This is a genomic window from Bradyrhizobium sp. LA6.1, from assembly GCF_040547805.1.
GTDB classification, from domain to species: Bacteria; Pseudomonadota; Alphaproteobacteria; order Rhizobiales; family Xanthobacteraceae; genus Bradyrhizobium; species Bradyrhizobium barranii.
In genome coordinates, this window is record NZ_JBEPQK010000003.1 from 621,890 (window position 1) to 678,734 (window position 56,845).

47 protein-coding genes and 1 tRNA gene (2 of these 48 cut by a window edge) are annotated in these 56,845 nt (G+C 65.3%); 17 read left to right on the forward strand and 31 right to left on the reverse strand.

The annotated features are described in order from the left end of the window. The 7 genes from ABIB99_RS10150 to ABIB99_RS10180 form a co-directional block, all read right to left on the reverse strand. Nucleotides 1-205, reverse strand: partial view of an ABC transporter permease gene (locus tag ABIB99_RS10150; RefSeq protein WP_245328437.1) — the beginning only. It extends 641 nt beyond the left edge of the window; the window shows 205 of its 846 coding nt (coding positions 1-205); the start codon lies at nucleotides 203-205; its stop codon lies beyond the left edge, outside the window. Between the two features lie 67 nt (nucleotides 206-272). Next, nucleotides 273-1,007 (reverse strand): tRNA-uridine aminocarboxypropyltransferase, encoded by a 735-nt coding sequence (locus ABIB99_RS10155; protein WP_063983412.1) that lies wholly within the window; start codon nucleotides 1,005-1,007, stop codon nucleotides 273-275. Between the two features lie 498 nt (nucleotides 1,008-1,505). Continuing rightward, nucleotides 1,506-2,306: a class I SAM-dependent methyltransferase gene (locus ABIB99_RS10160; protein ID WP_354175685.1), complete on the reverse strand. Its 801-nt coding sequence runs from the start codon at nucleotides 2,304-2,306 to the stop codon at nucleotides 1,506-1,508. A 225-nt stretch (nucleotides 2,307-2,531) separates the two neighbouring features. Next, nucleotides 2,532-5,639 (reverse strand): efflux RND transporter permease subunit, encoded by a 3,108-nt coding sequence (locus ABIB99_RS10165; protein WP_231141901.1) that lies wholly within the window; start codon nucleotides 5,637-5,639, stop codon nucleotides 2,532-2,534. After that, a complete protein-coding gene (locus ABIB99_RS10170) occupies nucleotides 5,639-8,788 on the reverse strand; it encodes an efflux RND transporter permease subunit (RefSeq protein WP_354175687.1) in 3,150 nt (1,049 codons plus the stop codon). The genes ABIB99_RS10165 and ABIB99_RS10170 overlap by 1 nt, the downstream gene beginning before the upstream one ends. Before the next feature lie 36 nt (nucleotides 8,789-8,824). After that, nucleotides 8,825-10,225, reverse strand: coding sequence for an efflux RND transporter periplasmic adaptor subunit (locus ABIB99_RS10175; protein ID WP_231141899.1), 1,401 nt, complete (start codon nucleotides 10,223-10,225; stop codon nucleotides 8,825-8,827). Beyond that, nucleotides 10,215-11,666 carry an efflux transporter outer membrane subunit gene (locus tag ABIB99_RS10180; RefSeq protein WP_231141898.1) on the reverse strand — a complete coding sequence of 484 codons (1,452 nt, stop codon included), beginning with the start codon at nucleotides 11,664-11,666 and terminating at the stop codon, nucleotides 10,215-10,217. Before ABIB99_RS10180 ends, ABIB99_RS10175 begins: the two co-directional genes overlap by 11 nt. A 648-nt stretch (nucleotides 11,667-12,314) precedes the next feature. Between ABIB99_RS10180 and ABIB99_RS10185 the strand changes: the two genes are divergently transcribed. Both ABIB99_RS10185 and ABIB99_RS10190 read left to right on the forward strand, forming a co-directional pair. Then, a complete protein-coding gene (locus ABIB99_RS10185; RefSeq protein WP_063986386.1) occupies nucleotides 12,315-13,544 on the forward strand; it encodes an SAM-dependent methyltransferase in 1,230 nt (409 codons plus the stop codon). Between the two features lie 96 nt (nucleotides 13,545-13,640). Next, nucleotides 13,641-14,675 (forward strand): cysteine synthase A, encoded by a 1,035-nt coding sequence (locus ABIB99_RS10190; RefSeq protein WP_028147612.1) that lies wholly within the window; start codon nucleotides 13,641-13,643, stop codon nucleotides 14,673-14,675. A gap of 167 nt (nucleotides 14,676-14,842) precedes the next feature. Here the strand turns inward: ABIB99_RS10190 and ABIB99_RS10195 are convergent, their stop codons facing one another. Genes ABIB99_RS10195 through ABIB99_RS10210 form a run of 4 tightly spaced genes read right to left on the reverse strand, consistent with a single transcriptional unit; the run spans nucleotide 14,843 to nucleotide 19,350 of the window. Next, nucleotides 14,843-15,580 carry an amino acid ABC transporter ATP-binding protein gene (locus tag ABIB99_RS10195; protein WP_063983419.1) on the reverse strand — a complete coding sequence of 246 codons (738 nt, stop codon included), beginning with the start codon at nucleotides 15,578-15,580 and terminating at the stop codon, nucleotides 14,843-14,845. An 11-nt stretch (nucleotides 15,581-15,591) separates the two neighbouring features. Continuing rightward, nucleotides 15,592-17,112, reverse strand: coding sequence for an amino acid ABC transporter permease (locus ABIB99_RS10200; protein WP_063983420.1), 1,521 nt, complete (start codon nucleotides 17,110-17,112; stop codon nucleotides 15,592-15,594). Further along, on the reverse strand, nucleotides 17,109-18,314 hold the full coding sequence (locus tag ABIB99_RS10205) for an amino acid ABC transporter permease (protein WP_063983421.1): 1,206 nt from the start codon (nucleotides 18,312-18,314) through the stop codon (nucleotides 17,109-17,111). The genes ABIB99_RS10200 and ABIB99_RS10205 overlap by 4 nt, the downstream gene beginning before the upstream one ends. A gap of 19 nt (nucleotides 18,315-18,333) precedes the next feature. Beyond that, on the reverse strand, nucleotides 18,334-19,350 hold the full coding sequence (locus ABIB99_RS10210; RefSeq protein WP_063983422.1) for an amino acid ABC transporter substrate-binding protein: 1,017 nt from the start codon (nucleotides 19,348-19,350) through the stop codon (nucleotides 18,334-18,336). Between the two features lie 394 nt (nucleotides 19,351-19,744). Here ABIB99_RS10210 and metC point away from each other — a divergent pair, with 394 nt between their 5' ends. Then, nucleotides 19,745-20,929 (forward strand): cystathionine beta-lyase, encoded by a 1,185-nt coding sequence (gene metC / locus ABIB99_RS10215; protein WP_354175691.1) that lies wholly within the window; start codon nucleotides 19,745-19,747, stop codon nucleotides 20,927-20,929. Between the two features lie 156 nt (nucleotides 20,930-21,085). Next, nucleotides 21,086-22,774: a Na/Pi cotransporter family protein gene (locus ABIB99_RS10220; protein ID WP_063983424.1), complete on the forward strand. Its 1,689-nt coding sequence runs from the start codon at nucleotides 21,086-21,088 to the stop codon at nucleotides 22,772-22,774. A gap of 9 nt (nucleotides 22,775-22,783) precedes the next feature. Here ABIB99_RS10220 and ABIB99_RS10225 read toward each other — a convergent pair whose 3' ends face one another. From ABIB99_RS10225 to ABIB99_RS10255, 7 genes are all read right to left on the reverse strand, one after another. Beyond that, nucleotides 22,784-23,122 (reverse strand): lipid-A-disaccharide synthase N-terminal domain-containing protein, encoded by a 339-nt coding sequence (locus tag ABIB99_RS10225; RefSeq protein WP_063983425.1) that lies wholly within the window; start codon nucleotides 23,120-23,122, stop codon nucleotides 22,784-22,786. After that, on the reverse strand, nucleotides 23,119-23,856 hold the full coding sequence (locus tag ABIB99_RS10230) for a glycosyltransferase family 2 protein (RefSeq protein ID WP_231141895.1): 738 nt from the start codon (nucleotides 23,854-23,856) through the stop codon (nucleotides 23,119-23,121). Before ABIB99_RS10230 ends, ABIB99_RS10225 begins: the two co-directional genes overlap by 4 nt. Nucleotides 23,857-23,921: 65 nt before the next feature. Next, entirely contained in the window at nucleotides 23,922-24,767 is an 846-nt protein-coding gene (locus ABIB99_RS10235; protein ID WP_354175692.1) for a phosphatase PAP2 family protein, read from the reverse strand. Then, nucleotides 24,768-26,510: an ArnT family glycosyltransferase gene (locus ABIB99_RS10240; protein WP_028151725.1), complete on the reverse strand. Its 1,743-nt coding sequence runs from the start codon at nucleotides 26,508-26,510 to the stop codon at nucleotides 24,768-24,770. A 50-nt stretch (nucleotides 26,511-26,560) separates the two neighbouring features. After that, nucleotides 26,561-28,669: a penicillin-binding protein 1C gene (pbpC, locus tag ABIB99_RS10245; RefSeq protein WP_502917491.1), complete on the reverse strand. Its 2,109-nt coding sequence runs from the start codon at nucleotides 28,667-28,669 to the stop codon at nucleotides 26,561-26,563. Nucleotides 28,670-28,788: 119 nt separating this feature from the next. Then, the gene (locus ABIB99_RS10250; RefSeq protein WP_354175694.1) at nucleotides 28,789-33,993 is read right to left on the reverse strand and encodes an alpha-2-macroglobulin family protein; all 5,205 of its coding nucleotides are present in this window, start codon (nucleotides 33,991-33,993) and stop codon (nucleotides 28,789-28,791) included. Beyond that, entirely contained in the window at nucleotides 33,990-34,232 is a 243-nt protein-coding gene (locus tag ABIB99_RS10255) for a hypothetical protein (protein WP_354175695.1), read from the reverse strand. Before ABIB99_RS10255 ends, ABIB99_RS10250 begins: the two co-directional genes overlap by 4 nt. A gap of 164 nt (nucleotides 34,233-34,396) precedes the next feature. On the opposite strand from ABIB99_RS10255, the gene ABIB99_RS10260 reads away from it, so the two are divergent. Both ABIB99_RS10260 and ABIB99_RS10265 read left to right on the forward strand, forming a co-directional pair. Beyond that, nucleotides 34,397-34,473, forward strand: a tRNA-Arg gene (locus tag ABIB99_RS10260). A 299-nt stretch (nucleotides 34,474-34,772) separates the two neighbouring features. Further along, nucleotides 34,773-35,003 (forward strand): hypothetical protein, encoded by a 231-nt coding sequence (locus ABIB99_RS10265; RefSeq protein WP_354075498.1) that lies wholly within the window; start codon nucleotides 34,773-34,775, stop codon nucleotides 35,001-35,003. 147 nt (nucleotides 35,004-35,150) lie between these two features. On the opposite strand, the gene ABIB99_RS10270 is transcribed toward ABIB99_RS10265, so the two are convergent. Then, complete coding sequence (locus tag ABIB99_RS10270; RefSeq protein ID WP_063983431.1) at nucleotides 35,151-35,369, reverse strand: hypothetical protein; 219 nt, start codon at nucleotides 35,367-35,369, stop codon at nucleotides 35,151-35,153. A gap of 608 nt (nucleotides 35,370-35,977) precedes the next feature. Here ABIB99_RS10270 and ABIB99_RS10275 point away from each other — a divergent pair. Next, on the forward strand, nucleotides 35,978-36,136 hold the full coding sequence (locus ABIB99_RS10275) for a hypothetical protein (RefSeq protein ID WP_028161343.1): 159 nt from the start codon (nucleotides 35,978-35,980) through the stop codon (nucleotides 36,134-36,136). Nucleotides 36,137-36,236: 100 nt separating this feature from the next. On the opposite strand, the gene ABIB99_RS10280 is transcribed toward ABIB99_RS10275, so the two are convergent. The 3 genes from ABIB99_RS10280 to ABIB99_RS10290 form a co-directional block, all read right to left on the reverse strand. Then, on the reverse strand, nucleotides 36,237-37,019 hold the full coding sequence (locus ABIB99_RS10280) for a hypothetical protein (RefSeq protein ID WP_354175697.1): 783 nt from the start codon (nucleotides 37,017-37,019) through the stop codon (nucleotides 36,237-36,239). A gap of 174 nt (nucleotides 37,020-37,193) precedes the next feature. Beyond that, nucleotides 37,194-37,418, reverse strand: a complete 225-nt coding sequence (locus ABIB99_RS10285; RefSeq protein WP_166096504.1) for a hypothetical protein — start codon at nucleotides 37,416-37,418, stop codon at nucleotides 37,194-37,196. 70 nt (nucleotides 37,419-37,488) lie between these two features. Continuing rightward, nucleotides 37,489-37,716 (reverse strand): hypothetical protein, encoded by a 228-nt coding sequence (locus ABIB99_RS10290; protein ID WP_354175698.1) that lies wholly within the window; start codon nucleotides 37,714-37,716, stop codon nucleotides 37,489-37,491. A gap of 263 nt (nucleotides 37,717-37,979) precedes the next feature. Between ABIB99_RS10290 and ABIB99_RS10295 the strand changes: the two genes are divergently transcribed. After that, complete coding sequence (locus ABIB99_RS10295) at nucleotides 37,980-38,327, forward strand: DUF6481 family protein (RefSeq protein ID WP_071914157.1); 348 nt, start codon at nucleotides 37,980-37,982, stop codon at nucleotides 38,325-38,327. 137 nt (nucleotides 38,328-38,464) lie between these two features. Here the strand turns inward: ABIB99_RS10295 and ABIB99_RS10300 are convergent, their stop codons facing one another. Then, entirely contained in the window at nucleotides 38,465-38,707 is a 243-nt protein-coding gene (locus tag ABIB99_RS10300; RefSeq protein ID WP_028150975.1) for a pentapeptide MXKDX repeat protein, read from the reverse strand. Between the two features lie 297 nt (nucleotides 38,708-39,004). Between ABIB99_RS10300 and ABIB99_RS10305 the strand changes: the two genes are divergently transcribed. Genes ABIB99_RS10305 through ABIB99_RS10315 form a run of 3 tightly spaced genes read left to right on the forward strand, consistent with a single transcriptional unit; the run spans nucleotide 39,005 to nucleotide 41,933 of the window. Then, nucleotides 39,005-40,027 carry a TRAP transporter substrate-binding protein gene (locus tag ABIB99_RS10305; RefSeq protein ID WP_063983435.1) on the forward strand — a complete coding sequence of 341 codons (1,023 nt, stop codon included), beginning with the start codon at nucleotides 39,005-39,007 and terminating at the stop codon, nucleotides 40,025-40,027. Further along, nucleotides 40,024-40,578, forward strand: coding sequence for a TRAP transporter small permease (locus tag ABIB99_RS10310; RefSeq protein ID WP_063983436.1), 555 nt, complete (start codon nucleotides 40,024-40,026; stop codon nucleotides 40,576-40,578). Before ABIB99_RS10305 ends, ABIB99_RS10310 begins: the two co-directional genes overlap by 4 nt. Then, nucleotides 40,575-41,933 carry a TRAP transporter large permease gene (locus ABIB99_RS10315; RefSeq protein WP_063983437.1) on the forward strand — a complete coding sequence of 453 codons (1,359 nt, stop codon included), beginning with the start codon at nucleotides 40,575-40,577 and terminating at the stop codon, nucleotides 41,931-41,933. Before ABIB99_RS10310 ends, ABIB99_RS10315 begins: the two co-directional genes overlap by 4 nt. A gap of 126 nt (nucleotides 41,934-42,059) precedes the next feature. On the opposite strand, the gene ABIB99_RS10320 is transcribed toward ABIB99_RS10315, so the two are convergent. Then, nucleotides 42,060-42,752: a GntR family transcriptional regulator gene (locus ABIB99_RS10320; protein WP_354175701.1), complete on the reverse strand. Its 693-nt coding sequence runs from the start codon at nucleotides 42,750-42,752 to the stop codon at nucleotides 42,060-42,062. A 231-nt stretch (nucleotides 42,753-42,983) separates the two neighbouring features. Here ABIB99_RS10320 and ABIB99_RS10325 point away from each other — a divergent pair, with 231 nt between their 5' ends. From ABIB99_RS10325 to ABIB99_RS10340, 4 genes are all read left to right on the forward strand, one after another. After that, nucleotides 42,984-43,592 (forward strand): TRAP transporter small permease, encoded by a 609-nt coding sequence (locus ABIB99_RS10325; protein ID WP_354175736.1) that lies wholly within the window; start codon nucleotides 42,984-42,986, stop codon nucleotides 43,590-43,592. Beyond that, nucleotides 43,592-44,857 carry a TRAP transporter large permease gene (locus ABIB99_RS10330; RefSeq protein WP_028161334.1) on the forward strand — a complete coding sequence of 422 codons (1,266 nt, stop codon included), beginning with the start codon at nucleotides 43,592-43,594 and terminating at the stop codon, nucleotides 44,855-44,857. Before ABIB99_RS10325 ends, ABIB99_RS10330 begins: the two co-directional genes overlap by 1 nt. A 24-nt stretch (nucleotides 44,858-44,881) precedes the next feature. Continuing rightward, on the forward strand, nucleotides 44,882-45,865 hold the full coding sequence (locus ABIB99_RS10335) for a TRAP transporter substrate-binding protein (protein ID WP_354175703.1): 984 nt from the start codon (nucleotides 44,882-44,884) through the stop codon (nucleotides 45,863-45,865). Nucleotides 45,866-45,937: 72 nt separating this feature from the next. Then, nucleotides 45,938-46,864: a dihydrodipicolinate synthase family protein gene (locus ABIB99_RS10340; RefSeq protein ID WP_354175705.1), complete on the forward strand. Its 927-nt coding sequence runs from the start codon at nucleotides 45,938-45,940 to the stop codon at nucleotides 46,862-46,864. A 100-nt stretch (nucleotides 46,865-46,964) separates the two neighbouring features. On the opposite strand, the gene ABIB99_RS10345 is transcribed toward ABIB99_RS10340, so the two are convergent. Genes ABIB99_RS10345 through ABIB99_RS10360 form a run of 4 tightly spaced genes read right to left on the reverse strand, consistent with a single transcriptional unit; the run spans nucleotide 46,965 to nucleotide 52,642 of the window. Further along, on the reverse strand, nucleotides 46,965-47,876 hold the full coding sequence (locus ABIB99_RS10345) for a hydroxymethylglutaryl-CoA lyase (RefSeq protein WP_354175706.1): 912 nt from the start codon (nucleotides 47,874-47,876) through the stop codon (nucleotides 46,965-46,967). A gap of 1 nt (nucleotide 47,877) precedes the next feature. Continuing rightward, nucleotides 47,878-49,881, reverse strand: coding sequence for an acetyl/propionyl/methylcrotonyl-CoA carboxylase subunit alpha (locus ABIB99_RS10350; protein ID WP_354175707.1), 2,004 nt, complete (start codon nucleotides 49,879-49,881; stop codon nucleotides 47,878-47,880). 4 nt (nucleotides 49,882-49,885) lie between these two features. Continuing rightward, the gene (locus tag ABIB99_RS10355; protein ID WP_354175708.1) at nucleotides 49,886-51,490 is read right to left on the reverse strand and encodes a carboxyl transferase domain-containing protein; all 1,605 of its coding nucleotides are present in this window, start codon (nucleotides 51,488-51,490) and stop codon (nucleotides 49,886-49,888) included. 24 nt (nucleotides 51,491-51,514) lie between these two features. After that, the gene (locus tag ABIB99_RS10360; protein WP_502917494.1) at nucleotides 51,515-52,642 is read right to left on the reverse strand and encodes an isovaleryl-CoA dehydrogenase; all 1,128 of its coding nucleotides are present in this window, start codon (nucleotides 52,640-52,642) and stop codon (nucleotides 51,515-51,517) included. A gap of 147 nt (nucleotides 52,643-52,789) precedes the next feature. Between ABIB99_RS10360 and ABIB99_RS10365 the strand changes: the two genes are divergently transcribed. Next, complete coding sequence (locus ABIB99_RS10365; RefSeq protein ID WP_354175711.1) at nucleotides 52,790-53,818, forward strand: AraC family transcriptional regulator; 1,029 nt, start codon at nucleotides 52,790-52,792, stop codon at nucleotides 53,816-53,818. Nucleotides 53,819-53,909: 91 nt separating this feature from the next. Here ABIB99_RS10365 and ABIB99_RS10370 read toward each other — a convergent pair whose 3' ends face one another. The 3 genes from ABIB99_RS10370 to ABIB99_RS10380 form a co-directional block, all read right to left on the reverse strand. Beyond that, on the reverse strand, nucleotides 53,910-54,197 hold the full coding sequence (locus ABIB99_RS10370) for a DUF3551 domain-containing protein (protein WP_063983447.1): 288 nt from the start codon (nucleotides 54,195-54,197) through the stop codon (nucleotides 53,910-53,912). 240 nt (nucleotides 54,198-54,437) lie between these two features. Continuing rightward, entirely contained in the window at nucleotides 54,438-54,929 is a 492-nt protein-coding gene (locus tag ABIB99_RS10375; protein WP_135213563.1) for an Lrp/AsnC family transcriptional regulator, read from the reverse strand. A gap of 269 nt (nucleotides 54,930-55,198) precedes the next feature. Next, nucleotides 55,199-55,504, reverse strand: a complete 306-nt coding sequence (locus ABIB99_RS10380; RefSeq protein WP_208086673.1) for an ETC complex I subunit — start codon at nucleotides 55,502-55,504, stop codon at nucleotides 55,199-55,201. A gap of 258 nt (nucleotides 55,505-55,762) precedes the next feature. Between ABIB99_RS10380 and ABIB99_RS10385 the strand changes: the two genes are divergently transcribed. Continuing rightward, on the forward strand, nucleotides 55,763-56,845 hold the 5' portion of the coding sequence (locus ABIB99_RS10385) for an OpgC domain-containing protein (protein WP_063983449.1). Its footprint extends 99 nt past the window's final position; the window shows 1,083 of its 1,182 coding nt (coding positions 1-1,083); its start codon is at nucleotides 55,763-55,765; its stop codon lies beyond the right edge, outside the window.

The following is a 56,845-nucleotide window of genomic DNA, read 5'->3' on the forward strand; positions in this document are numbered from 1 at the left end:
CGATTGTTGCTGCCAGCGTCAGCGTGATCCAGAGCGGGCCGATCACGGTGCGCCGGTAACGCAGCGAGATGTCCATCAGCGCGAGCGTGCCCCACCGATCGGGCCGCGCCGCCTGTGCAAGGATTTCCTTCGCCGCGGCCTGAATTCGACTGCCCCTTCCGCTTCCGGCTTTCCGATTCTGCGAAGATAACAGTTCGCGGCCCATCGGCCGATCGTCTCTACCCGCCCGTCTCGCGCGGGGCAATCAACCGTACGGAGGATTTAAGCGCGAGTCAGCTGCGCTTGCTGCGCCGGACACCGCGCCGGCGGTCCTTGACCGGCGGTTTTGGCGCCAATTCCGGCATTTCGGCCTGAACCTCGCGGTAGCGCGTCAACATCCGTTCAAAACTGGCATTGAGCGTCTCGGCGATATCGGGGCGCTTCTCAAGACTGGCCAGGATGGTCGCGGCCGCCTCGATGGTCGACAGCCCGTCTTTCCGCGGCTCCTTGCGCAGGCGTCCGTATCGGGAGGGATGCGCCGGGTTGAGGATCACGCGCTGGCATTTGAGCATCCAGGGATTGCGCCACCACAGCGCCTTGGCCTGGCTCCAGGTGCCGTCGAGCAGCACCACGCCTTCGAGCTTGCCGAGGATCGAGCGCTGGTTCTCCGCGACTTCGCCCTTGCGGTTGAGCGCCAGGATCTCGCCCTCGGCCTCCAGATCGGCCGCGCGCGCCGAGCCAAGATAGAGCACGGCCCAGTGCGAGGCGTTCTCGACCGGCCGCGCCAGCGCCTTGGACAGGCTCGACCAGGACAGGCCGACCCGCACCGTGGCATCGGCAAAGTGCTTCGCAAGCAGCCGGGCGGTGCCGAGCGCCCTGTCCTGCTCCTGCGGATGCTGGAGGATCAGGAGCGAGAGCCGGTTCTTGATGGGCGTGACACTGTCGCAGATGCACAGCGGCATCGGCTTCTGGCAGTGCGGGCATTCGGGGATCGGATCGGCCGGCGCGGCGGCTGTGGGGTTCGACATGGTCGCCGCTATACGCTTGAAGCGGCGGTTCAACAACTCTCTTGCCGGGAGTGGCGCCGCCATAACCCCGAACCTCGGCACACGACAAAAAGACCGCCCGAAGGCGGTCTCGTTGCGCCGGTATGTCGAACGCGTCGACCGCTCTGCTAGACCGGCGTTCCGGCAGCGTCTCTCCAATCCACAGTACCATTCGCGGCCACGTTGGCGACCCAAATCGGCTTGCTGAGGTCTGTGTCGTAGAACTGAGCACCTACGTCGACATGGGCTTTGGGATGGGGATTGGGAGGCGATGGTCATGAAGTGTGGTGGTCAGGCCGTAATACACGCCCCAGTTGATCGCCGAATGACGTTATCGCTCGGACTTGGTGACGTCTTGGAGGGTACGATCTTTCTACAAGGCGCCTGCGTTGCGTGACGTTCCGCGCTCGAAGGCCTTTCGTCCCGTCTTCGCAATGAGGTGTACGGCGGCTTGAGCCCGACGTGACTTGGCTGTCGGGCTCACGGCACGGGGCGTTTGCGCATGAACGCCGTCAACACCGTCTTGAACGGAGCCGGCGTGCAGTGCTGAACCGCTAGCAACAGCGAATAGAGCAGCTTCGATCCGAAATAGTAGGCCGGCTCCGCGTCCCACGGGATCACATACAGATCGTATCGGGAGGCGGGAAAATGCCGTTTGAACGCGCTGGCAGTGTTCAGCCGATAGACGGCCGGGAAGACATCCTCGCCCTTGCGGTCGTCCTGGGCCGACTGGATGATGCGGGCATGCAACTGGTCGGGGATCATCCGGTTGGCGAGTGCGATGTATCCATAGCGGTTGGGCGTTCGCGCGCAGATCCAGCCGCCCGGCTTGAGCACGCGGTCGAGTTCACGGGCGGCTCTGGCAGGATCCTGGAGATGCTCGAACACAAAATCCGATACGATCACGTCGATGGAGTGATCGGCGATCGGAAGCTCTCCGTCGGGTGTGATCACGAACGCCCGATCCAGCGCCTTGTTGGTCGTGACAGCCGGGTCGACATCCACCCCGACGAGCTCGCGCACCCGTCCCTTCAACGACCGCAGACTGCGCCGATAGGCGACCGAATCCTCGCTCTGGCCGGCGCCTCGCCCGGCGCCAAAGTCCAGCACGACGGAATCCGGTCCAACCAAGGCCCCGACCCGCTGCCAGAACTGAATCGTGCCATCGACCCGAGAGAATCCACCCGCCGCAATCTCCGGGAAAAAGTGCGATCCGACCGTATTAGCCATTTGGCCAATCACTCCAAAGCAACACGAGCCAGCCGATTTCCGCTCGCTCACAAGGTTTCCCAAGCACGTCACACATTCTCGGGGCGGGATTCCGTTCGAATGCAACAGCTTCGGGCGGCACGACGAGCGAAGGCCGCGCCCGTCTCCGTTCTGTAACGAGCTTTGTTGACAGAAATGAGAAGTAACAGCCTTTATGAGAACAGATGTTAAGTTGACAACATCAAATGTTAGGGGATCGAGCCGACTGACGGTGTCGGAACGTGCGCGATACTTCGCCTATTCCGCCGGTGCGGCCAGCGGGCGCGGCTCGGAGCGGCGGCGCAGGCGGTCGATCAGCAGGTAGATCACGGGCGTGGTGTAGAGCGTCAGGATCTGCGAGACGAACAGGCCGCCGATGATGGTGATGCCGAGCGGACGCCGCAGCTCCGTGCCGGGGCCGGTGGCGATGACCAGCGGAATGCCGGCGAACAGCGCCGCCATGGTCGTCATCAGGATCGGGCGGAAGCGCGCCTGGCAGGCCTCGAAGATCGCCTCCGCCGAGGACAGGCCGCGCTGGCGCTCGGCATCGAGCGCGAAGTCCACCATCATGATGCCGTTCTTCTTGACGATGCCGATCAACAGGATGATGCCGACGAAGGCGATCACCGTCAGCGGCGTGTTGGTGAGCTGCAAGGCGAGCAGCGCGCCGAGACCGGCGGACGGCAGCGTCGAGATGATCGTCAGCGGATGGGCGAGGCTCTCATAGAGCACGCCGAGGACGATATACATCGCCACCAGCGCGCCGAGGATCAGCAGCGGCTGGCGGCCGCTGGTCCTGGCGAAATCACCGGCATTGCCGTCAAAACTGCCGCGAATGCCTTCCGGCATGTGCAGCTCCTCGATCGCGCGCTGTACGTTCTGGGTCGCGGTCTGGAGCGGCACGTCCGGCATCAGGTTGAACGACACCGTGGTCGAGGGAAACCCCTGCGAATGATAGACCGCCAGCGCAGCGAGCCCGCGCGTCGCGTGTACCACGGCCGACAGCGGCACCTGCGCGTCATTGGCACCGGCGACATAGATGCGATCGAGGTTAGATGGGTCGACCTGGAATTTCGGGTCGATCTCCAGCACGGTCATATACTGGTTGCGCTGGGTGTAGATGATCCCGATCTGCCGCTGCGAAAATGCGTTGTTGAGCGCGTTGTCGATGTCCTGGACCTTGACGCCGAGCGCCGAGGCCTTCTGGCGGTCGATCGAGAGCGTGAGCTGAAGCCCGCCGGGATCGCGGTCGCTGGAAATATCGGTGATGCCCTCGACGCTCTCCATGCGCTTGGCCACGATCGGCGCCCACTTCTGGAGCAGGCTGAGGTCGGTGCTGGTCAGTGTGTACTGGTAGTCGGAATCGCTCTGCCGTCCGCCGGCGCGGACGTCCTGGGCGGCGAACATGAACAGGCGGATGCCGGGCACCGGGTACAGGGCGCGCCTGAGACGGTCGATCACGACCTGCGTCGAGACGTGGTCGCGCTCCTCCGGCGGCTTCAGGCTGATGAACATGGTGCCGCGGTTCGAGGTCGCAGCCCCCGGGCCCCCGCCTCCGCTGCCGACGGTGGAGCCGATCCCGGCCACGGCCGGGTCCTGCATCACGATGTCGGCGAGCCGCTGCTGCAGGCCCAGCATGGACTGGAACGAGATGTCGGCCGAAGCGCGCGTCGCGCCGATGACGAAGCCGGAATCGTCAGTCGGGAAATAGCCCTTGGGGATCTTGATGTAGAGCGTCACCGTCAGCGCGATGGTGGCGAAGAACACCAGCAGCGTCAGAAAGGGGAATTCCAGCACGGTGCGCAAGGTACGGGTGTAGAAGGCGACGATGCGCGACAGCGTGCCCTCGATGACGCGATCGAACAGGGTCGCGGTTCCCGAGGTGGTCTGCCGGATGTAATGGGCGCAGATCATCGGCGTGACCGTCAGCGACACCAGCGTCGAGACCAGGATCGCGAAGGTCAGCGTCAGCGAGAACTCGCGCAGCAGGCGGCCGACGATGCCGTCCATGAAGATCAACGGCGTGAAAGCCGCGATCAGCGACAGGCTGATCGAGACCACGGTGAACCCGATCTGCCGGGCGCCAACGAGCGCGGCCTGGAGCGGCCGCATGCCATGCTCGAGATTGCGGTACATGTTCTCGATCATGACGATGGCGTCGTCGACCACGAAGCCGACCGAGATCGCCAGCGCCATCAGTGACAGATTGTCGATCGAGAAGCCCGCGACCCACATCCCGGCACAGGTTCCGGCCAGCGCCAGCGGCACGGAGATGCCGGCCGCGATCGTCGGCGTCAGCCGCCGCAGGAACACGAACACCACGACCATCACGAGGACGGCGGTTGCCAGCAGCGTCCACTGCATGTCGAGCACGCTGGCGCGGATCGTACTGGTGCGATCGACCAGCGTGGAAATATCGACACCGGCTGGAATCCATTGCTTCAGCGCCGGGATCAGCGCCTTCACCCGATCGACGGTGTCGATGACGTTGGCGTCGCCCTGCTTGGTGATCTGGATCAGCACGGCCGGCTGCTTGTTGAACCAGGCGATCGAGCGAGCATTGCGGACGGAGTCCTCGATGTCGGCGACGTCGGACAGCCGGACGAAATTGCCGTTCGAGCTCTTGATGATGATGTCGCGGAACTCTTTCGCCGTCCGCATCTGCTTGTTCAGCGACAGCGTCTCGCTCTGGCGCTCGCCGTTGAAGATGCCGACGGGACCAAGCGGGTTGGCGTTGATGATCGCGGTCCTGACATCGTCGGTGGCGATGCCGGCGTTGGACAATGCGACGGGGTTGAGCTGCACGCGCACCGCCGGCTGGTCGGCGCCGCTCACCGTCACGTCACCGACACCAGGCACCTGCGAGATGCGCTGCGCGAGCACGGTATCGGCGACGTCGTAGATCGCGCTGGCCGACAGCGTCTTCGAGGTCAGCGCCAGCACGAAAACGGGCGCGCCGGCCGTGTTCGCCTTGCGGAAGCGCGGCAGGGTCGGCAGGTCGCTCGGCAGGTCGATCAGCGCGGCGTTGATCGCCGCCTGCACGTCGCGCGCGGCCTTGTCGATGTTGCGGCCGATGTCGAACTGGAGCTGGATGCTGGTCGTGCCGAGCGACGACGTCGAGGTGATCTGGTTGATGCCGGCGATCTCGCCGAGCCGACGCTCCAATGGCGAGGCCACCGTCGCCGCCATGACGGACGGGTCGGCACCCGGCCGGCTGGCCGACACGAAGATGGCGGGGAAGTCGACGTTCGGGACCGAGGCGACGGGAAGGAACTCGTAGGCGACGACCCCCAGCAGGAACAACCCGATCGACAGCAGCGTGGTTGCGACTGGCCGGCGGATGAACGGCTCCGAGATCGATGCCATCACTGCATCCCCTCGGTCGCGCCCGCGACCGGCGGGCCGCCGGATTCAGCTGGCGGCAGCGCCTGCTCGAGGCGGCGGTTGATGCGGTCGAGCGCGAGGTAGATCACGGGCGTGGTGTAGAGCGTCAGAAGCTGGCTCAGCAGCAGGCCGCCAATGATGGATATGCCGAGCGGAAAGCGCAGCTCGGCGCCGGTGCCGCTCTCGATCGCGAGCGGCAGCGCGCCGAACAGCGCCGCCAGCGTCGTCATCATGATCGGACGGAAGCGCAAGAGACAGGCCTGCACGATCGCCTCGTTCGGCGACATCCCCTGCCTGCGCTCGGCCTCGAGCGCGAAGTCGATCATCATGATCGCGTTCTTCTTGACGATGCCCATCAGCAGGATGATGCCGATCAGGCCGATCACCGAGAGGTCCTGACCGCACAGCATCAGTGCCAGGATCGCGCCGACGCCGGCCGAGGGCAGCGTCGACAGGATGGTGATCGGGTGGATGTAGCTCTCATAGAGCACGCCCAGCACGATGTAGATCGTGATGACGGCGGCGAGCAGCAGCCAGGGCTGGCCCGCGAGCGCCTTGGCGAATTCGGCGGCATCGCCGGCATAGACGCCGACGATGCTGTTGGGCATCTCGATCCGGGTCTCGATCGTCTTCACTGCCTCGACGGCATCGCCGAGCGCGGCGCCCGGGGCGAGGTTGAAGCTGAGCGAGATCGACGGGAATTGCGCCTGGTGCGAGATCGCGAGCGGCGCCGTGGTGCGCTTCAGTGTCGCCACGGCGGAGAGCGGCACCTGGGCGTTGGGCGCGCCCACGATGCTGCGCGCCGCGCCCGGGAGATACAGCTTCGACAGGATCGAGGGATCGCGCTGGTACATCGGCAGCGCCTCCAGCACCACGCGGTACTGGTTGGCCTGGCCGTAGATGGTCGAGATCTGCCGCTGCGCGAACGCATCGTTGAGCGTGTCGGTGATTCCTTGCAGGCTCACGCCGAGCTGTCCGGCCCGGGTCCGGTCCACGTCGAGCTGCGCCCGCAGGCCGCCCTCCTGCGCCTCCGAGGAGACGTCGCGGAACAGCGGATCGCGCCGCATCTCGGCAACGAGCTTGCGCGCCCATTCCGACACCAGCGTCGCATCGGTGCCGGTCAGCGTGTACTGGTATTGCGAGCGACTCGACTGGGTCGATATCTGCACGTCCTGCACCGGCTGGAAATAGACGGTCATGCCGGGGATACCCGACACCCGTGCCTTCAGCCGGGTCACGACCACGCTGACGTCGTCGCGCCGCTCGCCGCGCGGCTTCAAGGTCATGACCAGACGCCCGACATTGGTGGTCGGGTTGACCGAGCCCGCCCCGATCACCGAGACCACGCCGACAACATCAGGATCGGCCTTGATGGCATCGGCCGCCTCGGCCTGGCGCTTCTGCATCTCGGTGAACGACACGTCGGGTCCCGCCTCAGTCACCGCCGTGATCGAGGCGGTGTCCTGAAGCGGCAGAAAGCCCTTTGGCGCGACGACGTAGAGGACGAGGGTCGCGACCAGGGTCGCAAACGTCACGAGCAGCGTGGCGCGCTGGCGTTCCAGGACCCAGAGCAGCGTCCGGTGATAGAACTCGACGGTGCTATCGATGAAGCGGCTGATCGCGGCCAATCCCGGCACCGCCAGTTCCTCATGGGCGTGCTTGAGCAGCCGCGAGCACATCATCGGCGTCAGCGTCAGCGAGACCACGGCCGAGGTCACGACCGCGATTGTCAGCGTCAGCGCGAATTCGCGGAACATGCGTCCGACGAGGCCGGACATGAACAGCAGCGGGATGAACACGGCGATTAGCGACACCGTCAGCGAGATCACGGTGAAGCCGATTTCGCTGGCCCCCTTCAGCGAGGCCTCCATCGCGCTGTCGCCGTTCTCCATGTGGCGGACGATGTTCTCGATCATGACGATGGCGTCATCGACGACGAAGCCGGTGCCGATGGTGAGCGCCATCAACGACAGATTGTCGAGGCTGAAGCCCGCGAAATACATGATGCCGAAGCTGGTGATCAGCGACAGCGGCAGCGCGACGCCCGCGATCAGCGTGGCCCGCAGCGAGCGCAGGAACAGCAGCACCACCAGCGTCACCAAGACGACGCTGAGGATCAGGGTGAACTGCACGTCGCGGACCGAGGCGCGGATGGTGACGGTACGGTCGGAGACGATGGTGAGGTTCACGCCGGCCGGAATGGCGCGCTGGACCTTTGGGATTTCCGCGCGGATCTGGCTGACGACATCGATGACGTTGGCGCCGGGCTGGCGCTGGATGTCGATGATGACCGCCGGCGTGCCCTGGTACCAGCCGCCGGTGCGGTCGTTCTCGAGGCCATCCACGATCTGCGCGACGTCGCCGATCGTGACCGGCGAGCCGTTGCGGTAGGCGATGATAACAGGCTTGTAGGCGTCGGCGGCAGCGATCTGGTCGTTGGCGGCGATGATGTAGGATTGCTGCGCCCCGTCGAGCGAGCCTTTTGGCCCCGAGACGTTGGCGTTGGCGATCGCGGCGCGCAGATCCTCCATCGCGATGCCATAGGCCGCGAGCCGCGCGAGGTCGGCCTGGACGCGCACGGCCGGCTTCAGCCCGCCGAGCACCGAGACGCGCCCGACGCCGGAAATCTGGCTCAGCCGCTGTGCCAGAAGCGTGTCGGCGATGTCGCTCATCGCCCGCAGCGAGATCGTGTCGGAGCGAAGCGCCAGCGTCATCACCGGTGCGTCCGCCGGGTTCACCTTGGCGTAGGTCGGCGGATAGGGCAGCGTCTTGGGCAGCACGCCGGCCGCCGCGTTGATCGCGGCCTGCACGTCCTGGGTCGCGCCGTCGATGTCGCGGTTGAGATCGAACTGAAGCGAGATCTGGCTGACGCCGAACGAGCTCGTCGAGTTCATCGCCGACAGCGACGGGATCTGGCCGAGCTGCCGCTCCAGCGGCGCGGTGATCAGCGAGGCGATCACGTCGGGGCTGGCGCCCGGCAGCTGAGTCGTCACCTGCACGGTCGGGAAGTCGACCTGCGGCAGCGCCGAGACCGGCAGCGAGAAATAGCCGAGCGCGCCCCCGATCAGCAGGGCGATGCCGAGCAGCGAGGTCGCGATCGGGCGGCGGATGAAGGGTTCGGAGACGCCCATGGGATGTGCCTGCCGCTCAGGCGGCCGTTGTCGGGATCATGGCTGCTTGGCTCCAGGTCCCGATGCCCCCGGCCCCGGTGCCGGTCCGGTCTGCCCCTTCTGGTCGCCTTCGCTGCTGCTCCGCTTGGCGCGGTGCTCGCCGTCCTTGCCCTGTCCGTCCTTTTGCCCGTCCTTGGCCTGCCCATCCTTCTTCTGGCCATCCGGGCCGCGCGTGCGCTTGCGCGGGGCAAGATCGGCCGACGGTGTCTGGTCATCGCGGCCGACGACCACCTTGGACCCGTCGGACAGATTGGCAAAGCCCGTCGTGACGACCTTGTCGGTCGGCGACAAGCCGCTGGCAATAACGGCGTCATGCTCGTTCTGCTGGGTCACGGTCACCGGCTTGGCGGAGACGACATTGTCCTCGCCGATGACGTAGCTGAAGGTGCCGATCGGTCCGCGCTGCACCGCCGATGTCGGCACCACCAGCGCCTGCATCAAGGTCTCGACCTTGAGGCGGACATTGACGAACTGGCCCGGCCAGAGCTGGTAATTGGCGTTGGGGAATTCCGCCTTGAGCTTGAGCGTGCCGGTGGTCTGGTCGACCTGGTTGTCGATGCCGGTCAGCTTGCCGGTGTCGATCACGGTGATGCCGTCATTGCCGAACACGTCGACCGCGAGCGTGCCCTTCGACGCCGCCGCGTTGACGCGCATGATCTGCTGCTGCGGCAGGCTGAACCACACCGCGATCGGCTGCAATTGCGTGATCACCAGGAGGCCCGTGGCGTCGGCGGCGTGGATGATGTTGCCCTGGTCGACCTGCCGCAGGCCGGCGCGGCCCGAAAGCGGCGCCACGATCTTGGTGTAGCTCAACGTCGCCGCCGCATTGTCGATCGCAGCCTGGTCGGCCTTCACCAGCGCCTCGGTCTGCGCGACCAGCGCGCGCTGGGTGTCTGCCTGCTGCTTGGAGCCGGCATTGGAAGCAGCGAGTTGCTCGTAGCGCGTCAAGTCGATGCGCTGGTTGGCGAGCTGGGCCTCGTCCTGCGCTTTCTTGGCGACGGCCTGGTCATACGTCGCCTGGTAGAGCGCGGGGTCGATCTCGCCGAGCACGTCGCCCTTCTTGACGTCCTGGCCCTCGGTGAATTTCACGGCGATCAGCTTGCCGTCGACCTGCGAGCGCACGGTCACGGTGTTCAGGGCGCGAATGGCGCCGACCCCGTCGAGATAGACAGGCACGTCCTGGATCCTCGGCGTCGCCGCCAGCACCGGCACCGGCAGATCGGGCCGCTGGTTGCGGCCATTCGCCTGCTGCGGCTGCTGATGCCAGACGGTCCAGCCGAAATAGCCGAGCCCGCCAAGGATGGCGAACGTGATCAGGGTCATGACGAAGCCGCGGCCGCGCGATTTCTTCGCCGTCCCTTCTTTCGCGCCTTCCTTCGTATCCGGCTTAAAGAGCATTGACCGGTTTCTCCATTCGCGGCTCCCAGCCGCCGCCGAGCGCCTGATACAGGCTGACGATGGCGAGAAGCCGTGCGAGTTGGGCCTGCCACAACGCATCTTCGGCCTGAAATAGTGTCTGCTGGACGTTCAGCACAGTCACGATGTCGGCCGTGCCGGCGCGCAATTGCTGCTCGGCGAGATCGAAGGCGCGCTTCGACGAGGTAACGACATCGCGCTGCAATTGTAGCTTGATCGTGGTCTGCTTGATCGAATACAGCGCGTTGTCGACGTCCGCAAACGACTGGATGATGGTCTTGCGGTAGGTCTGGAGCAACTCGTCCTGCCGCGCCTTGGCGAATTCGAAATTGCCGAGGATCTTGCCGCCGTCGAAGATCGGCTGCGTGGCGCTGCCGACGAGCTGGAAGAAGGCCGCATGCGGCTGGAACAGCGAGACCAGCGCCGAGCTCTGATAGCCGCCATTGCCGGTGAGCTGGATCGTCGGAAAGAACTGCGCGCGGGCATTGCCGATGTTCGCGGTCGCCGAGGCGAGCTGTGCCTCCTGGCGGCGGATGTCGGGCCGCTGCGTCAAAAGCTCCGACGGCAGGCCGGGCGTGACGCGCGGGATCGCGATCTTGTTCAGCGTGCCGCCGAGCACGCGCACGCTCTCCGGCGGCCGCGACACCAGCACGGCGAGCGCGTTGACGTTCTGGTCGAGCGTCTGGCGCAGCGGCGGCACCAGCGCCTTCTGGTTGGCGACCACGCTCTCCTGCTGGGCGACGTCGAGATCGGTCCCGGTGCCGGCCTTGCGGCGCTCGCGAATGGCATCAAGGATCCGCTGCGCGCTGGCGATGTTGCTCTGGGCGGTGCGCAGCCGGTCCTGCGAGGCCAGCACCTGGAAATAGGCGTTGGCAACGCCTGCCAGCGTCGTGAGCGCGACGACGTCGCGATCGAACCGGTTGGCATTCGCCGTCTCTTCCGCCGTTTGCAGCGCATCGCGGTTCTGGCCCCAGAAGTCGAGCTGGTAGCTCGCGCTCAGCGACGCCGAATAGTTGACGACCTCGCGGCCGCCGATGGACAGGCCCGAGGCGCTCGAACCCGAGGTGCGTGAATAGGTTTCCGATCCGCCGCCCGACAGGCTCGGCAGCAGCGCCGCGCCCGCCTGCCGCGCCTGGGCGTCGGCCTGGACGATGCGCGCGACGGCGGCGGCGATGTCGAGATTGACGGTCTGCGCCTCCTCCATCAGTTGCGTCAGTTCCGCGGAGCGAAAGCCGCGCCACCAATCCAGCGACGGCGGCGCATCCGGCTTGCCCGCGTATTTGTACTGCGTGGGAACATCGAGTGCGGGATCGGGCAAATCCTGCGTCAGCACGCAGGCGCCTGAACTGGCGGCAAGGCACGCCACGGCAGCCCATCGCGCCGCGCGCGACGTCCGGAACGTAAGGCCGGGAGATCGCCTCATGGCGACCGCAGGACCATCCTGTGTCACATCCACCCCCCGCCGGGCAGATAGATCCGCCACCGCAGAGCCGGATTAACCGATTCGTGGCGGGACGGCCGGGGGCGTTTATGTAACTCGTTCACAGCCGTGATGCTTTCTGCGGAACCTGAAGTTCATACTAGCGGGGCGCGGAACAGGGGGACAGTCCCGCACCTGCGAAATGCGGCCTCGAATGCGTCGATGCCGAACTCACGCAAATACAAAATATGCCTGTGTCACAGGGCTATTTTGTATTCCAACCTCGGCCCGGGGCGCATTCAAGCTTACCAAGATTTCATGTGATATTGCCGCCACGCCTACGCCAGGGCTACCGGTCCCGCCAGGCGCTCCACCGAAACCTGCACCGCGGCGCACCGCAGCTTCCCCGGCCTTGGCTGAGCGCACGGCGCGCTATGATCGGGGGCTGGCCCGCAATTGCGCTGTGCACACGGCGGTGGACTGCCGGAGGTACCCCGCCAGCCCCTTGGCGACCGGCGCAGCGCGCACCTATATCATGCGCATGATTCGACGCTGACCGTTTGCGGGGCGCCCTCGGGTCCAGCGATATGAGGCGTATGGGGGCGCCTGGCTCGCGGTCGGACAGTATCCGTTCAGGTGATGGATCTGCCGATGTCGCATACCATCTCGGTGACGTCAGACACCATAGACACAGTGCTCGCCGATCTGCCGCGCATCGTTCGGCTCGCACTCAGTTTTGGCGCGCGGCTGCGGCGAGGAACGCTCGACGTCACCCTGCCCGACGGACGCGTGATCCGCCTCGGCGGCCAGGAGCCGGGCCCGAATGCGGCGATGCGGCTGCACAATTACGGCTTCGCGTCGCGCCTCATCAACGGCGGCGACATCGGCATCGCGGAGGCCTATCTCGCCGGCGACTGGGATACGCCGGACCTGACGCAATTCCTCTACCTGTTCTGCGTCAACCACGATCTCATCCAGGCCATGCTGAACGACAAGCCGCTGATGCGGTTCGTCCAACTGCTGCAGCACTGGTTCAACCGCAACACCCGCCGCCAGGCGCGGCGCAACATCCATGCCCATTACGACATCGGCAACGCGTTCTATTCGGCCTGGCTCGATCCCGGCATGACCTATTCCTCGGCGCTGTTCGAGGAGAGCACCTCCGATCTCACGGCAGCCCAGACCAACAAATACCGCCGGCTCGCCGAGGCGCTCGACCTGAAGCCGGATCAGACGCTGCTCGAGATCGGCTGCGGTTGGGGCGGCTTCGCCGAGTTCGCCGCAAAGACCTTCGGCACGCGCGTGGTGGGCCTCACGATCTCGACCGAGCAGCGCGATTTTGCGCAGAAGCGCATTCACGAGGCGGGCCTTGCCGACAAGGTCGAGATCCGTCTTCAGGACTATCGCGACGAATGCGACCGCTACGACCGCATCGCCTCGATCGAGATGATCGAGGCCGTCGGCGAGCAGTTCTGGCCGAAATATTTCGCCCAGTTGCGGGACCGGCTGCTGCCCGGCGGCCTCGCCGGCATCCAGGCGATCACCATCCAGGACAGGCTGTTCCAGAGCTACCGGCGCGAGGTGGATTTCATCCAGCGCTACGTCTTTCCCGGCGGCATGCTGCCCTCGCCCGCCGTGCTCAAGTCGCTCGGTGACAGGTTCGGCCTGCCCGTCATTCGTGAGCGCATCTTCGGGCAGGATTATGCCAAGACGCTGGCCACCTGGCGGAATAACTTCCAGACGGCCTGGCCGGGCCTCGTGCCGCTCGGCTTCGACGACCGGTTCCGGCGGCTGTGGGAGTATTACCTGTCTTATTGCGAGGCCGGATTCCTGTCCGGGAATATCGACGTCCGGCAAGTCATCTTCGCAAAGCAGCAATAAGGGTTTGCGGGGTCGGCTTGCAAGGGTCGCTTGTAAGGCCCGCCACCCTACTTTAGGGTCGCGCCCACCCTATGATCCAGCCGGTAATTGCCTGACATGACCATCAAAAATGACGTTGTCGAAGCCATCGGCAACACCCCGCTCATCAAGCTCAAGCGCGCCTCCGAACTGACCGGCTGCACCATTCTGGGCAAGGCCGAGTTCATGAATCCGGGCCAGTCGGTGAAGGACCGCGCCGGCAAATGGATGATCCTGGAGGCCGAGAAGCGCGGCGAGCTCAAGCCGGGCGGTCTCGTGGTGGAGGCGACCGCCGGCAACACCGGCATCGGCCTCGCGGTCGTGGCGAGCGCGCGCGGCTACCGCACGCTGATCGTGATCCCGGAGACGCAGAGCCAGGAGAAGAAGGATTTTCTGAAGCTGTGCGGCGCCGAGCTGATCGAGGTGCCGGCCCTGCCCTATGCCAATCCCAACAATTATCAGCATGTCGGCCGCCGGCTCGCCGACGAGCTGCGCAAGACCGAGCCCAATGGCGTGCTGTTCGCAGACCAGTGGAACAACCTCGACAATGCGAAGGCGCATTACGAGTCGACGGGCCCCGAGATCTGGGAGCAGACCGGCGGCAAGGTCGACGGCTTCGTCTGCTCGGTCGGCAGCGGCGGCACGCTCGCCGGCGTCAGCCGCTATCTGAAAGAGAAGAACAAGAACGTGAGGATCGCCTGCGCCGATCCGCACGGCGCCGGCATGTTCGAATATTTCCGGAGCGGCGACGCCAAGGCGACGCCGGGCGGCTCGATCACGGAAGGTATCGGCCTCAACCGTGCGACCGCAATCGTCGAGAGCGCGAAGGTGGATGACGCCTATCTTGTTCCCGATGCAGAAGCCGTCACGGTGATCTACGAGTTGCTCCAGCACGAAGGCCTGTGCCTCGGCGGTTCCACCGGCATCAACATCGCCGGCGCGATACGACTCGCGAAACAGCTCGGGCCCGGCAAGACCATCGTCACCGTGCTCTGCGATTCCGGCAGCCGCTATCAGTCGAAGCTGTTCAATGCCGACTTCATGCGCGCCAAGAACCTGCCGGTGCCGGAATGGCTGGAGAAGCGCAGCAACATCAAGCCGCCGTTCGTCTAGGCCGGGAGGGTTGCGGCCGCCCGGATTACCAAGTCCGGCTCAAGTTGAGCCAAGCCGCGGTGCCGTAGGGTGGGCAAAGCGTCAGCGTGCCCACCATGCTTGCCATGATCGCCGAGGGATGGTGGGCACGGCGCGACGCGCCTTTGCCCACGCTACGGCAGCTCGCTTCACCGCAAGATCTGGCTCAAGAACAGCTTGGTGCGGGCGTGCTGGGGAGCGGCGAAGAACTCGTTCGGCGTATTAGCCTCGATGATCTGGCCGGCGTCCATGAACACGACGCGGTTGGCGACCTCGCGGGCGAAGCCCATTTCGTGGGTGACAACCAGCATGGTCATGCCCTCCTCGGCGAGGTCGACCATGGTGTCGAGCACTTCCTTGACCATTTCGGGGTCGAGCGCCGAGGTCGGCTCGTCGAACAGCATCACCTTGGGGTTCATCGTCAGCGCCCGTGCGATCGCGACGCGCTGCTGCTGGCCGCCGGACATCTGTCCGGGAAACTTGTTGGCCTGATGCGGGATCTTGACCCGCTCCAGGAATTTCATCGCGTTGACCTCGGCGTCCCTCTTCGGGATGTTGCGCACCCAGATCGGCGCCAGCGTGCAGTTCTCCAGGACGGTCAGATGCGGGAACAGGTTGAAGCTCTGGAACACCATGCCGACCTCGCGGCGGACCGCATCAACGTGCTTCAGGTTCGGCCCGAGCTCGATGCCGTCGACGACGATCTCGCCCTCCTGGAATTCCTCGAGCGCGTTGATGCAGCGGATCAACGTCGACTTGCCCGAGCCTGAGGGGCCGCAGATCACGATGCGCTCGCCCTTCTTGACCTCGAGGTCGATGTCGCGCAGCACGTGGAACTCGCCGTACCATTTGTTGAGGCCGGAAATCTTGACGATGGGGTCGGACATGATGACCTCGATCAGTTGCGACGGTGAGCGTTGAGGCGATGCTCGACGAAGAGCGAGTAGCGCGACATTCCAAAGCAGAAGATGAAGTAGATGATCCCGGCGAAGGCAAAGCCGGTGAACGCGGTCGACGGCGTCGACCATTTCGGATCCGAGAACGACGCCCGGAGCGAGCCCAGCAGGTCGAACAGCGCCACAATCGAGACCAGCGACGTGTCCTTGAACAGCGAGATGAAGCTGTTGACGAGGTTCGGAATGACGTGGCGCAGCGCCTGCGGCAGCACGATCAGCGAGGTCGTCTTCCACCAGGACAGGCCCAGAGCCGCCGCCGCCTCGCCTTGCCCGCGCGGGATCGCGGCCAACCCGCCGCGGACGTTCTCGGCTTGATAGGCACCGGTGAACAGCGAAATGCCGATCAGCGCGCGCACCAGACCGTCGACCGTGAAATTGCCCGGCAGGAACAAAGGCAGCATGTAGGTCGCGAAGAACAGCACGGTGATCAGCGGCACGCCGCGCCAGAACTCGATGAAGGCGATCGAGAAGATCCGGATCAGCGGAATGGTCGAGCGGCGGCCGAGCGCCAGCGCGATGCCGATCGGCAGCGAGGTGACGATGCCGGTCACCGAGACCACCAGCGTCACAAGAAGCCCGCCCCACAGATTCGTGGTCACGACCGGCAGGCCGCCGTGATCGAGCCCCATCAGCTTGATCACGACCGCGATCGCGATGAAGGTGCCGATGCTGGATGTCAGCGCCCGGCCGCCGGTGCGAACGCCGCCACCGGCGACGAAGGCGATCAGGGAGACGACCGCCGCCGTGATGGCGAAATCGGCCCAGACCGACTGGCCCGTTCCCTGGAGCTGGTCACGCAGCCAGGTCAGCGGAAAGATCAGCCAGTAGATCGCGCTGCCGACCAGCACGATGAGATTGCCGGCCAGCCAGAAGAGCGGTGCGATGGCTGAGGTCTTGGCGAGACTGAGCAGAGCCTGCCCGGCGCCGATGATGCTGTCGTCGAACAATTGCAGCAGGCCGGCCGTCCAGCTCAGGCCGAACCCGGTGATGCCGCCGCCGTGCAGCAGAAAGAACGCCACCACGGGAAAGGCGAAGAAGAAGAGACTTGCGTTCAGTCCTTTCGCCGGCAGGCGCGGAATGAGCAGCGGCAGCAGCAGAGCCGCCGCCAGGATCAGCGAGAGGTTGACCCGCCAGCGCTCGGCCTCGGGATAGAAGCCGTAGATCAATTGCGGCAGCTTGGCCTGGATGAAGGGCCAGCAGGCGCCGACCGTAAAGCCGGCATTCTCGGTCAGGCACGCCGTGCGATCCTTGCCGGTCCAGACCGCATCGACCATCAGGAACTTGACGGCAGGAATGACGGTGAACCAGAGCAGCAAGGCGCCCACGATCGTGAGCAAAATGTTGGTCGGCGAATTGAACAGGCGCGTGCGCATCAGGCCGATGAAGCCCGTGGTCTTGACCGGCGCGGGACGCTCGGTGAGCAGGTCCCGGCGGACATAGGCGGACGAGATGATGTCGCTCATGCGCCCAGACTCCGGCTGACGCGCCAACCGTAGACGCTCATGACGGCGCTCGTGAGCAGCGAGATCAGGAGGTAGACGCCCATCGTCATGGCAATGATCTCGATCGCCTGCCCGGTCTGGCTCAGCGACGTGCCGGCGAACACCGAGACGAGGTCGGGATAGCCGATCGCGACCGCCAGCGAAGAGTTCTTGGTGAGGTTGAGATACTGGTTGGTCAGCGGCGGCACGATCACGCGCATCGCCTGCGGCACGACGATCAGGCGCAACGTGGTGCCGCGGCTCAGCCCCAGCGAGGATCCCGCTTCCATCTGACCGGAGTGGACGGACAGGATGCCGGCGCGCACGATCTCGGCGATGAAGGCCGCGGTATAGGTCGACAGCGCCAGCGTCAGCGCCACGAATTCCGGGATGACTCTTGAGCCGCCGGCAAAATTGAACCCCTTGAGCTGCGGCAGCTCGAAGGTGAAGGGCAGGCCGAACACCAGCACGGCCGCGAGCGGCAGCCCGAACAGCAGGCCCAGCACATAGGGCCAGATCCGGATCATCTGACCGCGCTGAAATAGCGCCCGCCGCGCATAGAAGCGCAAAACCAGCGAAGCGACGATGCCGAGGACCAGCATCGCCAGGAACGGCTCGAAGCCGCCCTCGCCGATCGGGCGCGGAATGACGAGCCCACGGTTGCTGATGAAGGCGATGCCAAGCAGCGAAATGCTCTGCCGGGGATTTGGCAGGGCCGCGAGCACCGCCAGGTACCAGAACAGGATCTGGAACAGCACCGGCAGATTGCGGCCGATCTCGACATAGATCTCGCCGACGCGCGACAACAGCCAGTTGGGCGACAGCCGGCACAGCGCGACGATGAAGCCGATCACGGTGGCGAAGAAGATGCCCACCACCGAGACCACGAGCGTGTTCAAAAGCCCGACCACGAACACGCGCAGGAACGTGTCCGAGCCGGTGTAGGAGATCAGCGTCTGGTTGACGTCGAAGCCGGCATTGTTCCGCAAGAAGCCGAAGCCGGCGGCAATGTGCTGGTTTTCGAGGTTGGCCCGGGCGTTGGAGACGATCTCATAGCCAATCCAGCCCAGGATCGCCGCGAAGGCAAACTGGACGGCGACGCCGTTCCAGCCTGCCTTGCCGCCCAGAACGCGCCTGATCTTCAGCGCGATCTGGGCCGGCGGTTTTCGAGCCTCGGTGCTCATCGCCGCGGATCAGGTGGGATCAGCGGATCGGCGGCGCGTACTGAAGACCGCCCTTATTCCAGAGATTGTTGAGGCCACGGCTGATGCCGAGCGGCGAACCGGCGCCGACGTTGCGGTCGAACACCTCGCCGTAATTGCCGGTGGCCTTCACGATCCGCACCACCCAGTCCTTGGTCAGGCCGAGCTGTTCGCCGAAATTGCCGTCGCTGCCGAGCACGCGCTTCAGCTCCGGATTTTCCAGTTTCGCCTTCTCATCGACGTTCTTCGAGGTCACGCCGAGCTCTTCCGTGGTGACCAGGGCGAACAGCGTCCATTTCACGATGTCGAACCACTGGTCGTCGCCGTGACGCACCATCGGCCCGAGCGGCTCCTTCGAGATGATTTCGGGGAGCACCATATGGTCGTTGGGATTGGCAAGCTTGAGGCGGTTGGCGTACAGGCCCGACTGGTCGGTGGTGAAGACGTCGCAGCGCCCGGCTTCATAGGCCTTGACGGTCTCGTCGTTGGTGCCGAACGCGATCACCTCGTACTTCATGTTGTTGGCCTTGAAGTAGTCGGCGAGGTTCTGCTCGGTGGTGGTGCCGGTCTGGACGCAGACCGAGGCGCTGTTGAGCTCGAGCGCCGAATTCACCTTGAGCGACTTCTTCACCATGAAGCCCTGCCCGTCATAATAGGTCACGCCGGTGAAGTTGGCGCCGAGCGAGGTGTCGCGCGAGATGGTCCAGGTGGTGTTGCGCGAGAGCACGTCGATTTCGCCGGATTGCAGCGCCGTGAAACGATCCTTGGCGGACAACGGCACGTACTTGACCTTGGTCGCATCGTTGAAGATCGCGCCTGCGATCGCGCGGCAGAGGTCGACGTCGAGCCCGGTCCAGTTGCCCTTGTCGTCGGGCGAGGAGAAGCCGGGCAGGCCTTGGCTGACGCCGCAGGACAGCATGCCCCGGTCCTTGATGGTCTTGAGCGTTTGCGCATCGGCGGCCTGGGCGGAGAGGCCGGCGGCGACAGCGAGAGTGAGAGCCAGAGTTACGCGTTTCATGGGCTGAAGGCCTTTCAAAGTCGTCTCAAGGTCAGGAATGGCGTCTTTGGGATCGTCTCCGCCAGGGCTAGCCGCATCAAGACTAGCCTTGCAAGAGTCATGCTGGAAAACCTTGCCGAACACTCGCCCATCCCGGGAGGCCATACCTTAATCCCCCGCCGCAGGCGCCCGCCGTTATGGCTGTGACGCAAGGTCCGGTCAGACGATGGATCGAAGGTCGCGGCAGCCCCTCAACATGCGGCGACTGAATAGCACCCGCGCATCTCAGAACGACTGGCGAGCCGGGTCAAGGGGTTGACGGGACTCTTCTGTGTTCTGTTATTAACGGCAGCGGCCTTCGGCCGGCCCGCGGGCGCGGCGCGCCCGGTAGAAACGCGGTTTTGAAAGCAGACGCATGGATTCCTCGCACCCCTCCCAACAGCACGCCGAAACCCGGCTGGTGACCTCCGGCCGCGACACCAAGGCGCAGAAGGGGTTCGTCAATCCGCCGGTGTTTCACGGTTCAACCGTGCTCTATCCGACCGCCGAGGACCTGCACGCCCATCGCGGCGAGTTCCAGTACGGCCGCCACGGCACCCCCACCACCAGGGCGTTCCAGGAGACGCTGATGGCACTGGAGGGGCCGCAATGCGCCGGCGTCGGCATCGTGCCGTCAGGCCTGTCGGCGATCTCCACCACCCTGCTCTCGGTGCTGAAGACCGGCGACCATCTGCTCGTCTGCGACAACGTCTATCGGCCCTCGCGCAATTTCTGCAACGGCATGCTCGCGCGCCTTGGGATCGAGACCACCTATTTCGATCCGCTGATCGGCGCGGGCATCGACAACCTGTTCAAGCCCAACACCCGCGCGGTGCTGGTGGAAGCGCCGGGCTCGCAGTCGTTCGAGATGCCGGACATCCGCGCCATCGCCGAGGTCGCGCATGCGCGCGATGCGCTCGTCATCGACGACAACACCTGGGCGACGCCGCTCTATCATCGCTCGCTCGACCAGGGCGTCGACATCAGCATGCAGGCCGCCACCAAATATATCGGCGGCCATTCCGACATCATGTTCGGCACCATCTCGGCCAACGCCAAGGCCTGGCCGCAGATCGCCGAAGGCATCCGCCTGCTCGGCGTCTGCGCCGGCCCTGACGACGTCTTCCTCGCGCTGCGCGGCCTGCGCACGCTGTCGGTACGATTGGCGCAGCATCATCGCTCGGGGCTCGACATGGCGCGCTGGCTCGCGGCCCGACCCGAGGTCGCGCGCGTGCTGCATCCGGCGCTCGAAACCGATCCCGGCCATGCGATCTGGAAGCGCGATTTCACCGGCGCGTCCGGCCTGTTCAGCATCGTGTTGAAGCCCGCGCCGCAGAAGGCCGTCGACACCATGCTCGACACGCTCAAGCTGTTCGGCATGGGCTTCTCCTGGGGCGGCTTCGAGAGCCTCGTGATTCCCTTCGATTGCGACGCCTATCGCACCGCCACCAAGTGGTCGCCGGGCGGCCCGACCCTGCGACTGCACATCGGCCTCGAAAGCGTCGACGATCTCAAGTCCGATCTCGATCGCGGCTTCGCTGCCCTCAAGGCGGCAATGTGAGCCTGCTCACAAGGCATCGCGCCTCGGGACGCGGCAATCGCGCGCCGCGGGAACGCGCAACCGCCGCAAACGTTAACGCGGATGCGCCAACAAAGGGTTTGAACTGCTGACGTTTGGCGCTAGCCTCACCAATCGACTCCAATCCGGACGCGGAGCATGGGAACGTTGGTTCTGCTCGATCTGATGGGCGGCGTGGCGCTGTTGCTGTGGGGCCTGCACATGGTCCACAGCGGGATTCTGCGCGCCTTCGGCCCGGACCTGCGGCGGCTGCTCGGCAAGGCGCTCGGCAACCGATTCAACGCGTTCGCCGCCGGACTAGGCCTCACCGCGCTGCTCCAGAGCAGCACGGCGACGGCGCTGATCACCAGCTCATTCGCGGCAGAAGGCCTCGTCAGCCTGGCTGCCGCGCTCGCCATCATGCTGGGAGCCAATGTCGGCACGACGCTGATCGTGCAGGTGCTGTCGTTCAACATCGCAGCCGTTGCGCCTGTCCTGTTCGTGCTCGGGCTCGTCGCCTTCCGCTCCGGCCCACGGTCGCGGATCAAGGATATCGGGCGCGTCTTCATCGGCCTCGGCTTGATGCTGCTTTCGCTGCACATCCTGCTCGACACGCTGGCTCCGGCGGAGAACGCGCCGGGTGTTCGCGTCATGATGTCGACGATCACGGGCGATCCCGTGCTCTGCATCGTCATCGCCGCGCTCGTCACCTGGGCGGTGCATTCGAGCGTCGCCAGCGTGCTGCTGATCATGTCGCTGGCCTATTCGCAGTTCATCACGCCTTACGCAGCCCTCGCGCTGGTGTTGGGGGCCAATCTCGGCAGCGCCATCAATCCCGTATTCGAAGGCGCCCGGCGCGACGATCCCGCAAGCTACCGCCTGCCGCTCGGCAATCTCGCCAACCGCGTGATCGGGATCGCGCTGGTGCTGCCCTTCCTGAGTGGGATCGCCGAGCACATGCACGCCTGGCAGCCCGATCTCGCCAGGATGACGGCGGCCTTCCACATCGCCTTCAACGTGGGCACGGCCGTCATCTTCATCGGCCTACTCGATATCATGTCCCGGCTCCTGACCCGGCTGCTGCCTGATCGCGTCCGGGAGGACGATCCGGCCCGGCCGCGCTATCTCGACGAGAGCGCGCTGGAGACGCCGTCACTGGCGCTCGCCGACGCCGCGCGCGAGACCTTGCGCATGGGCGATCTGGTCGAGGTCATGCTGCGCAAGGTGATGGCGGCGATGATGACCGGCGACCGTGCGCTGGTCGACCAGGTCACGAAGATGGACAATGTCGTCGACAGCCTCGACGAAGCCATCAAGCTCTATGTGACGAAGCTGATGCGGGGCAGCCTCGACGAGAGCGAGGGCCGGCGCGCGATGGAGATCATCTCCTTCGCCATCAACCTCGAGCATATCGGCGACATCATCGACAAGAGCCTGAGCGAGCTCGCGACCAAGAAGATCAAGCGCCGCTTTCAGTTCTCGGTCGAGGGCGCCGAGGAGCTCGCCGCCTTCCACAAGCGCACGATGGACTCGCTGCGGATCGCCTTCGGCGTCTTCATGTCGGGCGATGCCAACGAAGCGCGCAAGCTGCTGGTGGAGAAGACCACGCTGAAGAACACCGAGCTCGCCGCCGTCGAGCGTCATCTCGACCGCCTGCGCGAGGGCCGCCCCGAGACCATCGAGACCACCTCGCTGCATCTGGACGTGCTGCGCGACCTGCGCCGCATCCACTCGCATATCTGCTCGGTCGCCTATCCCGTGCTCGATGCCGCCGGCGAGCCTTATCGCAGGAGTGAGGCGGATACCGCCCTGCCCGCCTCCGGCGCGGCCTCGGCGTTACCGCGCTAGCGGCGCGCTTCAGCGTTCCAGCGTATTCGAGGCGCGGCCGCGGTTCTTGATGATCAGCATGATGTTGCGGATGTAGATGATGGTCGCGAGCGCCTGTCCGAGGATGATGACGGGCTCGCGCTTCACGACGCCGTAGACCAGCGTCATCAGCCCGCCGCCCATCGAGCAGAACCAGAACGCCATCGGCACCACGCTGTTGCCGGCCCGCTCGCTCGCGATCCACTGCACCAGGAAGCGCGCGGTGAAGAACAGCTGCGCGATGAGGCCGAACGCCAGCCAGAAATCGAACTTGGCGACGAAGACGTCGTAGAGATAGTTATTCAACGCCTGACCGTATTGGATGATCATGCCTTCACCTCAGTCACATCTGGTGCCGGCTTCTTGCGGCGGATCAGCCACCACACGCCGACGAGATCCATGATGCCGATCCACAGCCGGTCGAAGAAACCATAGTTTGACACGCCGGAACGGCGCGGCCGGTCGATCACGTCGACATAGGCGATCTCGTAGCCCTCGCGGCGCACCAGCGCCGGCAGGAAGCGATGCAGCCCGTCGAAATAGGGCATCATCAGGAACACGTCGCGCCGGAACGCCTTCAGGCCGCAACCGGTATCGCGCGTTCCGTCCTTCAGGATCGCATTGCGGACGCCGTTCGCCACGCGCGACTGGAACTTCTTGAAGCCGGTATCCTTGCGTCCGACACGCTGACCGGCAGCGAGACCGACGCGCCCCGCCCCCTTCTCGACCGCCGCGATCAGGTCGGGCAGGAAGGCGGGATTGTTCTGCCCGTCGCCGTCGAGCGTCGCCACGATCGTGCCGCGCGCCGCGCGCACGCCACTGCGCACTGCTGCCGACTGGCCGCCTGATCTGGCATGGCGAAGCTGCCGGAGATTGTCCCGCTGCTGCATGATCGCGCCGAGCCGTTCGCCGGTCGCGTCCGTCGAGCCGTCGTTGACGTAGATGATTTCATAGGCCCAGCGGCCGTCGAGCGCCGCGCCGATCTCCTCGATCAGCGGCGCGATGTTGTCGGCTTCGTTGCGCACGGGAACGACGATGGAAACCGAAGGCTGGGACGACGACAAATCGAAAGCTCGTGGTTGGAATTGGCCTGCCCCGGGGAACCGGCGGTCCCGGCAGGCAGCCGCTTTTATGGGGCGGATGCCCCGTGGGCAACCCTTTTGAGGCGGCCCGAGACCGCCCCTGCAAGAGGCACAATGGTGCCGTCGGCGCGGATGGCAAAGCCGAGCCTCCGGGCCGCGAACCAGTAGCGCACTGCCATGGCGCCGACCATGCCGACCAGAGCGCCGGCGACGACGTCGCTCGGATGATGCGCGAGCAGCACCAGCCGGGTCAGCAGGATCACGATTGCGTAAGTGAACATGAACACGCGCAGGCGCGGCCACAGTGCCGAGACCGCAAACGCCAGCGCAAACGCCGTCACCGCATGACCCGACGGCAGGCTGGCATAAGCCCCCGTTCCCTCTAACGGGATGAAGTTGAACGGATCGGCCTTGCCGCTCACGAACGGACGTCCGCGACCGATGAGATATTTCAGGATCTCGGCAACGAACACGGACAGGGCGACAGACAGAAACATGAACTGCAGCCGCGTACCGAGGCCGAGCAGCAGCCCACGACGGGTGCCGTGCAATCCCGCTGCAACGAGCGCCAGGAGCACCAGCGTCCCCCCGAGCAGCGAGAGCACATACTCGTCCTTGCCGAAATCGGTGAGGATGCGGATCGGCCACAGGCTCGGCGTGCCACGCACCGGCATCAGCTGGATCTCGGTCTGATCGAACGCGAGCATCAGCACGATAATCAAGGCCGCACCGGCCGCGCTGAGCCACAGCGAATGCCGCGCCAGCTTTCGCGCGGCTTCGGCGCGGCATGAATGCGAAGGCGTACGGACGAGCTGCGCCAGGGCACGGCCCGACACCGCGAGCAATTGCGCGGGATAGCTCGGGCGCGGCGTGATGTCGGCTGGCGCCGGCATCTACTCAGTGCCTTCCGAGCGGAAGATCGAGATCGAGATCGCGCGCCCTTGCGAGAAATTATAGCCGTCGATGCGCGTACCTACCTTGTAGCGCAGCCCGATCGCCTCGGCCCGCTGCACGAAGCTGCGCTCCGAGCGCTGCTCGATCAGCGCGAAGCGACAGCTCCCCTGGCGCAGGAAATCCGCCGCGCCCGAGCCGTCTGTGAGCAGCGTCTGCGTGCCCGTCAGGAACACGAGGCTCGGCTCGTGATAGCCGGCGGCGGCTGCCTTCGGCCCGACGCAGGTGACGTTGCGAAGCGCGCGTGCGATCTCGATGCTCGGAAACAGCGGGGTCAGCGACGGCAGCACGATGCCGTAGACCACGACCGCGAGCATCAGCGCTGCGACCAGCGCGTTGAGCAGCGAGCGCTCGGCGCGGTTGGTGTCGAACAGCCACCAGGCGAACAGACCGAAGATGAGCGAGGCCGCAATGAACGGCCAGGCCACGAACGCCGGTTGCCGCGTCAGCATGACCGCGCCGACCACGGCGATGATCGAGGCGGCAGCGGGAATCGCGAACCACCAGGCCGAGCCGCGCGCGAGCCACGAGCGCGACAGCACGTTGCGCTCCAGCGCACCGACGGTAAGGATCGCGATCGCCGGATACAGCGGCAGCACGTAATGCGGCAGCTTGGTCAGCACTGCCTCGAACACGATCCAGGACGGGATCAGCCAGGCCAGCAGGAACTGCGCGCCGGGCTCGCGCCGGGCCCGCCACACCGCCGGCGCCGCCATCGCCGCAAGCGGCGCGCCGGGCCAGAACGTGATCCAGAATAGTGCCAGATACAGTCCGGGCGGCGCGCCATGGGATTCCTGGGCGCCGATTTTGCTCAGCATGTCGCCGCCGACGGAATCGGCGAAGAAGGCATCGCCTGCGCGCCAGAAGATCGCGACGAACCAGGGCAGCACCAGCACCAGCATCCACATCAGGCCCCAGAGCGGACGCAGCTTCCACAGCCACGAGGCATCTCGGTCCTGGATCGCGAGCGCGACGATGGTCAGGCCCGCGAACATCAGGATCAGCGGACCCTTGATCAGGATGCCGACGGCGAGCGCGGTCCAGAAGATCGCGGGCCAGCTCCAGGGCGGATGGGTCTCATCCTCTGCGCGCTGCCACGACAGATAGGCGCGCGACATCGCGCCCATCGCGGCGGTCACACAGAACAGCAGCATCGCATCGGTTTTCGCCAGCCGTGCCTCGACGCCGAGCAACACGGAGGCACACATCAGGAGCGCGGCGAGCACCGCGGCGCGCCGCGTGACGAAGCCGAGCGCGGCCCAATAGGTCATCAGCACGGCGCCGATGGCGCCGATCAGCGACGGCAGCCGGTACACCCAGATCCGCAATTCGGCCTTCGGCAGCTTGAGCGCTGATGCGGCTTCAACTGCGGCCGATTGCAACCAGTAGATGCCGACCGGCTTCTTGTAGCGGACGTCTTCCTGGAAGCGGATGTCGACATAATCGCCGCTCTCGACCATCTGCTTGGTCGCTTGCGCAAAGCGCGCCTCGTCGCGGTCAACGGGCGGAATCGTGAAGAAGCCCGGCAGGAATAGCAGCAGCGCACACAGCAGCAGGAAGCCGACCGCGCGGGCGTGACTGGCCGTGGCGTAGTCCAGCATAAGCACGAGCCGGCTGCCCGGATTCACGGGCGCTTTCGGCTCGCGGGGTGCTCCAAAACGGGGGCTGGGATAGGTCTCGGCCATTGGTTCCGCTTACGCTGAAACCGTCATTCGGACAACCGGTTAAGGCGGGGTCATTGAATTCGAATGACAACTGTGTCCGCGGCGCCAGTGGCGTCGATCACGGTGAGCCGCGCAAAGCCCGGACCGGGCGGATCGATCAGGCGCTGGCGGCGCCCGTCGATCTCGCCGAGTGATGTTCCATTAACCATGATGGTCATGGGAAGGACGCCGCCAGCGACCTTCACCGGCATGGCTGCGCTCCCCTCGCCGCCGGAACGGTCGACATCGATCCGCGAGCCGTTCAGCGGGAACTGGATGTGCAGCGCCTGCTCGCTGCCGGTCCGCACCAGGTCCCCGACCGGGCGGAACCGCTTCAGCGGCAATGGCAACTTGGCGTTGCTGGCGACCAGGGTTCCCTTCGGCGGCTTCGGCAACGGGGCCAGCATCTTGCCGGTGCGGGCGAAGGCATCGAACAGGATCGGGGCTGCGGCCACGCGGCCGATCAGGCCGGGAACCGGCGCGCCGTCGGGCCGGCCGACCCAGACGCCGATGGTCATGCGGCCGTCGAAGCCGACCGACCAGGCGTCGCGATAGCCGTAGGAGGTGCCGGTCTTGAACGCGATGCGGTTATGGGCGGCGTTTTCGGGCGGCGGCGTGCCCAGGAGCACGTTGCCGACCTGCCAGGCCGCGACCTGGTCCAGCAGCCGCAGCGGTTCCCGATCGTCCCGGCCGGTCATGAGGTCGCGCAACGGCATGGTGGTGCCGAGCCGGGCGAAACCCGTATAGAGCTGGGTGAGGTCCTGCAGTGTCACGCCGACGCCGCCGAGTCCCATCGCGAGCCCAGGTGCCTCGTCCTTGGGCAGGACCAGATTGCCGCCGGCCTGCCGCAGCCGCGACGACAGCCGGCTCGCGCCGACGCGGTCGAGCAGCACGATCGCCGGCACGTTCAGCGACAATTGCAGCGCCTTCTTCACCGGCACCGTGCCCTGAAACGTCATGTCGAAATTTTCCGGCGCGTAGGAGCCGAAGCGGACGGGCCGGTCGTCGATCAGACTGTCGGGGTGGACGAAGCCGTCCTCGAAGGCGAGCCCGTAGATGAAGGGTTTTAGCGTCGACCCCGGCGAACGGACGGCGCGGGTCATGTCGACCTGCCCCGCCCGACTCTCGTCGAAATAATCGGCCGAACCGACGCGAGCGAGCACGTCGCCGCTCTCATTGTCGACCACGATGATGCCGACCGAGATATTGGGCCCGAGCGCGATGGCGCGGTCGCGCGCCAGCGGCTCCAGCACCTTCTGCAGATTGGCATCGAGCGTCAGCTTGATGACCGGCGAATCCTTGACCGTCGACAGTGCCGTGTCGGAGGCATGCGGCGCGAGGATCGGCATCGGCTTGCGCAGTTTTGGCACGGGCACGGCCTTGGCCTGCTTCGCGTCCTCAAGGCTGACCACATGCTCCTCGACCATGCGGTCCAGCACGCGGTCGCGCGCCTTGCGTGCCGCCTCGGGATAGCGATCGAGCCGGCGCGTCTCCGGCGATTGCGGCAGAGCCACCAGCAGCGCGGCTTCCGCCAGCGACAAGCGCTTCGGCTCCTTGCCGAGATAGGCGATCGAGGCTGAGCGGATACCTTCGAGATTACCGCCATAGGGCGCCAGGGCGAGATAGAGGTCGAGGATCTCAGCCTTGCTCATGCTGCGCTCGATCTCGATGGCCCGCACGATCTGCCGCAGCTTTGCATAGAGCGAGCGCTGCCGCCGCGGCTCCATCAGGCGCGCAAGCTGCATGCTGATGGTCGAGCCGCCCGAGACGATGTGGCCGCGCGTCGAGAGCTGCAGCGCGGCTCGCCCCAGCGCGAGCGGATCGAGGCCGTTATGCGCGTAGAAGCGCTGGTCCTCATAGGCGAGCAGCAGTTTGAGATAGGTCGGATCGACATTGGCCTTGGCATCGACCGGCAGCCGCCAGCGGCCGTCGGCCATGGCATAAGCGCGCAGCAGCTTTCCGTTGCGATCGACGACCGTGGTGGAGACCTGGCGCGCCTCGTCGAGCGGCAGCGGGCCGAGCGCGTAGACCCAGGCGACGAAGCCGATGATGGTGAGGATGAGCGTGAGCGCGAGGCCCGAGAGGACGCGAAAGCCCCTGTCCCTAGCTCCGTCATGGCCGGGCTTGACCCGGCCATCCACGTCTTTGCCGGCAGCGCCACAGTTCGTGGATGCCCGGGACATCTGCGCGAAGACGCGCTTCGCGCTTTTGCCCGGGCATGACGACGGAGTATGTGGCTCTGCTTCGCCCATCTCACCACTCACTTCGCCGCCCGCACCTCGACGTTACCCGTCCCGGTCCGGCCGTAGCGCGAGGGATTGTACATGTCCTCGACATAGGCCTGGGGCAGCACGTATTTGCCGGGCGAGACCGCGCGCACGACGTAGGCGACGGTGAAGACCGACTTGGAGTCCGAGGCGCGATCGACCGCCGCCGTGAAGCGGTCGTCACGGAACTCGGTATCTTCAGGCTCCTCGCCGTCCTCGATCCAGTCCAGCGTGCCGCTGTCGCCCGACGACACCAGCTTCGGATTGTCGATCTCGAGGCCCGCGGGCAGATAGTCGGACACCATGATGTGGCCGTACTCGGGCTTCGCCTCGGTGATCTTCAGCACCACGGCGAAACGCTGGTTCTGCTTGACCTTGCTGATGTCGGCGGGCTTGCCGTCGAGCGTGAAATAATTCCGCTCGATCTTGAAGCCGTTCGATGCAGCCGGCTCCGGCGTGACCGGCGAGCCCGACACCGAGACCACCGCCTGCACCGGCGCATCGCCGGTGTTGGTGATCTTCAGCGGCTTGCCCTCCAGCGTCACGGCCTTGTAGCTGCGGTACAGCGCGGTCTTCACCGGCTGGCCGTCGACTTCCATCGACAGGTTCTCCTTGGCCAGCGCGCGCGCCGCCAGCACCAGCCACGCATTCTCCTGCGTCGAGGTGTAGGGCGTCAGGCCGCGCGCGGTCTCGACCCGCGACACCGCCTGCGTCAGCGTCGCCTTCGGCGCGTTGCCTTCGCTGGCAAGCAAGACCAGCGCTGCGGCATCGCGCAGCTGCGAGCCGTAGTCGGTGCGGCCGAACTCCAGCACCGGCTTCGGCGCGAGGCTGTCGAGGGCGGCACCGTAGACGCGTTCCGCGCGGTTGCGGTCGCCGACCAGCGCGAGCGCCGACGCAAGCTGCGACTTCGCGATCGGCGTTGCGAGGTTGGCGAGCTTGGTGTCGGCGAGATAGCGGAGATCGCCGATCGGCGCCGCCCCGTTGCGCGCGAGCACGTAGAGGCCGTAGGCGAGATCGCGCCCGCCGTCCTTCTCGGGCTCGTTGCCGTTCACGACCGAGTTGCGGATACGGTCGAGCGCGTTCTTGAACAGCACGTCCGGCACCGCAAAGCCCTTTTCGCGGGCGCGGGTCAGGAAGTCCGTCACGTAGGCGTCGAGCCAGGCGTCGTCGCCTCCGGCCGACCACAGGCCGAACGAGCCGTTGGAGCCCTGGCGCGCCAGCAGCCGCTCGATCGCATCGCGGATGCGCTGGTCGACCTCGGTGTCCATGGCCAGATGCGCGCCGGCGGCGAGCTCGTTGACATAGAGCAACGGCAAGGCACGGCTCGTGATCTGTTCGGAGCAGCCATAGGGGTAGCGGTCGAGCGCCTTCAGGATCGTTGCGGCGTCGAGCGCCGTCGACAGGCTGGCCGAAACCGAGACGCTGCCGGTGCCCGGGACGAGATCGGAGAACATGTCCGAGGTCAGCGTCAGGCTTTCACCCTTCGCCAGCGTCCGGATCGAACGCCGCGCCAGCACCTGCGTCGCCGCCTTGACGTCGAGCGCATAGTGACGCGCCAGCGCAAGGCCGTTCGGTCCCTTGATGTCGACGTCGAGCGTCGCCTGCCCCGCCGCCGTCGCGTCGATTGCGAGCGTAAACGCTTTGCGCTGCTTGGCGGCGAGCTTGACCGTGGTTGCGGGATTGCCGGTCATCTTCACCGGACCGCCTGTCTTCACGTTGATTTCGTAGTCGCCGGCCTGGCCCTCGACATTGTCGATCTCGAGGTTGACCGTGCCGTGGTCGCCATTGAGCAGGAAGCGCGGCAAGGTCGTGGTCAGCACCACGGGATCGCGGATCACGACATCCGTGTTGGCACGGCCGAGCTTGGTCGCGGTCCACGCCACCGCCATGACGCGCGCGGTGCCGGCGAACTCGGGGATATCGAAGCTCACCTCCGCGGTGCCGTCGGCGGCGACCGTGACGATGCCCGAGTAGAGCGCGAGCGGCTTTTGCGCGGGCGGAGAGCCCTGCAATTCGCCGGCGCCGGCATCGCCGCCGGACTTGATCTGTCCGCGGGTGCCCGACATGCCGTCGATCAGTTGCCCATAGAGATCGCGGATCTCCGCGCTCAGGCGGCGCTGGCCGAGATAGTAATCGTCCGGCGCCGGCGGCTTGTAATTGGTCAGGTTGAGGATGCCGACATCGACCGCGGCGATGACGATCTTGGCGTCTTCACCCGGATTGAGCCCGTCGAGCTTGACCGGGATCTTCAACATCGCATTCGGCCGGACCAGTGCCGGCGGCGTCAGCTTCACCTGGAGCGTGCGGGTCTGCTTGTCGATGCCGAACCATTTCAGGCCGATCGCCCGGCCCGGCATGCGTTGCGCAGCCGCATCGAGAGGCCGGCGCAGCGTCGCCACCACATAGGCGCCGGTGCCCCAGTCCTTGCCGACCGGCAGCCTCACCTGCGCGGTACCTTCCTTGACGTCGATGGTCTGCGTCGTCAGCAGGCGGTCGCCGAGCACGTTGACGGTGAGCTTGCCGGCGCTGCGGACGTTCACCGACACCGTCATGGTGTCGCCGGAGGCGTATTGCGGCTTGTCGATCGAGGTCTCCAGCAGGTCCGGCGTGTCGGCGCTGCCGTCGGAATACCAGCCTACGTCGAACTGCATCGAGGTCACCGGACCGTCGGCGTCGTTCGACTTCACATCGAGCCGATAGCGGCCGGGCTGCGGACTAAGCGCGATCCGCGACGGCTTGTCGGCAGCGATCGTCACGTCGCCGTCGGAAACGCGCGAAGTCGATTTGACCGGCTCGTACTCCCAGTAATTGTTCTGGCGGTACCACTGGTAGCGCGACTCCATCTTCAGGAGCTCGTAGCGCAGGCCATCGCGGTGCAGCCTCTCACCTTCGGGCGAGACGAACACGACGTCGAACTCCGCCTTGTCGCCCTCGGCGACGTTCTTGTCGCCGAACAGCGGCTTGATGCCGATCATGGCGTTGGCGGGCGCGACCGGCAGCACGATCTTGCGCTCGACGGCGCGGCCGCCGGTCTCGACCATGCGAACGAAGATCTGCGCCTCCTGCGGGCGCGTCGAGGCAGGCTGCTTGTCCAGCGTCACTGGGAAGGTGGCAACGCCATTGGCGTCGGCTTCCGGCAAATTCTCCAGCGGCGTGCGCTCGTTCGAGGTGGTCTCCTCGTCGGCGACGCCGAACTGGTAGCCGGCAAAGCCCGGGCGTTCGCTTGCGGGCGCGACCAGCATGTCGCCTTCGAGCTGGAGACCGGAGGCCGGCGCACCATAGAGGAAATGGCCATCCGCCTTGAGCTCCACCGGAGCGTTAGCTTTGATCAGCTTGTCCTTGGCGGACAAGTCGAATTCGATCCGATCAGGGACGTAGTCCTCGACCATGAAGGTGGTTTCGCCGACCGACGAGCCCTTCGGATCGGTGAAGGCGCGGACCCGCCAGGTCCCGGTCGGGACGGCCGAATTGAGCGGCACGGACAGCGTACGGCCGCCGGCCCCCTGGTCGGCGAGCACGGCGCGGCGGAATTCGACGCCGTCGGGGCGCTCGATCACCAGCGTCAGCGGCCCGCCGGCAACGGCATTGCCCTGCCCGTCGCGCAAGAGCGCGGTGAGATAGACGGTCTCGCTGGAGCGATAGACGCCGCGCTCGGCATAGACGAAAGCATCGGCGCCCGATGGCACCGCCCGGCCCGAAACGCCGCGGTCGGACAGGTCGAAAGCCGAGGTCTTCAGGCTCAGAAAGGCATAGTCGGCCTTCTCGCCGGTGACCGTGAGCATCGCCGGCGACAGGCCGCCTTCGCCGCGCGCAAGGCCCGCCTCGAACAGCACATGGCCGCTGTCGTCGGTCTTCCGGGTCGCCAGGATCTCGTTGTTGCGGGCGACCAGCCGGACCTCGGCCTTGCCGACCGGGTCGGTCGAGGCCAGCGAATTGACGAAGACGTGGATGCCGTCATTGCCGGAATAGGCGGTGACCCCGAGGTCGGAGACGATGAACCATTGCGTCGCGAGCTGGTAGTCGTCGTCCGAGCCCGGCCCCTTGGCCGCGGCGGTCATCACATAGACGCCCGGCTGAAGCTCGCCGAGCGCCTGGTCGACCGGGAATGCGGTGGTGACGTCCTGGTTCAGCGTCATCGCGGTCGCAAGCTCGCCGGTCCAGACCTTGACGCCGCGCTCGCCGCCGAGATCGGCGAGCTGGTAGCGCGACAGCGTCTTCTGGAAATCGCTGTCGACCACCGTGTTGATCAGGTTGCGGTCGCCGATCCTGAAGACGTTGACGCTGACCGCGGGCGTGTTGACGCTGACCACGGGAATGCCGCGTTGGCCGGTCCGCGGCAGCACATAGGCACGGCTGGTGAAGCGCACGAACGGCTTGCGGTCGCGCACATAGACGTTGAACTCGGCCGATTTCAGCAGACCCTCCTTCACGGTGGACGGCAGGCCGGCGCGCAGATTGATGTTGTAGCGCTCGCCGTGCTTCAGCCCGTCGACGCAGAGCTGCTTGCCTTCGGCCGACAGCGCCGGCTTGTCCTGGCCTGCCAGCGCGAGGTACGGCGCGAAATCGGTGCGCTTGGCCAGCTCCTCCGAGAACTGGAAGCAGGCGCGTGGGCTCGCCGAATCCGAGTCCACGGTATAGTCGAGCAGCCGGAAGCCGTGCTCGTCGCGCATCTTCTCGTATTGGCCGCGGACGTCGGCGACCTCGCGCATGTCGAGCGACAGCCGCAGCGCATCCAGCGCCGGCCGCCACAGCTTGCGTTCGGCCAGCGACTTGCCGAGCACGGCGAGCGAATCCGCCTCCTCGCCCGGATTGCCGGCGCGCTGGTAGGCGATGTAGGCGGCGGTCGAAGCCCGCTCCAGCAGGAACGTCTGCTCGCTCGAGCTTTTCGGCGAGATCTGGAAGATCACCTTGGCGAGCCGCAGCCAGTTGCCGGTATCCTCCGGCGTGGTCGCGGCGATCTGGCCGAGCACCGACAGCCCGGTGCGGAAATCATTGCGCCGGAAGGCGGCGTCGGCGTCGGTGCGCAGCGTCGCGCTGGTCTTGGCGACCGGCCCCGCTTCGCTCTTGATCTGGGCCTCCAGCTTGATCGCGGAATCGGCGAGGTCGTCGCGCTTGAACGCCTTGTCGGCGGCCTGCGCTGCGCTAAGGCCGAGCGCCAGCGTGGCGCAGAGTGTGACGGCGCGAACAAGACCGATCATAATGGACTCCCGGAAATCGCGGCGAACGCCGCGTGAGCACGAAATGCGCGGAAAGGTGACCGACTCAAGGCGATGGAACCAAAGGTGCAAATCGTCGCATTCGCCATGACAAGGCAAGCCCTGAGGAGACCGATCGAGATATCACCGCGCACGCCGTCCTCATGGCGCAGCCATACCTGACCGATCGACCGGCGGCCGTGTCCCGGAAGCTGGCCAGCGTTCCCGGCGATGTAATCCATCGTCCAGTCCGCTGCCGCTCAACCCGGCACCCTGACACCCCACCGTTCCGCTTAGTCGCGGCGTTGAGGAAAACGGTTCGGTTCAGACTTGGCGAAGCTGCGGATTTTTCATATTTGGCGTGATAGAAGACCGGCAAGGTGGTAGCCGAGGCCGGCATCAAGACGGTCCCATAGCTCAACTGGATAGAGTAGCGGATTTCTACTCCGCGGGTTGCAGGTTCGAGTCCTGCTGGGATCGCCATTCATCACTGGATTGACGAGGCCGATGGAGCCGACTTGCGGTATCGGCCGCCCGCTCACCGGAGACGTCTTCAAGAGCCTCGCTGTTCTCGTCGATCCCGTGGACGATTTCGATTCGCGCTGCCGGAATTTCGGTGCCGCTTGATCGACGTGACGGACGCACAGTTACCAATCCTCACTACTTCACGAATACGTGGGTACCCTCGCCCCGGTCTTTGAACCGGACAGACGAACCCTATCTATGCGCCGGGCGACGTGCGCCCGATAGGGAATTCGATGCTGCCAACCGAGTGGACGAGAATGGCTATCGCATCTGCGGTTGCCGTGATCGCGATGTCGTATTTGGCAATCGACGCTGGCGTCGTGAACTCCAGCGTGATCACACGGCGCATCGAGACGGCGCGGGCTTCCATTGCGGACGCGGCGGCCAGTCAGCATCAACTCGCCTTCGCTATTCAGGCCTGGGCGCGTCCAAGCCGCCAGAAGGCGGACTCGGAGCCACATTTGGAGCACTGCCTGGCGATCGATTGAGTCAGGCGCAGCACCAGATCAGCCGACGCCTAAGCGGCCTTTCTTTTGTTCACGGTCCGACTCCGCTTCGTTCCAAAAGCACGAATCGTCATCGCAAAAATCGGCAACGCGCATTCATTAATGCCGCGTTTCGCTGGCTCGGTTCGTTCATGCATCCGAGGTCACGAGCACGGGCCGCAATCGGTACGCATCGATCGCGGCGTTCGACAGCAGCAGCCTGCGCCGCTCGCCGCGCAGCATCAAGCGGTCGATCCTGTTCAGGATGAAGCGGGCTGAATCATTGGGCTCACCGGTGAGCAGGCCGGATTGGTCGAGATATTTCCAGGCGATCTCGAAAGACTGCGCGCGCAATTCGGGGTCTGTCATAGCCGGCCAACGTCGACGGGGAACGGATGTTCCTAACCGCGCAACGTCAGTCGCAGCGAACCACGGCGCGACGAAATGCGTAGCGCCGCGAACAAGATCACGACCAGCACGTTGGCTGCAACGAAATGGAGTGGTGCCGACCCGCCAGCCCCGGTCGGCTTTGAAGGGCCCCGTGCTTGTCCCCCCGAGCACGGGGCTTTCTCATGCAGGCCAACCAGCGTCCCGACCTCGGCCGGCCATTGACGCGAGATCTCGCCGAGGATGCGATTAGTCCGTCTGCTCGTCGCGCCGGTCGCGGGCAAGCTGATGCCAAGCCAGAGCCAGCTGGATCAGTCTCTGCCGGTCGGCGCCGTCGGCGGACGCCGCGGCCCGCTTCATCGCCGCCTCGGCTTCGTGCTGTGGGTCGTACTTGGGGCACATGAGGCCGAACCTAACCGACCGATATGGACGGACCGATGGCAATTTCGTCCGTATGAATGCGGGGTGGCTTCGCGTCGTCCGAACCCACCCTGACGCATCTGTGAAGTGCGTCACAGCCTGCAACCGGCGTCTCGGCTAAACAGAACTCAACCGCTCGCACCGCCGCGAGAGGGCATGGGTGGTCCATCATGACACAGGAAGCAGCAGCCGAGGCTCACGTCCCGACACGACGCGCAAGGCCCGACCTGTTCGGCGCCACGTTTCTTGCCACCATCGGTATCGTGATGCTGGCCTGGATCGCAGGCCTGGTCTGGGCCGCGATCGCGTTCTTCAACTGGCTGGTGTGACGCGCGAAGCGATCAGTATCGCGTCAGCAAGCAATACGTTGCCCAGACAAAAGGAGGCGGGCCTGCGCCCGCCTCCTTGTTTCAGACCTTGCCTGAAGCCTCAGTAACACGCGCGAGGATCGGCCTGCACATACTGGCCGCTCGGATAGCGGTAGTAGCAATTGCCCTGGGCGAAATAATAGCCGGGCCGCGAGGCAGCCGTGGCGCCGGCGATCGCGCCGGTGGCGCCGCCGATCACGGCACCCGCGGCCGCGCCCGAGGCGTTGCCCGAGATCAGGCCGCCCAGCACGCCGCCGACGATGGCGCCGCCAAGTGCGCTCGCGCCGGGATCAGCCGGTGGCGGAGGCGGCGGCGGTTCGTAGGCGACGGGAGGCGGCGCCGGAGCATAGCCCACCGGCATGTCGTCGAAGTAATCCTCGGAGATGTAGGCCGGCGGGCCGGCCATCCGCTGCGGATAATAGTACCAGACGCCGCCGACGTCCCACCACCAGCCGGAGCGGCCGTTGCGGACCTCGTGGCGCCAGCGCCCACCATCCCAGGCGCGATTGCCGCGATAGGCGTGTCCGCCCCAGTCGCGCTCCGGTGCGGGGCCCCTGGCGTAATTGCGTCCGGGCGGCGGGCCGCCTGCTCCGTGTGGGCCGGGACCGGGGCCGCCGGCGTGGGGCTGGCCGCCGGGCTGTTGCGCGGGCCGGGCCGCCTGCTGCGGCGGGGGGCCCTTGCGCATGTTCTGATTGTTCTGGGGCGGCGCGCCCGCGCCGGGCCCCGCAGGCGTCTGGGCCTGGGGTCTTGGCGGCAATGAGTCCTGTGCCTGCGCCGAAAGCGCGACAAGGGACATGGCCGAAACCAAGGGAATAATGATCTTCATGCGGCTGGACGCACTCATGCGTGCTTAACCCCCTACTCTCGCGATTGCCGTGGTGCCTAGCGCGATAGACGATTCGCCTCGCGCCTGGCTGATGCCGGCGGACAAAACTGACCTGCTTTGGTCGGCTAAGTCCCGTTACAAATGATTAAGATCACGGCAATTTTCGGCCCCGGGGGGCGCGGCGGAACCGTTCTAGCGCGCCGGCTCGATCACATTGCAGTTGGTCCGCCCCGACATCAGGCAGTCCTGCATCTTGCTGGCCGCGGTGAGATCGCGGGCGAGCCACCAGCCGACACCGAGGATCACGAGCGCGATGATCAATCCGGCAATCGCGCCGCGACGGTTGTCGCCGGATTGAGGTTTTGCGAGGGATTTGGGCTTTTTGCCCGGTTCGGGCTTGGACTCAGACTTGGACATGACTAGCCGATCGCAGGGGTGAGCCGGCTTTACCACCTCTGCGACGTCGCGTCACATCCCGGTCGATCGTTCAGCCCCGGGTCTGCCGGATCGCATCCTTGCGCGAGGTTTCGACCGCCGGTGTGGCCCGCGGTGCGCAGGTCGTCAGCAAGAATGCGGTCTGGGTGCATTCCCAATCCGCGCCGAGGACGGCACTTTCGATCGGCTTCGGCCGGGCAAGCAACAGTGCGACGCCAGCCAAGGCGACCACCACGACGGCGATTGCGAGCGCCTTCGGGCTCAGTCTTGAGATCATCATGCCCGTGCTCCGTCTCGTACCGGGCGGACGCTAGGCGCCGCTCCGTGTGGTCCTCTATGAAGGACATCACAATTCGGCAGTTTTTCGGGGCTACGAGAGATCGTCGGGGGTGGCGATTTTTCGTCTACCTGATCGGCTGCGATTATGGGTGGCTTCGCGACGCGCGCCGATGTACACGCTTCTGCGTCGCGTGGTGCCTGCTATGCCCAGCCGACGTACCAACAGTCACCGATGTAGGATTGAAAGCGAGGAAGGCAAGGCCTGTGAGTGGATTTAGGGAACCCGGGTTTTCAGACCGGCAAAAGGCGGCGCAGGAAGCGCGCAAAAATCTTTTGAACAAATTCAAGTCGCAGCCCGGGCTGGATGATCCGGCGGTGGCGGCACGTCGTGCTGAGCGCGAGGCGCTCGCGGCCAAGCGCGCAGAGGCAAAGGCCGCGCGCGAAGCCGAGAAGGCCGAGCAGAAGCGTATTGCGGAAGAAGCTGCAGCGGCCGAAGCCGCGCGTATCGCCCGCGAAGCGGAAGAAGCGATCGCCAAGCAGGCTGAAGTCGAGGCCGAGCAAAAGGCCAAGCGCGACGCCCGCTACGCTGCCCGAAAGGCTAAGCGGAAGTAACGTTCGCAAGTCACGTTCAACTCACGTCGCGTTCAAGTGAAGTTGAACTGAAACATCGCTGGGGGCGGTCCATGTGACCGCCCTCGGACTTCCAAGCGCGCGTCTGCCTTCGCAGACGCCGCGACGACGGCGGAAGATCAGTTCTTCTTCATCATCCCGTCGTCTTTCTTCATCCCGTCCTTCGACATGTGGTCCTTCTTCATGCCGTCGTCCTTGGACATGGTGTCCTTCTTCATGCCGTCCTTGGACATCGTGTCCTTCTTCATCATGCCGTCGTCCTTGCCCATCTTGTCCTGGGCAAAAGCGGCCGGCGACAGCGCGAGGCCAAGCGACAGAGCGGCAGCCGAGACGCCGAGCACGATGCGGGTGCGAATGGTCATGAGTGATTTCCCTTCGAGATGGTGTTTGTCAGCGACGGACGCCGCTATCTGATCTCGACGGATTGCCCGCTGGCGTTGTTACGCGCCCACTGACAAAATTTCTGCGGGCCGGCTGCGAGGATGTTCCGTGTGCACTGCAGCAAGGCCGGCACTTGCCCCGGCATTCGGTCTCGAACTATCAGATGAGAGAATATTGGGTGAGAGACCGGCTAGGATGGACCTATGCGCTGGTCTCAAGGACCCAGCCCACCTCACACCAAACAAGAACCGGCCAAGGGCCGTCCAAGGGGATACAACATGCTCACGCGCCGTCATCTGATCGCGACCGCCGTCGCCGCACCCGCCATTCTTCGCTTCGGCACTGGTACCGCGCATGCCGCGACCACGCTGAAGATCTCGCATCAATTCCCGGGAGGGACCATCGACAAGGGCGACTTCCGCGACCGGCTCTGCCGCATGTTCGCGGCTGAAGTCGCCAAGCGCAGCAAAGGCGACATCGCCGCGGAAATCTATCCGAACTCCTCGCTGATCAAGACCAACGCCCAGTTCTCCGCGATGCGCAAGGGCGCGCTCGACATCAGCCTCTATCCGATGCCTTACGCCGGTGGCGAGCTGCCGGAGACCAATATCGGCCTGATGCCGGGCCTCGTGACCACCTACGACCAGGGCATGCGCTGGAAGAAGGCGCCGGTCGGCAAGGCGCTGACTGACTTCCTCGCCGACAAGGGCATCATCCTGCTCACCTGGGTGTGGCAGGCCGGCGGCGTCGCCAGCCGCTCCAAGCCGATCGTCGCTCCTGAAGATGCCAAGGGCATGAAGGTGCGCGGCGGCTCGCGCGAAATGGACATGGTGCTCCAGACCGCCGGCGCCTCGGTGCTCTCGGTGCCGTCGAACGAAATCTACGCGGCGATGCAGACCGGCGCCTGCGATGCCGGCATCACCTCCTCGACCAGCCTGATCTCGTTCCGGCTCGAAGAGGTCGCGAAGTCGCTGACCTCCGGTGCGGGTGCCTCCTACTGGTTCATGCTCGAGCCGCTGATGATGTCGAAGGCGATCTTCGACAAGCTGCCGAAGAACCAGCAGGACGTCCTGCTCGCGGTCGGCACCGAGCTCGAAGCCTTCGGCCGCAAGGGCGCGCAGGACGACGACGTCGAGGTCGCCAAGGTCTACGAGAAGGCCGGCGCCAAGGTCAGTGCGCTCGATGCCGCCACCGTCGGCAAATGGCGCGACATCGCCCGCGACACCGCGTGGAAGGACTACGGCGCCAAGACCGCGACCGCCGCCAACCTGCTCAAGCTCGCCTCCGACGTCGGCGCATGAGCCACGGTCCGCTTCCGGATCGTGACGACCAGGCGAACGCTGCCGCAGGGACCGGCCTTGCGGCGGCGATCGATCGCGGCCTCGCCGTCCTCAACACCATCATCGTCGTGTTCGCAGCGATCGCGCTGATCGCGGCCTGCGCCATCCTGAGCTACAGCGTGCTCAGCCGCGCTCTGTTCAAGGCCGCCAATTACTGGCAGGACGAGGCCGCCGTATTCCTCCTGGTCGGCGCCACCTTCATGACGGCGGCCTATGTGCAGCAGAACCGCGGCCATATCGGCATCGAGGCCTTTGTCGGCCTGCTGTCGCCGCTCGCGAACCGGATCAGGCTCTGGCTGGTCGATGCTGCGACGTTCCTGTTCTGCGCCTTTTTCGCCTGGAAGTCCTGGACGCTGACCCATGAAGCCTATGTCGACGGTCAGGTCTCAAACTCGATGTGGTCGCCGCCGCTCGCCATTCCCTATTCGCTGATGGCGCTCGGGATGAGCCTGCTCTGCATCCAGATCCTCGTGCAGCTTGCGCTGCCTTTCGCAGGAGCCAGGCGTCCATGAGCGTTTTCGGTATCGGCCTCGCCTACGGTATCGCGACGCTGGTCGTGATGTTCTCAGGCATGCCGATCGCGTTCGCGCTCGGCGCGGTCGCGGTCGTGTTCATGGGCATCTACATGCCGGCCGCGTCCCTGGATACGGTGACGCAGAACGTCTACGAGGAAATGGCCTCGATCACGCTGCTGTCGATCCCGCTCTTCATCCTGAAGGGCGCCGCGATCGGTAAATCGCGCGCCGGCCAGGATCTCTATTCGGCCCTGCATGCCTGGCTGCATCGCGTCCCCGGCGGCCTCGGCGTCGCCAACGTGTTCGCCTGTGCGCTGTTTGCGGCGATGGCGGGCTCCAGCCCCGCGACCTGCTCGGCGATCGGATCGGCCGGCATCCCCGAGATGCGCAAGCGCGGCTATTCCGGCGGATTTGCTGCCGGCATCATCGCGGCCGGCGGCACGCTCGGCATTCTGCTGCCGCCCTCGATCACGATGATCCTGTTCGCGGTCGCCGCCGAAAAATCGCTCGGCCGGCTCTTCCTCGCCGGGATCGGCCCCGGCCTGCTGCTGGTCTCGCTGTTCGGCGCCTATGCGGTGATCCGCTTCCGCCAGGAATATGCCGCGGCGCAGGCGATCTTTGAGAAAGGCGGGCCTGAGGCCGCGATCCTGGCCCGCGACGAATACACGCTGGCCGAACGCTTCAGCGTGCTGCCGCGTGTAATCCCCTTCGTGCTGCTGCTCACCGGCGTCATGATCGCGCTCTATGGCGGCTACGCGACGCCGTCGGAAACCGCCGGCCTCGGCGGCCTGCTCGCGCTGGCGCTGATCGCGGCGATCTACAGCGTGTGGCGGCCGAGCGACCTCGCCCCGATCTTGAAGTCGACGATCCGGGAATCGACCATGCTGATGATGATCATCGGCATGTCGCTGCTCTATTCCTACGTGATGAGCTATCTGCACATCTCGCAATCGGTCGCCGAATCCATCGTCGCGATGCACCTGCCGCGCTGGGAGCTGCTGTTCGCGATCCTCGTCATGGTCGTCGTGCTCGGCTTCTTCCTGCCGCCGGTCTCCATTATTCTCATGACCGCGCCGATCATCCTGCCGCCGCTCCGCGCCGCCAATTTCGACATCATCTGGTTCGGCGTAGTCATGACCATCGTGATGGAGATGGGGCTGATCCATCCGCCGGTCGGCCTCAACATCTTCGTCATCCGCAACGTCGCGCCGGACATTCCCCTGCGCGAGGTGATCTGGGGCACCCTGCCCTTCGTGCTGCTGATGATGCTCGCGGTGCTGCTGCTGTGCTTCTTCCCGGGAATTTCGACCGGCCTGCCGGACCTTGTGATGGGGCCGGACGGGAGCAGGTAGAGGCAATCGCAATTGCCGTAGGGTGGGCAAAGGCGCGCAGCGCCGTGCCCACCATCTCTCCTCGATCCCGATAAAAGTGGTGGGCACGCTTCGCTTTGCCCACCCTACGAGCCAACCCTAAGATCTCTACGATTTATCCTTCCGCCGTGCCTTCGGCGCGATCGTGCTGCCGGCCACCACCTGCAACAAATCCTTGCGCACGGCCTCGATGTGCCGCTCCAGGAAGCGGCAGGCCTCCTCGACCTTCTGCGCGCGGCAGAGCGCGATCAGATGGGCGTGCTCCTTCTCGGCTGTTCCCATCGCCTTGGTGTTGGAGAGCTGGAGGCGCGTGTAGCGGTCGCTGGTCTGGAGCAGCGACAGCACGATCGCGCGCGTACGCGGCTGCGGGGCGTGAACGTAGAGTGCCATGTGAAAATCGGCGTTGAGCTGGCCCCATTCGCTGACGTTACGCGCCTTGATCGCCTTCTCGAAGCTCTTGTGGATGTCATCGAGCCCGCTGAAATCATCGGCGGTGAAACGCGGCGCCGATTGCGCCAGGAGGCGCGGCTCCAAAATCCGACGCAGATCGAACACATCGTTGATCTCGTCCAGCGACAGCTCCGAGACGATCGCGCCCTTCTGCGGGACGATGCGCACCAGTCCTTCGGCCTCGAGCTGGAACAGCGCTTCGCGCACCGGGATGCGGCTGACGCCATAGGCCTCGCCAAGTGCGTCCTGCCGTAGCTGCGATCCGGCCGGATAGGTGCCGTCGAGGATCGCCTGCCTGAGCTGGTCGACGATCGCGGCCGACAGGGTGCGATGCTTCAGAGGCTGTTTCATCTGACCTTCTGTTGTCCTTCCCGACTCATCCGGCCGAAGCGGTCTCTCTCTTGCATGTTGAGGGGCCCAACAAAAGTGTGGGGCCCGGCAAAAGCCAGTGCCCAGCAAAAGCGCGTCCTGCCGCCGAAATGACCGCAATCTCCGTTTGACACGCAAAATGTATAAATTATACATTTGCCGATAGCACGAGATTTCTCAGGGGTCGGGGCCTCTTTCATGATCGAGCAGACGATGCCGGCCACGCGCGCATTCAGCGTTCGACACATGGTCGTCCGCGCGTCCAGTGCCCTGCTCGCCGTCGAGCGCGTCGCGCTGATGGGCCTGATGTACCTGCTCACCGGCCTGATCCTGGTGAACGTCGTCACCCGTTACGCGCGCTTCCCGATCTACTGGATCGATGAATCCGCGGTCTATTGCGTGGTCTGGCTGACCTTTGTCGGCGCCTCCGCGATGACGCGGCTGCGGCTCGATTTCGCGGTCACCATGCTGACGGAGCGTCTTTCGCCACGGCACCAGAAGATCGCAAAGGTGATCTCGACCGGCATGGTCGTCGCGTTCGGAATCGCACTGATCGTGACCTGCGTGCTCTGGATGGACCCGATTGGTCTCGCGCGCGCCGGCTTCGACGGGCGCAAGCTCGCGGCTGAGACCTTCAACTTTCTCTACACCGAGCACACCCAGACGCTGAACTGGCCGACCTGGGTGCTCTATTTGACGCTGCCGATCTTCGCGGTCTCGATGACCATCCACGGCCTTGCCAACCTGCTGGAAGATCTCGAACTGGTCCCGCGCACGCCGCCGAAGGGCTTTGCGCTCTCCGAACTCGACGGGGTCAACTGATGATCACGTCAGCCGCCTTCGTCGCGATCATGCTGGTCGGCGTACCGATCGGGCTTTGCCTGTGCCTTGCCGGCCTCGTCTACATCGCAGCATCCGGCAATCCGGTGCTGTTCCAGTCCTATCCGCTCCAGCTGTTCGGCGGCGTCGACAGCTACGGCCTGATCGCGATCCCACTCTTCATCCTGATCGGCGAGATCATGAACGGCGGCGGCATCACGCGGCGCATCGTCGACATGGCGATGGCCTTCGTCGGCTCGCTCAAGGGCGGGCTCGCCTACGTCAACATCCTCGCCAACATGTTCATCTCCTCGATCCTGGGATCGGCGACCGCGCAGGTCGCCATCATGGCGCAGATCATGGTCCCGGAGATGGAGAAGAAGGGCTACGACAAGACCTTCGCGGCGGGATTGACCGCCTATGGCGGCATGCTCGGGCCGATCATTCCGCCGTCGGTGATGTTCGTCGTCTACAGCGTGCTCGCGCAGGTCTCGGTCAGCGACATGCTGATCGCCGGCATCGTGCCGGGCGTGATCCTCACGGTGATGTTCTGCCTCGTCATCGCGCTGATGGGATATGTCTACAACTATCCCCGTGCCGATTATCAGACGCCGCGCCAACGCGTCATGACGATCCTGCGGACTTCACCCACCCTGCTGATTCCGATCGTCATCGTCGGCACCATCCTCAGCGGCCTCGCCAATGCGACGGAATCCGCCGCGGTCGGCGCGGTCGCCGCCGCGCTTGTCGGGAAATACTGGACCAAGGAGTTCGAATTCTCGCAGTTGCCGCAGATGATGCTGCGCAGCGCCATCTATTCGGCGATCGTGCTGTTCCTGGTCGCGGCCGCGGCGGTGTTCTCCTGGGTCCTGATCTTCGGCAAGGTGCCGCAGGAAACCGCCGGCTGGATCCAGTCCGCCGCCAAGGACCCGGTCAGCTTCATGCTGATCTGCAACGTCATCCTGCTGATCATCGGCACGGTGATCGATGGCATTCCCGGCCTGATCATGACGGTGCCGATCCTGCTGCCGGTTGCAACCGACGTCTACCACATCGATCCCAGGCATTTCGGCGTCGTGGTGGTGATCAACCTCGTGCTCGGCCTGCTGTCGCCGCCGGTCGGGCTCTGCTTCTTCGTCGCGGCCGCCGTCACCGGCGCCAAGCCCGGCAAGATGTTCATGGTGACGCTGCCGTTCTTCGTCATCTCCTGCGTCCTGCTGGTGCTGCTCTCGCTCTACCCCTCGCTCTCGCTGATCCTCATCAAATAGGCCCGTTCAAAAGGAAGCCCGACCATGCCGCTTTCACGCCGCCGATTTCTCGCCGCCAGTACCGCCGCCTCGGTGTTCGCACCGTCGCTGGCGCTTGCCCAGGCCAAGGAATTCCGCCTCGGCCTGATCACGCCGAACGGCCATTCCTGGAACAAGGCGGCGCTCAAGTTCGGCGACGATCTCAAGGCGGCCACCAACGGCCGGCTCACCCTGACCGTGTTCCATTCCGGCCAGCTCGGCAACGAGCCCGCGATGATGCAGCAATTGCAGTCCGGCGCGCTCGACATGGGCTTCATCCAGGCCGCCGAGCTCGGCTCGCGCGTGCCACACATCGCCGCGATCAATGCGCCCTATATCGTCAGCTCGACGCCTGCGGTCGCGAAATTCGTGCGGCATCCGGCGGCGGTGAAGCTGTTCGATGTGCTGCCGCAGGAGACCGGTACCATCGGCCTCGGTTGGGGCATCACCGGCATGCGCGCGGTGTTCTCCTCGAAGGACCTGAACTCGCTCGCCGACATCAAGGGCATGAAGCTGCGCATCAACCCGACGCCGGTCTATCGCGATTTCTATTCCTCACTCGGTGCCGCGCCGACGCCGATCCCGACCCCACAGGTGTTCGACGCCATGGCCAACGGCCAGGTCGACGGCCTCGAGGCCGATCTCGAATTCTCCTGGAACCAGCGCTTCGACAAGGTCTCGAAGGTGATCCTGCAGATGAACGCCGTCTTCATGCCGATGGCCGCGGTCGTTTCCGGTCGGGTCTGGCAGACGCTCCCCGCAGCCGACCGCGAGCTGATTGCCAAGACGGTGAAGTCGACGCTGGACGCGCAGATCGACGAGTTGGCCTCCAACGAGCCCGCGCTGATCGAGAATTTCAAGAACGCGCCGATCCCGATCCGCCAGGTCCCGCCCGGCGACACCGAGGCTGTCATCGCCGAGTTCGACAAGATCTGGCTGCCCAAGGCACCTGTTCTCGCCGAGCTGCGCAAGGTCGGCGCGACGCTCTGATCCCATTCGCCATCCTCTTCACAACAGCCGGCGGCCCCAGCCCCCGACGGCAAACTCACTTGGAGTCACATCATGAGCCGCCGCGTTTCCTGGGAAGGCGTCTTCCCGGCCGTCACCACGCAATTCCACGACGATCTCTCGCTCGACATCGACGCGACCGCCAAGGTCATGGACGGGTTGATCCGCGACGGCGTCTCCGGCCTGATCGTCTGCGGCTCGGTCGGCGAGAACACCTCGCTGGAGCGCAAGGAGAAGGTCGCGATCATGGAGACGGCGAAGTCCGTCGCGAAAGGCCGCGTGCCCGTGCTGTGCGGCATCGCCGAATTCACCACGGCCTTCGCGGTCGAGACGGCGAAGGAAGCCGCCCGCGTCGGCATCGACGGCGTCATGGTGATGCCGGCGCTGGTTTATTCGTCGAAGCCGCACGAGACCGCCGCGCATTTCCGTGCGGTTGCCAGCGCGACCGACCTGCCGGTGATGCTCTATAACAACCCGCCGATCTACAAGAACGACGTCACCCCCGACATCCTGGCCTCGCTCGCCGACGTCGAGACCGTCGTCTGCTTCAAGGACTCCTCGGGCGACACGCGGCGCTTCATCGACACCAGGAACATGGTCGGCGACCGCTTCGTGCTGTTCGCAGGGCTGGACGACGTCATCGTCGAGAGCATCGCCATGGGCGCTGTGGGCTGGGTCTCCGGCATGTCCAACGCCTTCCCGCGCGAGGGCGAGACGCTGTTTCGTCTTGCCAAGGCCGGCCGCTTTGCCGAGGCCATGCCGATCTACGAATGGTTCATGCCGCTGCTGCATCTCGATGCGCGCCCCGACCTCGTCCAGTGCATCAAGCTGTGCGAGCACATCATGGGCCGCGGCACCGCGCTGACCCGTCCGCCCCGCCTCGCCCTGCTGCCGCAGGAGAAGGTCGAGGTTGAGGCCATGATGGCCAAGGCACTCAAGAACCGGCCGCGCCTGCCGGATGTCGGGCTGAAGGCGGCCTAGGCGGAGGTCTCGTAGGGTGGGCAAAGCGGAAGCGTGCCCACCATTCGCAGATTCAATCGACGAGAGATGGTGGGCACGGCGCTACGCGCCTTTGCCCACCCTACGAAGCCGCCCGCTTCTTCTTCGCGTTGAGCGCGGAGGCTACGCGGCTCACGGGCGGCTTGCCCAGCACGCCGCTCATCTCGTTCGTGGCCGCCAGCAGCTTGTCCATGTCTACACCGGTTCTGACGCCCATGCCTTCGAGCATGTAAACGACGTCCTCGGTCGCGACGTTACCGGTCGCGCCCGGCGCGTAGGGGCAGCCGCCAAGGCCGCCGGCGGCGGCATCGATGACGCGGACGCCCTCCTCCAGGCCGGCATAGAGATTGGCGAGTGCCTGGCCGTAGGTGTCGTGGAAATGCATCGCGAGTTTTGCCGGCGGGATATTGGCGCTAACCGCGCGAAGCATCTCCTTGGCCTTATCAGGCGTGCCAACGCCAATGGTGTCGCCGAGCGAGATCTCGTAGCAGCCAAGCTCCCACAGCGTGTTGGCGAGATCGGCGACCGCCTTCGGCTTGATCGCGCCGTCGAACGGGCAGCCCAGCACGCAGGAGATATAGCCGCGGACCCTGACGCCATCCGCCTGGGCGCGCGCCAGCACCGGCTTGAAGCGCTCGATGGACTCCGCGACCGTGCAGTTGATATTGGCGCGCGAAAACCCTTCCGAGGCCGCCGCGAACACGGAGACGACTTGCGCGCCGGCAGCGCGCGCGGCGTCATAGCCCTTCTCGTTCGGCACCAGCACGTGGAATTCGGCGCCCTTGACGTGGCTGACGCCGCGCAGCACGGCGTCCGAGCTCGCCATTTGCGGGATCGCCTTGGGCGACACGAAGGCGCCGACCTCGACCGTGGTGAGGCCAGCGGCGACGAGCGCCTCGATGAAGGCGATGCGGGCCTCGACGTTGACGGGCGTCTTCTCGTTCTGGAGGCCGTCGCGCGGCCCCATTTCGATGATGCGGACGGGATCGCTCATCTCACTCTCCCGATGGCTCGACCACGGCGAGCTCGACGCCCTCCTGGACGATGTCTCCAACCTTGCATTTGATTGATTTCAGCACGCCGGCGTAGGGCGCGCGCAGCGTCTGCTCCATCTTCATCACTTCCAGGGTGAGGATCGGCGCGCCCTTGTCGAGCTTGGCGCCCTCCTCGGCCAGCACGGCGACGACGGTGCCCGGCAGCGGCGCCGCGATCTTGTCCTCTCCGACATGCTCTTCGCTCTCGCCGCCGAACGGATCGACCCAATGCAGGTCGAAGCGGCCGTTGCGTGTGCGCAAATAGAGCTCGTGACCGTCGATCACGGCTGCGACCTGTGATTTGACGCCATCAAGCGTCAGATCGAAGCCACCATCCTTCGGCACGACGGCAAACGCTAGCTCGCGGTCGCCGATCACCAGCGTCGACGGGCCGCTGCCATAGTTCAGCGTGATCTTCTGTTCAGGTCCATGGCCGACGCGGAAGGCAAAGTTGCGCTGGCGGCGACCGACCGGCATCCAGCCGAAGGTCTGCCAGGGCGAACTCGCCTCGTCTTGCGCGGACTGCCGCTCGTCGTTGATAACAGTGGCGACTGCTGCGCACAGCTCGAGCTCGCCGGGTGCCGGCGGGGCCTGCGTCAGCACTGCCAGCTCGCGCTCGATGAAGCCGGTGTCGATCGCATTGGTCCGCACCTTCGGGTGCGTCATCAGCGCCGACAGGAACGGGATGTTGGTGACGATGCCGCGGACGTCGGACTCTTGCAGCCCGCGGTTCAGCCGCTCGATCGCGACGTCCCGCGTCGGCGCCCACGCGATCATTTTTGCGAGCATGGCATCGTAATAGGGCGAGACCGTATCGCCTTCGCGATAGCCGGCGTCGATGCGCAAGCCGCCGGTTTCCGCCGGCAGGCGCCAGGTCGAGATCCTGCCGACCGACGGCATGAAGTTCTTGGTTGGGTTTTCGGCGTAGACGCGCGCTTCGACCGCGTGGCCATTGAGCCGGATCTCGTCCTGTTTCAGCGGCAGCGCCTCGCCGAAGGCGACGCGCAGCTGCCATTCGACCAGATCGATGCCGGTGATCAGCTCGGTCACGGGATGCTCGACCTGAAGGCGCGTGTTCATCTCGATGAAGAACACGTCCTTGCCGTCGGAGACGAACTCGATCGTGCCGGCGCCAACATAGTTGACCGCGCCCGCCGCCTTTCGCGCGGCGGCGCAGACGGTCTCGCGCTGGGCAGGATTGAGCGTCGGCGACGGCGCCTCCTCGATCACCTTCTGGTGCCGGCGCTGCAACGTGCATTCGCGCTCGAACAGCGACAGCAGATTGCCGTGGCTGTCGCCGATGATCTGCACCTCGATGTGGCGGGGATTGTCGACATATTTTTCGATCAGCATGCGGTCGTCGCCGAACGCGGCCTTGGCCTCGCGCTTGGCGCTGACGATCGCCGGCCCAAGCTCGTCCGCCGAGCGCACGATGCGCATGCCGCGGCCGCCACCACCGGCGGACGCCTTCACCAGGATCGGGAAGCCGATCTTGTCCGCGGCCTTCGAAAGCGTCGCCTCGTCCTGGGCCTCGCCGTGATAGCCGGGCACCAGCGGCACGCCGGCCTTCTCCATCAGCTCCTTGGAGCCGGACTTCGAGCCCATCGCCGTCATCATCGCGGCGGTCGGGCCGACGAACACCAGGCCCGCCTCCAGGCACGCCCGCGCGAACTCGGCATTTTCGGACAGGAAACCGTAGCCGGGATGCACGGCTTCCGCGCCGGTCTTTCGCGCGGCCTCGATCAGCCGCTCGACACTGAGGTAGCTGTCGCGCGCCCGCGCCGGACCGAGCAGCACGGCTTCATCTGCGAGCGCGACATGCATCGCGTCGCGGTCGGCCTCGGAATAGACCGCGACCGTGCGCAGGCCCATGGCTCGCGCGGTGCGGATGACGCGGCAGGCGATCTCGCCGCGGTTGGCGATCAGGAGCGTGCGAAAACGCCGGTAGAGCATTGAACGGTCCATCGCATCACATCCTGAACAGGCCGAATTTCGTAGGCTCGATCGGCGCATTCGACGCCGCCGAGAGGCCGAGGCCGAGCACGAGGCGGGTGTCGGCCGGGTCGATCACGCCGTCGTCCCACAGGCGCGCGGTCGCGTAATACGGATGCCCCTGGCTCTCATATTGCGCGCGGATTGGCTCGCGGAACTTATCTTCCTCTTCTTTCGACCAGCTATCGCCCTTGGCCTCGATATTGTCGCGCCGGACCTGGCTCAGCACCATCGAGGCCTGCTCGCCGCCCATCACCGAGATGCGCGCGTTCGGCCACATCCAGAGGAAGCGCGGCGAGTAGGCGCGGCCGCACATGCCGTAATTGCCGGCGCCGTAGGAGCCGCCGATCACGACGGTAAATTTCGGCACCGAGGCGGTCGCTACCGCCGTGACGAGCTTGGCGCCGTCGCGCGCGATGCCGCCGGCCTCGTACTTCTTGCCGACCATGAAGCCGGTGATGTTCTGCAGGAACACAAGCGGAATGCCGCGCTGGCAGCACAGCTCGATGAAATGCGCGCCCTTCAGCGAGCTCTCGCTGAACAGGATGCCGTTGTTGGCGATGATACCGACCGGATAGCCCCAGACATGGGCGAAGCCGCAGACCAGCGTCGTGCCGTAGAGTTTTTTGAACTCGTCGAACTCCGAGCCGTCGACGATGCGGGCGATGATGTCACGGACGTCGAACGGCTTTCGGCCGTCGACCGGCACCACGCCGTAGATCTCTTCCGCCGCAAACAGCGGATCGCGCGGCTTGCGCATGTTGAGGTTCGGCTGCACCGACGGCTTCAGCGTGCCGACGATGCGCCGGGCGATGCCGATCGCATGGGCATCGTTCTGGGCGTAGTGGTCGGTCACGCCCGACTGCCGCGAATGCACGTCGGCGCCGCCGAGCTCCTCGGCACTCACCACCTCGCCGGTCGCAGCCTTCACGAGCGGCGGGCCGCCGAGGAAGATGGTGCCCTGGTTGCGGACGATGATGCTCTCGTCCGACATCGCGGGGACATAGGCGCCGCCGGCGGTGCAGGAGCCCATCACGATCGCGATCTGCGGGATGCCCTGCGACGACATCTGGGCCTGGTTGTAGAAGATGCGGCCGAAATGGCGCTCGTCCGGAAAGATCTCATCCTGAAGCGGCAGGAAGGCGCCGCCGGAATCGACCATGTAGACGCAGGGAAGATTGTTCTGCCGCGCCACGTCCTGCGCGCGCAGATGCTTCTTCACCGTCATCGGATAATAGGTGCCGCCCTTGATTGTGGCGTCGTTGGCGACGATCACGCATTCGCGGCCTGAGATGCGCCCGACGCCGGTGATGACGCTCGCCGAATGCACGTCACCGCCATAGAGGCCGTACGCCGCCAGCGGCGACAGCTCCATGAACGAGGTGCCGGGATCGACCAGCAGGTCGACGCGCTCGCGCGCCAGCATCTTGCCGCGCGAGGTATGGCGGTTGCGCGAGACCTCGCCGCCGCCGCCGGCGACCTGGCTCAGTTTTTCTCGCAAGTCCGCGACAAGCCCGCGCATGGCCTCGGAATTGCGCGCAAAGTCCGATGAAGACGTATCGATGCTGGAATGGAGCGGCATGTTGATTCCAATGAGGTGAAGGTTTCAGGCCGTCTCGGACATCAGCTCGCGGCCGATCAGCATGCGACGCACTTCCGAGGTGCCGGCGCCGATCTCGTAGAGTTTTGCGTCGCGCCAGAGACGTCCGACTGGAAACTCGGAGGTATAGCCGACGCCGCCCAGCGCCTGGATCGCCTCGCCGGCCATCCACGTCGCCTTCTCCGCGGAATAGAGGATCGCGGCCGCCGCATCCTTGCGCAGCGTGCGGGCGTGGTCGGCCCGGTCGCAGGCGCGCCCGACCGCATAGACGTAGGCGCGCGCCGACTGCCAGGTCGCATACATGTCGGCGAGCTTGCCCTGCATCAGCTGGAAGTCGCCGATCGGCTGGCCGAACTGTTTTCGTTCATGCATGTAGGGCACCACGGCGTCCATGCAGGCCGCCATGATGCCGAGCGGGCCGCCCGACAGCACCGTGCGCTCGTAATCGAGGCCGGACATCAGCACCTTGACGCCCTCGCCGACCTTGCCGAGCACGTTCTCCTCGGGCACCTCGCACTCGTCGAAGAACAGCGGATAGGTGTTGGAGCCGCGCATGCCGAGCTTGTCGAGATGCTGGCCGTGGGTGAAACCCTTGAAGCCCTTTTCGATCAGGAAGGCGGTCATGCCGCGCGGGCCCGCCTCCGGATTGGTCTTGGCGTAGACGACCAGCACGTCGGCGTCGCCGCCATTGGTGATCCACATCTTCGAGCCGTTGAGGACATAGCGGTCGCCGCGCTTGTCTGCGCGCAGCTTCATCGAGACGACGTCGGAGCCCGCGCCGGGCTCGGACATCGCGAGCGCGCCGACATATTCGCCGGAGATCAGTTTCGGCAGATAGCGCGCGCGCTGCGCGTCGTTGCCGTTGCGGCGGATCTGGTTGAGGCAGAGGTTGGAATGGGCGCCGTAGGACAGCCCCACGGCGGCCGAGCCCCGCGAAATCTCCTCCATGGCGACGATATGGGCGAGATAGCCCATGCTGGAGCCGCCATATTGCTCCGGCGCGGTCATGCCGAGCAGGCCGAGGTCGCCAAAGCGCTTCCAGAGGTCGGCCGGGAACAGATTGGCCTTCTCGATCTCGGCGGCGCGCGGGGCGATCTCCGCCTCCACGAAGGCGCGCAGCGTGTCGCGCAGCATGCTGATGTCTTCGCCCAGATCGAAATCGATGCTCGGGATGTTCAAGGCGATTCCTCCGTATTCTTGTCGGGTCCGAACCTACCCCCGCCCGGGCGTCCCAGCGGTCGAAAAGGTTGCATTTTCCGCCAAGTTTGGCGAGGATTTTTCATGCCCTTTCAAGCCGCGACCGCGACGCCCCGCCGCGCCATGACCCCAGCCGCCTTCGTCCGCGGCGTGGTTGCCGCTTATGCCCTTTACGGGCGGGATCCGGCCGAAGCCTTGGGCAAGGGGCAGGTCACCGAGGACCTTGTTCGATCCCGGGACGGACGGGTGACGGCGGCCCAGTTCGAGGCGCTGGCCGGCCATGCCATGCGCGAGCTCGACGACGAGGCGCTCGGCTGGTTCTCGCGCCGGCTGCCTTGGGGAACCTATGGCATGCTGTGCCGCGCCTCGATCACCGCCCCCAATCTCGAAGTCGCGCTAAAACGCTGGTGCCGGCATCATCGCCTGCTGACCGAGGACGTGCTGTTCGAGCTCTCGCTTGGTGATGAGACCGCGACCATCTCCATTCGCGAGCAGCGCGACCTTGGCCCGTTGCGTGAATTCTGCCTGGTCACCCTGCTCCGCTATGTCCTCGGCTTTTCCTGCTGGGCCGTCGATTCCGCGATCGCGCTGCGTGCGGCCGAGTTTCCCTATTCCGAGCCGGGCCACGTCTCGGTCTATCCGACGATCTTCTGCAGGCATTTGAGCTTTGATGCGGACGGCGCCCGCATCGTGTTCGACAAACATTATCTCTCTCTGCCGCTGACCCGCAGCCCCGCCGATCTCGACAGCATGCTCAAGGGCGCGCTGCGGCTCACCGTGCTGCCCTACCGGCGCGACCGGCTGCTGGTCGAGCGCGTCCGCCGCGTGCTGCGCAATGCACGCGGACGCATTCTCGGCGCCGAGGATGTCGCAAGCGAGCTGGCGCTCTCCACCCGCACCATGCATCGGCGCTTGCGCGAGGAAGCGACCTCGCTGCGCGATCTCAAGGAAGAGGCAAAGTTCGAGCTCGCCAAGCAGGAGCTGATGCGCGGCCGCGCCCCCATCAAGCGGATCGCGGAGATCGCCGGCTTCCGCAACGAGAAGAGCTTTTCGCGCGCCTTCCGCACCTGGACCGGCGCCTCCCCGCGCGAGTTTCGCGAGCGCTATCGCTGAGGCGCGGCGTCACCTGCTTGTCATAAATTGACGTCCTCCGAGATCACTCTCGGAGGACGCAATCTCTCGGATCACGTCGCGATCTCAGGCGTTAGTTCTGCGCGCCCTGGCGAGCCTTGGGCTGCTTCGTCTGCTTCGGCTGGAAGGCGAGCGCATCGTTGCTAGTCTTGGCGCCGCCGGCCTGCGAGCACGTGCCGCCGATGCCACCGGCCGCCTGACGGCAGGCTTCCATCGTCGGATAGCCGCAGCCGTGAGCGGCCTGGGCGCCGTTGGTGATGCAATAATCGTCGGCCTTCGCAGCCGGCGCCGACAGAACAAAAAACGCAGACGCAAACAGCGTCGCAGCAGAGGCTGCGATCGTCTTCGAAGTCGATGTCATGATGTCTTTTCCTGCTTAGGGTCCCACAAAAGCATCCCCGGCGTGCGACGCAGACCGAGGTTCACACCCTGCATCTAGGCAGCGCAAAGATGCCGACAATCACGGTTGCGCGCATTGCAGTCCTGCCTAAATCACATGTCACAGTTAGGTGAGTTACTAAGCTATTATAACTATCCGAATCGACCGCACCGCGCGCAAGCGCCCCCGACTTCGGAACTTCAGTAGAGAGACTTGAACGCCCTATCCGACGGGTGCCGCCACTACATCCTGTAACGGCAGCGGCACATCCTTCGCGACGCCCAGCACCGGAAAGCTGCGGACGTTCTTCACATCAGGCATCGCGGCGAAATGCAGCAGCTGTTGGCGCATGCTCTCGACGTTCGGCGCGACGCATTTCAGCAGGTAGTCGGTGTCGCCTGAAATCCGCCAGCACTGCTGGATGCGCGGGATCGCGGCAATCGAGCTCTCGAACGCCTCCAGCACCGGCTGGGCCTGGCTTACGAGCTGGATCGAGACGAACGACACCACCTCATAGCCGAGCAGCCGCTCGTCGATGACGGCGCGGACCGCCCGGATCACGCCGCGGCTGAACAGCAGTTTCAGCCGCCGCAGGCAATTGGGCGCGGACACGCCGACCCGCAGTGCCAGCTCGTTGTTGCGCACCCGACCGTCCTGCTGCAGCTCGGATAAGATCTTCAGATCGACGCCGTCGAGCTGGTCACGCCCGGCCATCCCCCACCTCGCCATGATCGTGTCATGCGAGGCAGCGAAGCACGCGGCGGAATCGCTGCCAAGGGGCCGCAGCCCAGCGCAATAGCCGATCCGTCGATCGGGATCATCGGACGCGACGTCATGTCTGCGGGCGGGGTACCCCCACCGTCATGCCGGGGCTTGTCGCGGCCATCCGCGCTCTCACTCGCCCCAAAGACGTGGATGCCCGGAACAAGCCCGGGCATGACGAGTAAATCACGTCGTATGAAGTCGGAGCAGCCAGCCGCCCCTCAATGCGTCCAGGGCTCGCCGCGCCGGAACGAGAAATTGTCCGCATAGGCGACCGTCCGGTGCCGCGACTCTTGCGGCTCGACCACCTGGTAGGCGATGCCCTTGCGCTCGCAATAGGCGACCGCCTCTTCCTTGCTGTGGAAGCGCAGCGTGATCTGCTGCTTCATGTCGCCGGACGAGGTCCATCCCATCAGCGGCTCGACCGAACGCGGCTGCTCCGGCTCGTAATCCAGCTGCCATTCCTTGGTCTTGGACCGGCCGGATTGCATCGCGTTCTTGGCGGGCTTGAAAATGCGTGCGGTCATGGGTGGTCCGGGCCTCTTGGTCTTTTCGTTCGATTTCGATGCGTCACGGTAGCAGTTGGTGGAAACCGCGGGCATAGTATAGAGACACCTTTTGGGAACTGATCGGTGATTCCGGTCCCCCGGGGGTGCCTTGCCGACGGGTATAGTCATTATGCTGCACCGTGACAATTGCGTACCCGCCTTCCGCGCCGGGATCCCGCCCGGCGGCCCTGTCTCGCCGACACCAGCGTATCCGCCCCCTCCGAAAGCTTCCGTCGCATGGCCTTCCTGAACATCAACGCCACGCTTCCCGAAAAGGGCCGTGACCTCAGGCTCGACCTGTTTCGCGGCATCGCGAACTGGGCGATCTTCCTCGACCATATCCCCGACAACGTGGTGAACTGGATCACCACCCGCAACTACGGCTTTTCCGACGCCGCCGACCTGTTCGTCTTCATCTCGGGCTACACCGCTTCCTTCGTCTATGCGCGCATGATGCTCGAGCGCGGCTTCATCGTCGGCGCCACGAGGCTGACCAAGCGGGTCTGGCAGCTCTACGTCGCCCACATCATCCTGTTCGTGATCTACATCGCCTCGATCAGCTATCTGGCGCTGCGGTTCGGCGACTCCGACATGATCAACGAGTTCAACGTCGCCGGCCTCGTCGACAACGCCACCGAGACGCTGCGCCAGGGCCTGTTCCTGCGCTTCAAGCCGCTCAATCTCGACGTGCTGCCGCTCTACATCGTGCTGATGGGGCTGTTTCCGCCGGTGCTGTGGTTCATGCTGCGCAAGCCCGACCTGACGATGGCGCTGTCCATCGTGCTGTGGCTCGCCGCCCGCCATTACGGCCTGAACCTGACCGCCTATCCGGCCGGCCAGTGGTACTTCAACCCGTATGCCTGGCAGGTGCTGTTCGTGTTCGGCGCCTGGTGCGCGATGGGCGGCGCCCGGCGTTCGGGAGCCGTGATCAATTCGCCGATCACGCTGTGGCTTTGCCTCGGCTATCTCGCCTTCGCGCTGGTCATGACCATGGCCGGCCGCTTCCCCACCCTCGGCGGCATGTTCCCGGGATGGCTGTTCTCGGCCTTCAACCCCAACGACAAGACCAACCTTGCGCCCTACCGCTTCCTCCATTTCGTCGTGATCGTGATCCTGGTGATCCGCTTCGTGCCGAAGGACTGGCCCGGCCTGGAGTGGAAGGTGTTCGATCCCTTGATCGTCTGCGGCCAGCAGTCGCTCGCCGTATTCTGCGTCGGCGTGTTCCTGTCCTTCGTCGGCCATTTCGAGCTGTCGATGAGCTCGGGCTCGCTGTTCGCGCAGATCTTCGTCAGCATCGCCGGCATCGCGATCATGACGACG

Coding starts and splice junctions, on each gene's coding strand:
- ABIB99_RS10155 (WP_063983412.1), bottom strand. CDS start 1,007: ATGTCGAACCCCACAGCCGCCGCGCCGGCCGATCCGATCCCCGAATGC.
- ABIB99_RS10165 (WP_231141901.1), bottom strand. CDS start 5,639: ATGGCATCGATCTCGGAGCCGTTCATCCGCCGGCCAGTCGCAACCACG.
- ABIB99_RS10170 (WP_354175687.1), bottom strand. CDS start 8,788: ATGGGCGTCTCCGAACCCTTCATCCGCCGCCCGATCGCGACCTCGCTG.
- ABIB99_RS10175 (WP_231141899.1), bottom strand. CDS start 10,225: ATGCTCTTTAAGCCGGATACGAAGGAAGGCGCGAAAGAAGGGACGGCG.
- ABIB99_RS10180 (WP_231141898.1), bottom strand. CDS start 11,666: ATGAGGCGATCTCCCGGCCTTACGTTCCGGACGTCGCGCGCGGCGCGA.
- ABIB99_RS10185 (WP_063986386.1), top strand. CDS start 12,315: ATGTCGCATACCATCTCGGTGACGTCAGACACCATAGACACAGTGCTC.
- ABIB99_RS10190 (WP_028147612.1), top strand. CDS start 13,641: ATGACCATCAAAAATGACGTTGTCGAAGCCATCGGCAACACCCCGCTC.
- ABIB99_RS10195 (WP_063983419.1), bottom strand. CDS start 15,580: ATGTCCGACCCCATCGTCAAGATTTCCGGCCTCAACAAATGGTACGGC.
- ABIB99_RS10200 (WP_063983420.1), bottom strand. CDS start 17,112: ATGAGCGACATCATCTCGTCCGCCTATGTCCGCCGGGACCTGCTCACC.
- ABIB99_RS10205 (WP_063983421.1), bottom strand. CDS start 18,314: ATGAGCACCGAGGCTCGAAAACCGCCGGCCCAGATCGCGCTGAAGATC.
- ABIB99_RS10210 (WP_063983422.1), bottom strand. CDS start 19,350: ATGAAACGCGTAACTCTGGCTCTCACTCTCGCTGTCGCCGCCGGCCTC.
- metC (WP_354175691.1), top strand. CDS start 19,745: ATGGATTCCTCGCACCCCTCCCAACAGCACGCCGAAACCCGGCTGGTG.
- ABIB99_RS10220 (WP_063983424.1), top strand. CDS start 21,086: ATGGGAACGTTGGTTCTGCTCGATCTGATGGGCGGCGTGGCGCTGTTG.
- ABIB99_RS10225 (WP_063983425.1), bottom strand. CDS start 23,122: ATGATCATCCAATACGGTCAGGCGTTGAATAACTATCTCTACGACGTC.
- ABIB99_RS10235 (WP_354175692.1), bottom strand. CDS start 24,767: ATGCCGGCGCCAGCCGACATCACGCCGCGCCCGAGCTATCCCGCGCAA.
- ABIB99_RS10240 (WP_028151725.1), bottom strand. CDS start 26,510: ATGGCCGAGACCTATCCCAGCCCCCGTTTTGGAGCACCCCGCGAGCCG.
- ABIB99_RS10250 (WP_354175694.1), bottom strand. CDS start 33,993: ATGATCGGTCTTGTTCGCGCCGTCACACTCTGCGCCACGCTGGCGCTC.
- ABIB99_RS10255 (WP_354175695.1), bottom strand. CDS start 34,232: ATGGATTACATCGCCGGGAACGCTGGCCAGCTTCCGGGACACGGCCGC.
- ABIB99_RS10265 (WP_354075498.1), top strand. CDS start 34,773: ATGGCTATCGCATCTGCGGTTGCCGTGATCGCGATGTCGTATTTGGCA.
- ABIB99_RS10270 (WP_063983431.1), bottom strand. CDS start 35,369: ATGACAGACCCCGAATTGCGCGCGCAGTCTTTCGAGATCGCCTGGAAA.
- ABIB99_RS10275 (WP_028161343.1), top strand. CDS start 35,978: ATGACACAGGAAGCAGCAGCCGAGGCTCACGTCCCGACACGACGCGCA.
- ABIB99_RS10280 (WP_354175697.1), bottom strand. CDS start 37,019: ATGAGTGCGTCCAGCCGCATGAAGATCATTATTCCCTTGGTTTCGGCC.
- ABIB99_RS10285 (WP_166096504.1), bottom strand. CDS start 37,418: ATGTCCAAGTCTGAGTCCAAGCCCGAACCGGGCAAAAAGCCCAAATCC.
- ABIB99_RS10290 (WP_354175698.1), bottom strand. CDS start 37,716: ATGATGATCTCAAGACTGAGCCCGAAGGCGCTCGCAATCGCCGTCGTG.
- ABIB99_RS10300 (WP_028150975.1), bottom strand. CDS start 38,707: ATGACCATTCGCACCCGCATCGTGCTCGGCGTCTCGGCTGCCGCTCTG.
- ABIB99_RS10305 (WP_063983435.1), top strand. CDS start 39,005: ATGCTCACGCGCCGTCATCTGATCGCGACCGCCGTCGCCGCACCCGCC.
- ABIB99_RS10310 (WP_063983436.1), top strand. CDS start 40,024: ATGAGCCACGGTCCGCTTCCGGATCGTGACGACCAGGCGAACGCTGCC.
- ABIB99_RS10315 (WP_063983437.1), top strand. CDS start 40,575: ATGAGCGTTTTCGGTATCGGCCTCGCCTACGGTATCGCGACGCTGGTC.
- ABIB99_RS10320 (WP_354175701.1), bottom strand. CDS start 42,752: ATGAAACAGCCTCTGAAGCATCGCACCCTGTCGGCCGCGATCGTCGAC.
- ABIB99_RS10325 (WP_354175736.1), top strand. CDS start 42,984: ATGCCGGCCACGCGCGCATTCAGCGTTCGACACATGGTCGTCCGCGCG.
- ABIB99_RS10330 (WP_028161334.1), top strand. CDS start 43,592: ATGATCACGTCAGCCGCCTTCGTCGCGATCATGCTGGTCGGCGTACCG.
- ABIB99_RS10335 (WP_354175703.1), top strand. CDS start 44,882: ATGCCGCTTTCACGCCGCCGATTTCTCGCCGCCAGTACCGCCGCCTCG.
- ABIB99_RS10340 (WP_354175705.1), top strand. CDS start 45,938: ATGAGCCGCCGCGTTTCCTGGGAAGGCGTCTTCCCGGCCGTCACCACG.
- ABIB99_RS10345 (WP_354175706.1), bottom strand. CDS start 47,876: ATGAGCGATCCCGTCCGCATCATCGAAATGGGGCCGCGCGACGGCCTC.
- ABIB99_RS10350 (WP_354175707.1), bottom strand. CDS start 49,881: ATGGACCGTTCAATGCTCTACCGGCGTTTTCGCACGCTCCTGATCGCC.
- ABIB99_RS10355 (WP_354175708.1), bottom strand. CDS start 51,490: ATGCCGCTCCATTCCAGCATCGATACGTCTTCATCGGACTTTGCGCGC.
- ABIB99_RS10360 (WP_502917494.1), bottom strand. CDS start 52,642: ATGCTGCGCGACACGCTGCGCGCCTTCGTGGAGGCGGAGATCGCCCCG.
- ABIB99_RS10365 (WP_354175711.1), top strand. CDS start 52,790: ATGCCCTTTCAAGCCGCGACCGCGACGCCCCGCCGCGCCATGACCCCA.
- ABIB99_RS10370 (WP_063983447.1), bottom strand. CDS start 54,197: ATGACATCGACTTCGAAGACGATCGCAGCCTCTGCTGCGACGCTGTTT.
- ABIB99_RS10375 (WP_135213563.1), bottom strand. CDS start 54,929: ATGGCCGGGCGTGACCAGCTCGACGGCGTCGATCTGAAGATCTTATCC.
- ABIB99_RS10380 (WP_208086673.1), bottom strand. CDS start 55,504: ATGACCGCACGCATTTTCAAGCCCGCCAAGAACGCGATGCAATCCGGC.